Below are 57300 nucleotides of genomic sequence, written 5' to 3'. Positions count from 1 at the left end.
GAGCTGCCAGAGCGCGGGCGTCTCCCCGTACACCCGGTTCAGGTCGCCGACCAGGGCGCGCACCCCCCGGTGGTCGCTCTGTGCCGCGTACGAGGGGTCGAGCAGCCACCAGTCCGGGCCGTGCCCCTCCGACCACTCCGCGCCCTGGGCGAACTCCTGTCCCATGAAGAGGAGTTGCTTGCCCGGGTGGGCCCACATGAAACCGAGGTACGCGCGGTGGTTGGCGCGCTGCTGCCACCAGTCGCCGGGCATCTTGGAGACCAGCGCCCGCTTGCCGTGCACCACCTCGTCGTGCGAGATCGGCAGGACGTAGTTCTCGCTGTACGCGTACACCATCGAGAACGTCATCTCGTCGTGGTGGTACTTGCGGTGCACCGGCTCCTTCGTCATGTACTCCAGGGAGTCGTGCATCCAGCCCATGTTCCACTTCAGGCCGAAGCCGAGCCCGCCCAGGTCCGTGGCGCGGGTGACACCGTCCCAGGCGGTGGACTCCTCCGCGATGGTCACCACCCCCGGACTGCGCCGGTAGACGGTGGCGTTCATCTCCTGGAGGAAGGAGACCGCGTCCGGGTTCTCCCGGCCGCCGTGCTCGTTCGGCGTCCACTGGCCGTCCTCGCGCGAGTAGTCGAGGTACAGCATCGAGGCGACGGCGTCCACCCGCAGCCCGTCGACATGGAACTCCTCGCACCAGTAGGTCGCGTTGGAGACGAGGAAGTTGCGCACCTCGCGGCGGCCGTAGTCGAACTCCAGCGTGCCCCAGTCGGGATGCGCCGCCCGCGCCGGGTCGGGGTGCTCGTACAGCGGCCGGCCGTCGAACTCGGCCAGCGCCCACTCGTCGCGCGGGAAGTGCGCGGGCACCCAGTCGACGATCACGCCGATCCCGGCCCGGTGCAGCGAGTCGACCAGGAAGCGGAAGTCGTCGGGAGAGCCGAGGCGGGAGGTCGGGGCGTAGAAACCGGTGACCTGGTAGCCCCAGGAGCCGCCGAACGGGTGCTCCGCGACCGGCATCAGCTCCACATGGGTGAAGCCCAGGGCCCGCACGTACGCCGGGAGCTGCGCGGCCAGCTGGCGGTAGCCGAGCCCCGGCCGCCAGGACGGCAGATGCACCTCGTACACCGACATCGGCGCCTCGTGCGCCGGTACGTCGCCCCGGTGGGCCATCCACTCCTGGTCCCGCCAGACGTGGTGCGAGGCCGTCACGACCGAGGCGTTGGCGGGCGGCACCTCGGTCCGCCGGGCCATCGGGTCGGCGCGCAGCGTGTGCGAGCCGTCCGGGCGGCAGACGTCGAACTTGTAGAGCGCCCCCTCCCCGACCCCGGGCAGGAACAGCTCCCACACCCCGGTCGAGCCGAGCGAACGCATCGGGTACGCGCTGCCGTCCCAGTGGTTGAAGTCCCCGGCCACCCGCACCCCGCGCGCGTTCGGCGCCCACACGGTGAACCGGGTGCCCGCCACCCCCTGGTGCTCCATGGGCCGGGCCCCGAGCGCGGTCCACAGCTCCTCGTGCCGGCCCTCGCCGATCAGATGCAGATCCAGCTCGCCGAGCGCGGGCAGGAAGCGGTACGGGTCGTCCGTCTCCACCTCGGCGTCCGGGTAGGCGACCAGCAGCCGGTACTCCGGCGGGGCGGCCACCGGAAGCAGGACGGAGAAGAAGCCGTCGCCGTCGTCGCGCAGCGGCGTCCGCGCCCCGTCCGCGAGCACCGTCACCGACCGGGCGTACGGGCGCAGCACCCGCAGCTCCACCCCGCCCCGCACCGGATGGGCGCCGAGCAGGTCGTGCGGGGCGTGGTGCTCACCGGCGAGCAGCCGGGCGCGGTCGGCGCCGTCGAGGGGGCGTACAGCACGCGGGCCACCCCGGCGGGGGCGCGCCGGCTCGGCCCGGGACGACCGGGCGGCGGGCCGGGCGGCGGGCCGGGAGGGAGCGGTGCCGGACACCCCGGCGGCGGGCCGGGCGGACGCGGTGCGGGCGGGCTTGCGGGCGGCGGTCACGGGGGCGGGTCTCCTCGGCGGGTCGAGTCGGGTCGGGGCGAAACGGTCCTTCGGTCCTCGGCGGCCGGGGAGGGGGCGTGGTGCGGGGCTCAGTCCTCGGCGGCGGCCAGGCGGTGGATCGCGGCCATCGGGACCGGCAGCCAGTCGGGCCGGTGCCGGGCCTCGTACAGCACCTCGTACACCGCCTTGTCGGTCTCGTGGGCGCGCAGCAGCTCCGGTTCGCCGCGCGGGTCGGTGCCCGCGGTCTCGGCGTACCCCTCGCAGTAGGCGGTACGGCAGCGGGCCGCCCAGGCGTCGTTCCACGGGCGGTGCGAGCGGGCCGCGTAGTCGAAGGAGCGGAGCATCCCGGCGATGTCCCGGACCGGGAGCTGCGGGCGGCGGCGCTCGTGCAGCGGCCGGGCCGGTTCGCCCTCGAAGTCGATCAGCGACCAGAAGCCGTCGGCGGCGCGGAGGGTCTGGCCGAGATGGAGGTCGCCGTGGACCCGCTGGGCCGCCCAGCCCCGGCCCCGGTCGCCCAGCGCGGCCACCGCGTCGAAGGCGGTGCGCAGCCCGGGGACGTACGGGACGAGCGCCGGCACCGCCTGCGCGGCGGACTCCAGCCGGCGCACCATCGCGGCGGCCAGCCGCTCGGTCTGGTCCCGGTGCAGGGCGGGTGTCGGCAGGGCGGCGGCGAGCGCGGTGTGCACCTCGGCGGTGGCCCGGCCCAGGGCGCGGGCCTCGGCGGCGAAGTCCCGGCCCTCCGCGAGGGCGCGCAGCGCGAGCCCCCAGCCGTCCTCGGCGCCGCCGAGGAACGGCTGGAGCACGCCGAGGGTGAGCTGTCCGGGTGTGCGGGCCTCGAACCAGGCGACCGGGGCGGGCACCCGGCCGCACCCCTCCCGGGCCAGCGCCAGCGGCAGCTCCAGGTCGGGGTTGGTGCCCGGGAAGAGCCGCCGGAAGATCTTGAGGATGTAGGTGTCGCCGTAGACGAGCGAGGTGTTGGACTGTTCGGTCTCCAGCGGGCGGGGGGCGAGCCGGGCGGGGACGGCCGGGCCGCTCCCGTCGAAGCGCAGGTCGCCCAGGGTGCCGGGGGTACGGAATCGTTCCAGCAGCACTCCGGCCAGGTGCGGGTCGTGCAGCCCCTCGTAGACGGTGTGCCCGGCGAGCGGCCCCTCCCGCACCCGGCCGATGAGCGCGGGGGCGAGCCGGGTCGGCAGCACGGACCGCACCCCGAGGAGGAGTTGGTAGCAGTCGTCCGGCAAGTGCCCGGGGGCGGCCGGCTGGTGGACCCGGACCAGCAGATGGAGCAGCCCGGCGCCGGTCCCGGTGCCCACCGGCAGGATCTCGGTCGCCGACACCAGCGAGAAGCCGGTGACCGGCCGCCCCTTCCCGGCGAACCAGCGCTGCCGGGGCAGCCAGCCGTGCAGCAGCGGGGCGAGTGACGGGAGCAGACCGGTGCCGCGCGGCGTGGCGGCCCGTGTGGATACAGCCTCCGACATGGCGTCGAATCCTTTCCCCGGGCACACCACAGGATGCGGAGAGTGTCCTGGATTGCTGTGGTCGATGTCCTTCTGTGTGGAACGTGTCGGGGCGGGTTGGTCCGTACGGCCCGCCCGGTGCGGGCGGGCCGGTGTCCTCGGGATCAGCCCGCCGCCGCGTCCGCGTGCAGCCGGAACCAGTAGAAACCGTGCCCGGCCAGCGTCAGCAGGTACGGAAGCCGCCCGATCGCCGGGAACCGCACCCCGCCGATCAGCTCCACCGGACGGCGGCCGGTGAAGGAACCGAGGTCCAGCTCGGTCGGCTGCGGGAACCGGGAGAAGTTGTGCACGCAGAGCACCAGGTCGTCGCCGTGCTCCCGGGTGAAGGCGAGCACCGCCGGGTTGGACGAGGGCAGTTCGTCGTAGGAGCCGAGGCCGAAGGCGGGGTTCTGCTTGCGGATCTCGATCATCCGCCGCGTCCAGTGCAGCAGCGAGGACGGCGACGACATCGACGCCTCCACGTTGGTGACCTGGTAGCCGTAGACCGGGTCCATGATCGTCGGCAGGTAGAGCCGACCGGGGTCGCTGGAGGAGAACCCGGCGTTCCGGTCGGGGGTCCACTGCATCGGGGTGCGGACGCCGTCCCGGTCGCCCAGCCAGATGTTGTCGCCCATCCCGATCTCGTCCCCGTAGTAGAGGATCGGGGAGCCGGGCAGCGACAGCAGCAGCGCGGTGAACAGCTCGATCTGGTTGCGGTCGTTGTCCAGCAGCGGGGCGAGCCGGCGCCGGATGCCGATGTTGGCCCGCATCCGCGGGTCCTTGGCGTACTCCGCGTACATGTAGTCGCGCTCTTCGTCCGTGACCATTTCGAGGGTGAGCTCGTCGTGGTTGCGCAGGAAGATGCCCCACTGGCAGTTCCCCGGGATCGCCGGGGTCTTGGCCAGGACTTCGGAGACGGGGTAGCGGCTCTCCCGCCGTACGGCCATGAAGATCCGCGGCATCACCGGGAAGTGGAACGCCATGTGGCATTCGTCGCCGCCCGCCTCGTAGTCGCCGAAGTAGTCGACGACGTCCTCCGGCCACTGGTTGGCCTCGGCGAGCAGCACGGTGTCCGGGTAGTGCGCGTCGATCTCCGCGCGGACCCGCTTGAGGAAGGAGTGGGTCTCGGGCAGGTTCTCGCAGTTGGTGCCCTCGCGCTGGTACAGGTAGGGCACGGCGTCCAGCCGGAAGCCGTCGATGCCGAGGTCCAGCCAGAAGCGGAGCGCGGAGACGATCTCCTCCTGCACCGCCGGGTTCTCGTAGTTGAGGTCCGGCTGGTGGGAGAAGAACCGGTGCCAGTAGTACTGGCCGCGCACCGGGTCGTAGGTCCAGTTGGACGTCTCGGTGTCGACGAAGATGATCCGGGCGTCCGGGAACTGCTTGTCGTCGTCGGCCCAGACGTAGTAGTCGCCGTACGGCCCGTCCGGGTCCTTGCGGGACTGCTGGAACCACTCGTGCTGGTCGCTCGTGTGGTTCATCACGAAGTCGATGATCACGCGCATCCCGCGCTGGTGCGCGGCGTCGACGAACTCCACGAAGTCGGCCAGGTCGCCGAATTCCGGCAGCACCGCCGTGTAGTCGGAGACGTCGTAACCGCCGTCGCGCAGCGGGGACTTGAAGAATGGCGGCAGCCAGAGGCAGTCGACGCCGAGCCACTGGAGGTAGTCCAGCTTGGCGGTGATGCCCTTGAGGTCGCCGATGCCGTCGCCGTTGGAGTCCTGGAAGGACCTGACGAGCACCTCGTAGAAGACGGCGCGCTTGAACCAGTCGGGATCGCGGTCCTTGGCGGGGGTGTCCTCGAACATGTCGGGGACGGGCTCATTGACGATCATGGTGTGGGTGACCCTCCGGTCGACGGAAACGGTCGCAGGACGACGATGTGCGCGGGCGTGACGTCTGGCTCCAGACGCACATAGAAGGTCCTGCCCCAGTGATAGGTGTCGCCGGTGAGCTCGTCGCGCACCGGCACGGACTCGTGCCGGTCGAGGCCGAGTCGCGGCATGTCCAACGAGACCGTGGCCTCGTGGGTGTGGTGCGGGTCGAGGTTGACGACCACCAGAACGGTGTTCGAACCCGAGCGTTTGCTGTACGCGATCACCGCCTCGTCGTCGGTGGGGTGGAAGTGGACGTCGCGGAGCTGCTGGAGCGCGGGGTTGCGGCGGCGGATCCGGTTGAGGGCGGTGATCAGCGGGGCCAGCGAGCGGCCCTCGCGCTCCGCCGCCGCCCAGTCCCGGGGCCGGATCTCGTACTTCTCCGAGTCGAGGTACTCCTCGCAGTCGGGCCCGGCCGGGGTGTTCTCGCACAGTTCGAAGCCCGCGTACACGCCCCAGGACGGGGAGAGCGTCGCGGCCAGCACGGCCCGCGCCTCGAAGGCCGGCCGGCCGCCGGCCTGGAGGTGGCCGGGGAGGATGTCCGGTGTGTTCACGAAGAAGTTGGGCCGCATGTACGCGGCGGACTCGCCCGCCAGCTCCGTGACGTAGTCGGTGATCTCCTGCCGGGTCTCGCGCCAGGTGAAGTACGTGTACGACTGCTGGAAGCCGACCGCGGCGAGGGCCTTCATCATCGCCGGCCGGGTGAACGCCTCGGCGAGGAAGACCACGTCGGGATCGGTCCCGTTGATCTCCCCGATCACCCGCTCCCAGAAGACCACCGGTTTGGTGTGCGGGTTGTCGACCCGGAAGATCCGCACCCCGTGGCCCATCCAGAACCGCAGAATGCGCACCGACTCGGCGACCAGCCCGTCCATGTCCCGGTCGAAGGCGATCGGGTAGATGTCCTGGTACTTCTTCGGCGGGTTCTCGGCGTACGCGATCGACCCGTCCGCCCGGTGGTGGAACCACTCCGGATGCCGCTGGACCCAGGGGTGGTCGGGGGAGCACTGGAGCGCGAAGTCGAGCGCCACCTCCATCCGCAGCCCGTGGGCCACCGCCACGAAGTGGTCGAAGTCCTCCAGCGTGCCGAGGTCGGGGTGGACCGCGTCGTGGCCGCCCTCGGCGGAGCCGACCGCCCAGGGCACCCCCACGTCCTGCGGACCGGCCACCAGGCTGTTGTTGCGGCCCTTGCGGTGGGTGGTCCCGATCGGGTGCACGGGCGGCAGGTACACCACGTCGAAGCCCATCGCGGCGACGCCCGGAAGCCGCTCGGCGGCCGTGCGGAAGGTGCCGCTCACCACCCGGCCGGGCCGCCCGCCGCGCCCCGGCTCCACCCGGGCCCCCTCCGAGCGGGGGAACAGCTCGTACCAGGAGCCGAACAGCGCCCGGCGCCGCTCCACCACCAGCGGCAGCGGCCCGGACGAGGAGACCGGTTCGCGCAGCGGGTACCGCTCCAGCGCGGCCCGCGCCTCGGGGGCGAGCGCCGCCGCCAGCCGGGCGGCCGCCGGGCGGGAGGTGTCACGGAGCGCGTCGGCCGCCGCCAGCACCGCCTCCCGGCCGTCCCGCTTCGGCACCCCCTCGGCCGCCCGCTCGTACAGCTCGGCGCCCTCGGCCAGGACCAGCGCGGTGTCGAGGTCCGCCGGGACCTTGATCGCGGCGTGGCGCAGCCAGGTGGTGACCGGGTCGCCCCAGCCCTCCACCGCGTACGTCCAACGGCCCTCCGCCTCCGGGGTGACCTCGGCGCCCCACCGGTCGGTGCCGGGGGCCAGCTCCCGCATCGGGAGCCACGGGCCGGGCCGCCCGTCCGGTCCCACCAGCACCACATTCGCGGCCACCGCCTCATGGCCCTCGCGGAAGACCGTCGCGGTGATCAGGAAGGTCTCACCCACGACCGCCTTGGCGGGCCTTTGGCCGCAGTCGACGAGCGGGCGGACGTCGAGCACGGGGATGCGACCGATCAATGGACTCACCTGGGACAGGGCCTCGGGCCGGTGGTGGGGGCGTGGCGCGGTGGCGGAACGCGGGACGTGCGCACCGCTGCCGACGGGTTTCGCTCCTTTCTAACCGCTTCGCGGCCGGTCGGCAGGGCGTGGCCGGGGCCGCACCCGTCCGCTTCACCCGACTGGCAGCCGCGGGCCCCGGCGCGGGAACGGAAAACGGCGCCCGCCCGGACGGAGTACGCCGCGACGCACCCCGTGCCGCGTCCGCCGGGATCCGTACCTCCCCTGTCAAGGTGGAGGGCGTGAAGGCCATCCGTCGGTTCACCGTGCGCCCCGTCCTGCCCGAACCCCTCCGACCGCTCAGCGAGCTCGCCCGCAACCTGCGCTGGTCCTGGCACGCCGGGACCAGAGAACTGTTCCGGGCCGTGGCCCCGGAGGCCGAGGAGGACGACCCGGCGCGGGAGTGCGACCCGGTCCGGCTGCTCGGCGCCGTCACCGCCGGACGGCTCGGCGAGCTGGCCCGGGACGAACCGTTCCTGCACCGGCTGGCCGCGGCCGCCCAGGACCTCCAGGACTACCTGGAGCGGCCCCGCTGGTACCAGGAGCAGCTGGCGCGCGGCGCCGAACTCCCGGCCGCCGTCGCCTACTTCTCGCCCGAGTTCGGGGTGACCGCCGCACTGCCCCAGTACTCCGGCGGGCTCGGCATCCTCGCCGGGGACCACCTCAAGGCCGCCAGCGACCTCGGCGTCCCGCTCATCGGCGTCGGCCTGCTCTACCGGCACGGCTACTTCCGCCAGAGCCTGTCGCGCGACGGCTGGCAGCAGGAGCACTACCCGGTCCTCGACCCGAACGAGCTGCCGCTCGCCCTGCTGCGGGAGCGCGACGGCACCCCGAGCCGGGTGGTGCTGGACCTGCCCGGCGGCCGTTCGCTGCACGCCCGGATCTGGCAGGCCCAGGTCGGCCGGGTCCCGCTGCTGATGCTCGACTCCGGCGTGGAGGAGAACGCGCCGGGCGAACGCGAGGTCACCGACCGGCTGTACGGCGGCGGCAGCGAGCACCGGCTCCTCCAGGAGATGCTCCTCGGCATCGGCGGCGTCCGCGCGGTACGGGCGTACTGCCGCCTCACCGGCCATCCGGCGCCCGAGGTCTTCCACACCAACGAGGGCCACGCCGGCTTCCTCGGCCTCGAACGCGTCCGGGAACTCTCCGGCACCGGCCTCGGCCTCGACGCCGCGACGGAGACCGTACGGGCCGGCACCGTCTTCACCACCCACACCCCGGTGCCCGCCGGCATCGACCGCTTCGAACGCGACCTCGTCGCCCGGTACTTCGGCGACGACGGCGCACTCCCCGGCGTCCCCGCCGAACGCGTCCTGGAGCTGGGCACCGAGACCTGGCCCGGCGGCGACCCGGGCGTCTTTAACATGGCGGTGATGGGCCTGCGGCTCGCCCAGCGGGCCAACGGCGTCTCCACCCTCCACGGCGCGGTCGGCCGCCGCATGTTCGCCGGGCTGTGGCCGGGCTTCGACGCCGCCGAGGTGCCCCTCACCTCCGTCACCAACGGGGTGCACGCGCCCACCTGGGTGGCGCCCGAGATCCTCCGGCTCCGCGGCCGGCACGGCGCCGCCCCCGGCCGCTGGGACACCGCCGCCGAGATCCCCGACCGGGAGCTGTGGGAGCTGCGCCGCTCGCTGCGCGCCCGGCTCGTCACCGAGGTCCGCACCCGGCTGCGCGCCTCCTGGCTGGACCGGGGCGCCGCCCCCGCCGAACTCGGCTGGATCGACGGGGTGCTCGACCCGGACGTCCTGACGATCGGCTTCGCCCGCCGCGTCCCCTCGTACAAGCGGCTGACGCTGATGCTCCGCGACCGGGAGCGGCTGACCGGGCTGCTGCTCCACCCGGACCGCCCGGTCCAGATCGTCGTCGCGGGCAAGGCCCACCCGGCCGACGACGGCGGGAAGCGGCTGGTCCAGGAGCTGGTCCGGTTCTCCGACGACCCCCGGGTGCGCCACCGGGTGGTCTTCCTGCCGGACTACGGCATGGCCATGGCCCAGCGGCTCTACCCGGGCTGCGACGTGTGGCTGAACAACCCGCTGCGCCCGCTGGAGGCGTGCGGCACCAGCGGGATGAAGGCCGCACTCAACGGCTGCCTCAACCTGTCGGTGCGCGACGGCTGGTGGGACGAGTGGTACGAGCCGGACTTCGGCTGGGCGATCCCCACCGCCGACGGACCGGTCGTGGACGAGGAGCGCCGGGACGACCTGGAGGCGGCCGCGCTCTACGAACTGATCGAGGACCGCATCGCGCCGCGCTTCTACGACCGGGGCGGGGAGGGGCTGCCGGAGCGCTGGATCGAGATGGTCCGCCGCACCCTCGGCGTGCTCGGGCCGAAGGTGCTGGCCGGGCGGATGGTGGGGGAGTACGTGGAGCGGCTGTACGGGCCCGCCGCGCGCGCCGGACGCGCCCTGGACGCCGGGACGGCCCGCCGCCTGGCGGAGTGGAAGGGCAAGGTCCGCGCCGCCTGGCCGCAGGTGGCCGTCGACCATGTGGAGGCCGAGCCGTCCACCGCGGCGGACGGCTCCGCCGAGCTGGGCGCCACCCTGACCCTGCGGGTCCGGGCCGCTCTCGGGGAGCTGGACCCGGGCGACGTGGAGGTGCAGGCGGTGGCGGGCCGGGTGGACACGGCGGACGGCATCTCCGACGCCCAGGTCTTCCCGCTGAAACCGGCCGGCGGCCAGGACCTGGAGGGCCGCTGGCTGTACGAGGGGCCGCTCGCCCTGGACCGCACCGGCCCGTACGGCTACACGGTGCGGGTGCTCCCGGCCCATCCGCTGCTGGCGTCCGGGGCGGAGCTGGGCCTGGTGGCGCTGCCCCCGGAGAAGGCGGCCGGCGAGGGCGACGGGGCGGCGGGCGGGCCGATGCGCTGACGGGCCGGAACGCGGAACCGCCCGGCGGGAGCGTGGACTCCCGCCGGGCGGTGGTCACCGGTGCCTGACCGGTGCGGGCTCAGAAGGTGAGCTTGAATCCGTTGATCTTGCCGCTGTCGCCGGTGTACATGTCCTGGACCTTGAGCTTCCAGGTGCCGTTGGCGACCTGCGCCGAGGCGTCGACGGTGTACGTCTCCTTGACGTCGGCCGCGGAGTCGCTGATCGAGGCGCTCTTCAGCCGGTACGAGGTGCCGTTCGGGCCGACCAGGTCGATGTTCAGGTCACCGCGCCAGCTGTGGGTGATGTCCACCGTGACCTTGAGGGCGCTCGGCGCGTTGCCGGTGACACCGGTGACGTTGACCGAGCTGGTGACGGCCGCGCCGTGGTCCGGGATGGCGACCGAGGTGGTGCTCTCGAAGACCGTACCCGGGTTCGGGTTGCCGCCGCCGTCACGGGTGCCGACGTTGACGGCCGCCCAGGCGTCGCCCACCGCCTTGTACTCGGCGCTGGTGGCGCCGTACAGGTCGGCGGCCGCCGCCAGCGTGCCGGTGCGGGCCGCCGCGTAGTTGGTGGTGGAGGTGAACTTGGTGGTGAGCGCCTTGAACCAGATCTTCTCGGCCTTGGCCAGGGAGATGCCGGTCACCGGCAGGCCGTCGGAGGTCGGGGAGTTGTAGGAGACCCCGTTGACGACCTTCGCGCCGCTGCCCTCGGCGAGCAGGTAGAAGAAGTGGTTGGCGATGCCCGAGGAGTAGTGGACGTCGACGTTACCGACACCCGAGTACCAGGAGTCCTTGGACGCGCCGTCCTTGCTCGGCTTGTCCATGTAACGCAGCGGCGAGCCGTCACCGTTGATGTCGATCTTCTCGCCGATGAGGTAGTCACCCGGGTCGGCGCTGGTGTTCGAGTAGAACTCGACCGCGCTCGCGAAGATGTCGCTGGTGGCCTCGTTGAGGCCGCCGGACTCGCCGCTGTACACCAGGTTGGCGGTGGATGCGGTGACACCGTGCGACATCTCGTGCGCCGCGACGTCGAGGGCGGTCAGCGGGTGGGTGTTGCCCGAGCCGTCGCCGTACGTCATGCAGAAGCAGCTGTCCTGCCAGAACGCGTTGACGTAGTTGTTGCCGTAGTGGACGCGGGAGTACGCGCCGACGCCGTCGCCCCGGATGCCGGTGCGGCCCTGGACGTTCTTGTAGTAGTCCCAGGTCTCCGCGGCGCCGTAGTGGGCGTCCGCGCCCGCCGTCTCGGCGTTCGTCGGGGTGCCGTCGCCCCAGGTGTCCGTGGAGTTGGTGAACAGCGTCCCGGTGCCGGACGTACCGTGGTTCAGGTTGTACGTCTTGTGGTTGCCGCGGCCGGTGTCGGTCAGCGTGTACGACGGGGCGGTGCCCAGGGTCACCTTGCCGCTGTACTCGGTGTTGCCGACGCCCTTCTCGACACCCTGCCACTCGAACAGCTTCGCCCCGGTGGCCGCGTCGGTGACGACGTGGAGCTCGTTGGGGGTGCCGTCGTCCTGGAGGCCGCCGACGACGGTCTCGTAGGCGAGCTGCGGCTTGCCCTGCGCCATCCAGACGACCTTGCGGGGAGCCTGGCTGGCCTCGGTCTTCTTCGACCCGTCGGCCTTGGCGAGGCCCAGGGCCTGGCTCTCGGCCTTGGCGGGCGCGATGTCCGCCTTCAGGTCCACGGCCTTCAGCTCCGTGCTGGTCACCCGGGACGCCTTGGTGACGCCCAGCGTCTTGCCGGCCTTGCTCTCCTCGACGACCATGTCGCCGCCGAGCACCGGCAGGCCCGCGAAGGTGCGCTCGTAACGCGTGTGCGTGGTGCCGTCGTTGTCCTGGATGACGTCCTTGACGACGAGCTTCTCCTGGGCGCCGAGGCCGAGGCCCTTGGCCGTGGCCGCCTTGGTCGCGTCGGCCTCGCGGATCAGCTCGGCCCGCTGGGAGGGGGAGAGCTGCTTGGGCAGGGCCCCGGTCCGGGCCCCGACGGTCGCCTGTGCCGCGGCGGAGCCGGTGGGGGTGGCGGTGGCGGTGCCGGTCTGGACACCGACGGCGAGGAGGGCTGCTGCGGCGATCAGAGCGCCGGTCGCGGTGGCACGACGGCTGTGCGTGGATCTCACGCGGACTCCTTCTGCGAGGGGGGTACCGGCGGCTCAGACGAGCCGTCCGGGGTGAGCGAGAAGTGCGCAGAACGGGGTGAAGGTTGTCAGCCGCGGGCCGTTCCTGTCAGGAGCGCGTCAACAACTTGGCCGGAACTCGTTCGTTGCCGGAAAGGTCATGTTCGTTAAGCGGACGTTTCACGGATCATCACCGGGGCGGTGCGGGTCTCACATACGGGCCGGGTCCGGTGGCGGGAGCCGAGGTGGGCTCACGGGCGTCGCATTCGAACAGGGTTCACGGGAAGGGGAGTTCGGGGCTGGCCGAGATGGGGTACGGATGTGGCTGAATTCCCACCGTCCGCTCTGCGGTGTACGTCCCGACCCGCTTCCCCGGGCACACGGCGGCGGCCGGCGCCGCCCCTCGGTGGGGGCGACGCCGGCCGCGGGCGGGGGAGGCGTCAGATCGTGAGCACCATCCGGAAGCGGGCGGTGCCGGAGAGCATCTTGCGGTACGCCTCCTCGGCCCCGTCCAGCGGAACCGTCTCGGTCATCGGACGGATGCCGTGCAGGGCGCTGAACGCGAGCGTGTCCTGCACGTCCTGCGCGGTGCCGGAGGGATGGCCCCGGACGATCCGGCCGGACATCAGCAACTGGTTGGGGCTGATCCCCAGCGGCTCCGCGTCCGCCCCGATCACCACCAGCTCGCCGCGCGGGGCCAGCCCGTCCACGGTCGCCGTGATCGCCTCGGAGCTGGCGGCGGTGGCCAGGACGACCCGGGCCCCGCCCAGGGACTGGAGCGCGTCCGCCACGGCGATGTCCGCCGTGCTGTCGACGTAGTGGTGCGCGCCCAGCTCCCGCGCGAACCCGGCCTTGGCACCGCCGCGTGCGATCGCCACCGTCTCGAAGCCCATCGCCGCCGCGTACTGCACCCCCAGATGGCCCAGACCGCCGATCCCGAGCACCGCGACCAGGTCCCCGGGCCGGGCGGCACTGCGCCGCAGCCCGTTGTACGTGGTCACCCCGGCGCAGGCCATCGGCGCCGCGTCGGCCGCCGTCAGCGCGTCCGGGATCCGGGCCAGGGCATCCGCCGGAACGGTCACGCTCTGCGCGTACCCCCCGTCGTACGCCCACCCGGGCACCTTCAGGTTCACGCACACCACGAAGTCGCCCCGGCGGCACGGGACGCAGTGCCCGCAGCTCCCGCCGAACCAGCCCACCGCCACCCGGTCGCCCACCTGCCAGGCGTCCTCCGTGCCCGCGCCCAGCTCCGCGATCCGCCCGGCGATCTCGTGCCCCGGCACCACCGGGAACCGCACCCCCGGCACCAGGTCCTCCACGAACAGGGTGTCGCTGTGGCAGATCCCGCAGGCATCCACCGCCACCCGGACCTGCCCCGGGCCGGGCTCGGACACCACCCGCTCGACGACTTCGAGGGGGCCGCTGGCGGCGGCCGCCTGCGCGACTCGGTACACACGGGGAACGCTGCTCATCCGACCCTCCGGGGGCATCTGCGAACGGGCCCCCCTGGGACGGGTCGTCGAACCGCCCGGCCCCAGTAGACCAGCTCGGGCCCGTGCGGACGCGCGTGACGCACGGAGCGTCCGGCGGATCGGGGACGGGTACCGGTGGCCGGGATCGGGATCGGGTTCGGCGCCGGGGTCCGGGAAGGTGCGGGTGCGGGCCTGACGCCCCGGCTGCCGGGATGCCGTGGCGCGGCCCCCCGGGTCAGGCCGCCGGCGACGGACCGCCCCCGCCGTGCCAGGACCGCCAGAGCGCCGCGTACGTCCCACCGGCCGCCACGAGCTCGTCATGGGTGCCCAGTTCCGTGATCCGGCCGTCCTCCATCACGGCCACCCGGTCCGCGTCGTGTGCCGTCTGGAGCCGGTGCGCCACGGCGACGACGGTCCGGCCCGCCAGCACCGCCGCCAGCGCCCGCTCCGTGTGCCGGGCCGTCCCCGGGTCCAGCAGCGCCGTCGCCTCGTCGAGGACCAGCGCGTGCGGATCGGCCAGTACCACCCGCGCCAGGGCGAGCTGCTGGGCCCGCGCGCCGTCCGGCCGGTGCGCCCCGGGGCCCAGGTCGGTGTCGAGCCCGTCCGGCAGCCACTCGGCCCCGTCGTCGACGCCCACCGCGGCCAGCGCGGCGCGCAGTTCGGCGTCGTCGGCGTCCGGCGCGGCGATCCTCAGGTTGTCCCGGAGCGTGCCGAGGAAGACATGCTGCTCCTGGGTGACCAGGACGACCTGGCGGCGCGGCCGTTCGGCGGCCGGCCCGGCGACCGGCCCGGCGACCGGCGCCCGCCTCACCGTCACCGACCCGGTCCGGGGCGCGTCCAGCCCGGCCAGCAGCCGGCCCAGCGTCGTCTTGCCCGCCCCGGAGGGGCCCACGACCGCGAGCCGCTCCCCGGCACGGACCGTCAGATCGACCCCGCGCAGCACGTCGTCCCCGCCGTCGTACGCGTACGACACGCCCCGCACTTCGATCCGGCCGTCGGCCGGTACGGAGGCCGCTTCGGGGACCGGGACGGGGGAGGGCTGCGGGACGTGCGCCGTGGAGCCCACGCCCTCGACCCGGGCGAAGGAGGCCCCGCTGCTCTGGAGCTGCTCCAGCCGCTGGAGGACCGTGTCCAGCGGCTGGGAGAGCTGCCGCAGATACAGCGCCGCGGCCACCACCGCACCGATGCTCACCGCACCCCGCGCGTGCAGCACCCCGCCGAGCAGCAGCACCCCGGCCACCGGCACCACGTACGAGACGTCGATCGCAGGGAAGAGCACACTGCGCAGGAACAACGTCCGCGTCCTGGTCCGCAGGCACTCCTCGGCCGCCGCCCCGCAGGCCGCGATCCGCCGCTCCTGGAGCCCGAGCGCCTCGACGGTACGGGCACCCCGCGCCGTCTCCGCGAGCTGCTGGGCGAGCGCGGAGTTGGCACGCCCCTCGGCCAGGTACGCGGCCGGTGCCCGGCGCAGGTACCAGCGCGCGGCGAACCAGATCCCGGTCAGCCCCAGCACCCCGCAGACACCGAGCAGCGGATCGAGCGCGACGACCGCGCCGACGATGAACAGCGCCTGCACCGAGGAGATCAGCACCTCCGGACCGGCGTCCCGCAGCGTGGCGCCGACCAGCGCGACATCGGTCGTGCCCCGGGTCAGCAGATCGCCCGTACCGGCCCGCTCCGCCACCCGGGCGGGCAGCGCCAGCGTCCGTTCGGTGAACTCCTCGCGGATGCGCGCCAGGGCCCGTTCACCGAAGCGGTGCCCCACCGAACCGGCCCAGCGGACCAGCAGCAACTGCGCCACGGCGAAGCCGAGCAGGGCGAGCGCCAGCCGGTCCACCGCGGCCGCCCCGCCGCCGGCCACGACCTCGTCGACGATCCGCCCGAGCAGCCACGGGCCGACCAGACCGGCCCCGGCGGCCAGCGCGTTGAGCCCGATCATCGCGGCGAAGGCGCGGCCGTCCAGCCGGACCAGCCGCAGCGCCGCCCGGAACGTACGCGACGGCCCGGCAACGGGCAGCCCCCGGGGTTCCCGCCCGGTCACGGTGCTCATCGCACGCCCTCCTCGTACGGTGCGCCGGACGGCCCGCCGACCGGGTCGTCGTCCGTGCCCCGGGACACCAGGCGCCGGTAGCCGGGCTCCCGTTCCAGCAGCTCGTGGTGGCTCCCGGTGGCCGCGACCCGGCCCTCGACCAGGTAGTACACGGTGTCCGCCCGGTCCAGCACGAGCGGCGAGGTGCTGGTGACGAGCGTGGTGCGGCCCGCCCGCGCGGCCCGCAGCCGGTCCGCCACGGCCGCCTCGGTGTGCGCGTCCACCGCCGAGGTGGGCTCCACCGCCAACAGCACCTCGGGATCGGCCAGCAGCGCCCGCGCCAGCCGGATCCGCTGGCGCTGGCCCCCGGAGAGATTGCCGCCCCGCGCGTCCACCGGCGCGTCCAGCCCGTCCGGCAGCCCGCGCACGATGTCCTCGGCCACGGCCGCGTACAGGGCGCGCTCGATGGCCTCCGCGTCCCGGTCCCGGGCACCGCCGAGCACCTCGCGCAGTGGCCCGCCGAACAGTTCGGCGTCGTTGTCCGCGACCAGGATCCGGCTCCGCACCCGCGCCGGATCGACCTCGTCCAGCCGTACGTCCCCCCAGGTCACCGCCGAACCCGTGAACCGCCCCAGCCGCTCGACCACCGCCGCCGACCGGTCCGGCCGGGCACCGGCCAGCGCGGTCAGCCGCCCCGGCACCACCTCCACCCCGGACTCCGGGTCACGCAGCACGGCGGGCCCGGCGGGCGCGTCCGCCCCGATCCCGTCCCCGCTCCCCGCGCCGGGCTCCAGGGACAGGAAGCGGATGACCCGGCGGGCGGCGACCAGCCCCCGGCTCAGGTCGTAGCCGCCCTCGATGAAGAACTCGACCGGCACCACCAGCACCGCCGCGTACCCGTACACCGCGACCAACTCGCCGACGCTGATCGACCCTTCGGCCGCCATCCGGGCCGCCAGCCAGGTCACCGCCCCGAGGAACAGGGTCGGCAGACCCACCCCGAGCGCCCGTATCCAGCTCGTCACCGCACCGACCCGGTACCCCTCCTCGCGCAGCTCCCGCGAGGAGCGCCGGAAACGCTCGGCGTACACCTCCTTGCCGCCGATGCCGTTGAGCACCCGCAGCCCCCCGACCATGTCCTCGAACCGGCCCGCGAGCAGCCCCTGCCGCTCCCGGTACGCCGCCTCCACCCCCTGCAACCGCCCCAGCAAGGGACCCACCAGCACCATCAGCAACGGCACCCCGACCAGCACCACGACGGCGAGCAGCGGATCGACCGCCAGCAGCAGCCCGGCCACCACGACGAAGGCGAGCACGGCGCCCACCCCGGGACCGGTGATGGTCAGTGTGTTCGCGATCATGGCGACGTCACCGAACCCGATGGTGACGACCTCCCCTGCGGTGACCTTGCGCGGCAGTTCGCCACCCAGCCGGGTCGCCTGTGCGACGACGGCCCGCACCGACCGGAGGACGGCGTCCAGCCGCACCCGGGTCATCGTGCGGTGCCGCATGATCGCCAGCCAGGCGTTCAGCACCCCCACCCCCAGCAGCGCCGCGACCCACCCGCCCAGAGCGGGCCAACTCCCCGACCGCAGACCGTCGTCGATCGCCCGGGAGAGCAGATAGGGCGGCAGTGCCAGACAGACCATCCACGCACTGCCCAGCACCGAACCCGCCGCGACCCGGCGGCGCTGGCAGACGATCAGCCACCACAGATACCGAAAGGGTCCCCGGAGATCGGGCGGCCGTACGCCCCGGTCGCCCCGCTCTCCGTGCCGCCCTGGCCGCTCTCGCATCGGAGCCCCTCCCCCTGGAGTCGGTCGAGCACGCCCGCCGAAGCGCGCTCCGTGGAGCGTACCGACAGGGTGTACGTGCAGTCGGCGTCGGGGACCACGACGAGCAACGGGGACCCGTCCTTGAGGAGTTCGTGTGCGGCGCGCTGGCTGCGCCGGTCCTCGTACCAGGCGCGGAGGTCGGCGAGGTGCCCGCAGCCCGTGTCGAGGTCGAGCCGGTCCGCGATCCACAACGCCTGCCCGCCGAGCCACCGCAACGCGAGCACGGACGAGACGGTCCGGAAGGTGCCCAGCACATGCCGCACGGGCTCGTCGCTCCCGTACACCAGCCCCTCGGCCAGCGCCTCGCACCAATATCCGTCGGGCGCCATCTGCACACCCCCCTCGTACGGAGCACCCCCCACCCCCACCGGCCGCGCGGCCCCGGGCTCCACCTCCCACTCCGTCCCCCCGCAGGGCGGCCGCAACAGCCAGTACGGCCCGGCCGTTCCCCGGAACTCGCCCACCCGATCATGGCGGCTGGTGTCGACCAACGGCGCTCCGATCGGCGGGAGTTGAGGGGGATGCGGGGGCTGCTGCTCGTTCGAGGGGTCGTTCTGCACGGACATGGGACCACTCCTCTCCGTAACGGTTCCGCTACCAAGTGAGGTCAGGGTGGTCTAGGGTCGGGAGGGTCTTCAACTTACGCAGACTGACAGGCAGGTTGGATTCAGATGGTGAACCGGAAGGAACTCGACCCGGACCAATCGCCGAGCGCGGCCTTCGGAGCGCGTCTACGCAGCTTGCGTGACGAACGTGGTTGGACGCAGGACGAACTCGGCGAGCGAATGGGGTGTTCGGGGGCCCACATCTCGGCTATCGAAACTGGGCGACGAAAACCAACTCGTCAGTTCGCAACAAGTGCTGACAGGGTGTTCGGAACCGGAGATCGGTTCGAGCGCCAGAGCCTGGCCGTGAGGCACAGGGCCCTGCTTGAGGGGTTTCCCGAGTACGTCACCCATGAGCTGCGTGCGGCGGAGATCAGGCTTTACGAAGTCGGCGTGATACCTGGGCTGCTCCAGACCCCGGAGTACGCAACGGCGCTGGGGGACAGCGCCGTGAAGCGAGGGGTCGCCTCGCGGGAGCAAGCCGACGAGCGGATTGCGCTGATCGCGCAGCGCCAAGCTGCGTTGGTGCGAGTGCCGCCCCCAATGATCTTCGTTGTGCTCGACGAGAGTTGCCTTCTCCGCCCCATCGGGGACGACGCTCTCATGGGCGCACAGTTCGCGCGCTTGTTGGAGTTCGCGGAGCTACCCAATACCGTGCTCCAAGTGGCCCCGTTCAGCATTGGGGTTCGACGTCCCATGACGTTGCCGGTGACTGTGCTCACGATGCCGGACCGCTCGCTCATGTCGTACGCGGAGTCCGCGAACCGTGGCCACCTTGAGCGCGATAGTCCGTCGGTTCTACCAATCCTGACGGACTACCATCAACTGCAGGCCGAGTCGCTGCCGCGAGCGGCGTCCGTGGCCATGATCAACCGGTTACGAAAGGGCACCCCGTGACTACCAATTCCCCCCGCTGGTTCAAGTCCTCCTACAGCGAGAACGGTGGCCAGTGCATCGAGGTCGCCGCCAACCTCATCGCTTCGTACGGTGTGGTTCCTGTCCGTGACTCGAAGAGCCCGAGTGGTCCGGTGCTGAGTGTCCCTGCCGCGTCGTTCGCCTCGTTCGTGGCGGGCGTCAAGGCCGGCGAGTTCGGCGCCGTCTGACCCGACAAGTTCGGTGCATCTGAACCAGGGAGCCCTCATCGTGCGGTGGTCGCCGCATGGTGGGGGCTTCGGCCGTTGTGGGCCGGTGCGAGTTTGTCGCCTTCGCTTGAGGGCATCTCGCCCCCGATGCGACCGGTCACGTCCATGGAAGGGGCACCCCCGTGACGTCTGATTCCCTCCGCTGGTTCACGTCCTCGTACAGCAGCAACGGCGGCGCTTGCGTCGAGGTGGCGGCCGATCTCGTCACCCCGCACAGGGTGGTTCCCGTCAGGGATTCGAAGAACGCGAGCGGCCCTGTGCTGAGGGTTTCCGCTTCGTCGTTCGCCTCATTCATCGCGGGTGTCAGGTCAGGCGACCTCGATGCTGTCTGACGCGCACGTCAGTCGGCCTCTGCCGCACGCATCCCCTATGGCGACCCACCCAACTGCGAAAGGGCACCCTGTGACCACCGATTCCCTCCGCTGGTTCACGTCCTCCCACAGCAGCAACGGCGGCCAGTGCGTCGAGGTCGCCGCCAACCTCATCGCGTCACGAGGCACGGTCCCCGTCCGCGACTCGAAGAACCCGGGTGGTCCGGTGCTGAGTGTCCCTGCCGCGTCGTTCGCCTCGTTCGTGGCGGGCGTGAAGGCGGAGGAGTTCGGCACCGTCTGACCCGGCAGGTCACCCTGCGGGGGTGCTCGCTCTCCGCCGCTTCCAGTCCCACAGGGCGTTGGCGCGGTGATCGGGATCGAAGCGATTGAGAGGACCGAGCCGGTCGATGGCGTCGGCGGTGCGGGGGTCGTCGCGCAGGGCGAGGCCGTAGGCGGCTTCCAGGCGGGTGATCGGGTCGTCCTCGTCGAGCAGCGTCCACAGGGCGTCGGCGACGGCGGGGCTCCGGTCAGGGGAGGCGGCCAGTTCGGTCGCCGCCGTACCGCGCAGGGCGGTGTCCGGGTCCCCGGCCAGGATCAGGAGCGCTCCGGTGATCCGAGGGAGAAGGACCGGGTCGCCCGTGCCCGCCCGGCACGCGTTCATCCTCGCCATGGCGTCCGGGTCGCGGACGAGGGCGGCCAGTGCGGTCCTGGCCGCGTCGGTGAGGGGAACACCGTCGCCGACGAAGGCGGCGGGGACCTCGCGGCGTGCGCGGGGGTCGGGATGGTCGGCGTAGCGGAGCCCGATCGCCTCCAGGTCGGGGTGCTCGTACTGGGTGAAGGCTTCGAGCACGTGCGCCAGCACCTCCCTGTCCGTCTCCTCGGCCGCCCAGACGGCCAGCAGATCACTCGCCTCCGTCAAGAAGGACGGGGTGGAGTCGGTGATGCTCCGCATTCACAGATAGCGCGCGACGACGCTGCGGTGCTCGGGGTCGGGGTGGTGCCGGTGGGCGACCAGGGCCGACCAGGTCTCGGGGCTGCGGCGCCGGCAGAGGACCCAGCAGACCTGCCACCAGGTCGCCTGGTCCTCGTCCGGCTGCCCCGCGGCGCGGGCGATCAGCTCGTCCACCGGGGTGAGGACGCGGAAGGCCCACTCCAGCGCCGTCAGGATCGCGCCGTGCCCGGCCCGTGCGACGAGGCCCCCCAAGGAGACCTGGCCGACCGTTTCCCAGGAGTACACGCCGTCCTGCACCGGGACCGCCACGGCGGGGCCCGGGGCACCGGTCCGGCGCCGCAGCCCTTCCGGGGCACCCGTCTCGTACCAACGCCGGGCCAGGGCGAGCAGCGCCTCGCGCGTGTCCTGCGGCAGCCGTAGCCGGGGCTCGTCGCCCAGCACCGCCGAGAAGACCGCCGGGGAGCCGCCGTCGACGGCCCGCCACAGCGGGGTGGTCCCGTCGGGGAGCATCCGGTCGGGGTCCGCGCCGCCCTCCACCAACGCCTCGGCCACCGGGGCGTCGTAGGCGGCCACGGCCGAGCAGAGCAACGGCAGCCCGTCCGCGTCCACCGCGTCGGGACGCGCGCCCTCGTCCAGCAGAGCCCGAACGGTCCAGGCATCCCCTGCCCGTACCGCCGCTGCGAGGCGACCGTCGAGCGCGCCCCCACCCATGTGTTCCCCCGCCCACCCGGGGGCGCCGACGTCGGCAGCCCCACGCCCAGCCGTCCCGAACCCGGCGGAACGACAACCCGGCAGGTCCTCGGTACGGCCAGTCGGGTGACTGATTCACTCGTGCGTGTTCCGAGGGTGCGCCACCTGGCTGAGCTGGGCAGCTTCCGGCTGGAGCGGGTCGCGACCCGGCGGCCCGACCATCACCTCTCGGGAGACTCTATGCGTATTCGGACGGCACTCGCCGCTCTCACCCTCGCTACGGCCGGCCTGATCGGTGCGGCAGGCGCCGCCTGCGCCCAGGAAGGGCCCGACGCGAACTGGGGCCAGGGCCAGTTCATCGTCAACCAGGACGGTGCGGGCGTCGAGAGCGCCCAGTCGTCCGTGGCGGCGGACGGCGTGAGCCACGCCGGCTTCTGGATCTGGTCGGACGCGAACGGTGTCTCCGGTTCGTTCAACGGCTCCGGCGCCACCTGGAACAACGACTAGACCTCCATACCCCGCACGACACACGAAACACACCGCATGACACCGGCGCTTCCGTTCGGCTTCAGGGCCGGGCGGAAGCGCTGCGTCGTTCCGCCCCCGCGACGACTGCCCGTCCCCGGACCCCTCGCCCCGCCAATCGACTTGGGAGAGTCACGACCATGGCGACGACCGAGCCGCTGCTCACCACCATCGACGATGTCATCGCCCGCATGGAGCAGATCGACACCGAACTCGACCCCCTCGACGGGGTGGCCTGTTTCAACCACATGTATCTGAAGGTCACCAAGCTGGTGAAGGAGAACATCACCGCCGGCACCTTCGGTGACAGCGCGTTCCTGGAGAGGATGGACGTCATCTTCGCGGGTCTCTACCTGCGCAACATCGATGCCGACAACGCGGGGCGGCCGGTCGACACGGCCTGGGCCCCGCTGTTCGCCGCCCGCGACAACCGGATCATCTGGCCCCTCCAGTTCGCACTGGCCGGGATGAACGCCCACATCAACCACGACCTGCCCGTCGCCGTCGTCGACACCTGCGCCGAGCGTCGCACCACCCCCGACACCCCGCCGGTCCACCACGACTACGAGAAGGTCAATGATCTCCTCGCCTCCGTCGAGGCCGAGGTGCGTGCCGAGTACGAGCCCAGGATCGCCAAGCTGGCGACCCGGGACGCGGAGGCGCTGAAGCACGCCATCAGCGCCTTCTCCATCTCCGAGGCCCGCGAGGTCGCCTGGCGGACCGCCGAGGAGTTCTGGCTGGAGAAGCACAGCCTCGACCCCCTGGCCTACCGCCACCACGAAGCCGCCGTGGCGCGAACCGTCGCCGGTGTGAGCCAGGGCATCCTCCTGCCCGTCGTCCCCATGCCGCCGGACTGAGGGCGTTGGACATCGGGAGCGGCCGCCGGACCAGAAGAGCCTGGTCCGGGGCCGCTCCCGAGGGTCGGCCGGTCCCGGGCGCCGATGCCCGGCCGGGCCGGCCGGATGCCGTGCCGCGACGGGCCGTATCCCCCGTACGTCCCCCGCACGGCAGGCGGTGCTTCGAGGACAGGCCCTACGGCGACCACGGCGCCCAGGGCAGGGCCTCGCGCCAGCCGGGGCGCCCGGCCGCCCAGTCCTGGACCACCCTGGCCACCGGCTCCACCGAGAAGGGGCCCTGGTCGCGGGGGACGGTCGCCTGGAAGTGCCGGTCGGGCCCGCCCTCGCGGTACTCCACCTGGTAACTCAGGTCGTCGTTGAGATAGACCTGGATGTAGTGCTGGCCGACCGGCTCCGCGCCGAGCCGGTTCACGACGACGAACCGCCAGGTGAGGCTCATGTCGGCCAGGAGGTCGTGCAGGGCCTCCTCGGACGGGTCGTCCCAGGTCTTCCCGGTCGCCTCGACGGCCCGGATCATCGGAGAACTCATGGACGTGACGTTAGCGTCCGCCTCCGACAACGCCGTTGCCGCGATCAGCCGTACTCAGCCGTACTCAGCCGTCCATCGCCACGCGGTACAGGGCCGCGAGCGCGTCGTCGATGGGGTGGGGCTGGGGCCGGCCGGACGGGTCGAGCCGGTTCCACCGCTGGAGGTTCACCGCGACGGACATCCGCCGCCTGCCGTCGGCGCGGGTCATGGAGAGCGTTCCGCCGCCCCAGACCGTGCCGCCATGGCCCCAGAAGGCGTGCCGGCCGGAGTGCTCCGCCGGGTGCAGGCCGAGTCCGTAGTCGATGATCCTCCCCTCCTGGGAGACGACCGGGACGGTCCGCCGCATCTGCGCCAGGGACGACGGAGCGACGATCTCCCCGGCCAGCAGCGCGCCGAAGAAGCGGTTGAGGTCCGTGACGGTCGAGACCAGTGAGGCGGAGGGGCCCACCCAGGACATGTCGTAGACGCTGTAGTCGCGGGGCGGGTCGATCATCCCGAACCACGCCTCGTAGAGCCGCGCGTGCGGTCCCTCGATCTCCGGTCCGGAAGGGAAGCCGGTGTCGCGGAGCCCGGCGCGCTCGATGACGTCCCGGGTGATGCACCGCTCGGCCGTGGTGCCGGTCACCCGCTCCAGGAGCTGGGCGAGGAGCAGGTAGTTGGTGTTGGAGTACACCCCCGGAGTGCCGCCCGGGGTCCCGACGGCGGGCGCGGAGACGCCCATTTCAGTCAGGTCGACGGGATCGAACCGGGTCAGCCGGTGGTCGTCCAGACTCTCCGGACCGGTCTCCGCGACAACGGGCCACGCCTTCAGGGACGGATAGGCGTACGGGAGGTACTCGGCGAGGCCGCTGGTGTGGTTGAGCAGCATCCGGACCGTGATCGCGTCCCCCCGCTCCCCGGGCACCAGCTCCGGGAGGTGGCGGCCGACCGGCGCGTCCAGGTCGATCCGGCCGCGCTCGGCCTGCCGCAGCACCGCGGCGGCGGTGAAGGTCTTGGTGACGCTGCCGACACGGTGCCGCAGTCCGGCGGTGACGGGGCGGCCGGTCGCGACATCGGCGACCCCGGCGGCGCCGCGCCAGACCTCTTCGCCGTCCCGCACCTCGGCGAAGACCCCCGGCACTCCGGCACGGTGGACGTTCTCGACGGCCGCGTCCAGGGCCGCGCGATCCAGCGGGTTGTTCACGTCGTACGTCACGTCATGCGTCCTCTCGTGATTCCCGGGGCGCCCCCGCGATGCGGCCGCCCGCCCCGGACAGCAGGGAACGAGTGGCGTGCCGGCCCGTCCGGCACGCCCATGCCCTCATTATGCACGCGGTGCGTGCAACGGCGTGTGCATGGATTAGGCTGAGGTACGGCTGGGGGTTCGGAGAGAGGAGCGGGATGGCGGGCCGAAGGCGTTGGTCGACCGAGGAGATCCTGGACGCGGCGGCGGAACTGCTGCGGACGGGCGACGCGGAGTCGTTCAGTGTGCGCGGGCTGGCCGCGGCCCTCGGGACCGATTCCTCCAGCCTCTACCGGCACTTCCGCAGCAAGACCGAGCTGCTGCGCGCGGTCGCCGACCGGATCCTCCTGGCCGCGATGGACGGCTACCACCCCGAGGGCGACTGGAAGCGGCGCATCACGTCCCTGGCCCTGCACGTGCGGGAGGCGTTCGGGCGGCAGCCCCAGCTCGCCGCGGTCTGGGGGCGGTACGCGTCCAGCGGCACCGGGTCGAGGCTGGTCATGGAAGAGGTGTTGCAGGCGCTGCGGGCGTCGGGGCTGCCCGACGAGGAGATCCCGGCGCGCTATCACCGGATCACGGTCCTCATCGCCGCACTGATCGCCTCCGAGGCCGGGGCCAACGCCGTCTCCCCCGGGGAGCGGGAAGAGGGCCTGGAGCTGTTCCGGGTGGCGGTTCTCGGCGCCGACCCCGAACGCTTCCCGGCCCTGGCCCACTTCGCACGCGACATCCGCCCCCTCGGGGTGGAGCGCCGCGAGGCGTTCGAGGAGATCCTCGCCGCCCAGCTCGCCCACATCGAGGCGGCGGTCTGAAGGCAGGGTCTACGGGCGTGCGTCGAGCATGTCGAGGTAGTGCCGGTTGTACATCACGCCCAGGACGTTCCCGAAGGGATCGGTCACGGAGGCGGTGACGAAGCCGGGGCCGCGCTCCATGAGCGGTTCGTACTCCTTCGCCCCCAGGGACAGCAGCCGTTCCAGCGTCGCGGGCACGTCGTCGACATGCCAGTACACGATCGCGCCGCCCGGACCGGCCCCCGCGCCGGCGGGCGCGTAGCGGCTGTCGATCAGCCCCAGCTCGTGCTGGTGGTCGCCGATCCGGAACTCCGCGTACCCGGGGCGCTCGAAGTACGGCTCGACGCCCAGCAGTTCCGTGTACCACTCCTTCGCCGCCGTCAGGTCCGTGGTCCAGAAGCTGACGGTGGTCAGTCCTCGCAGCATGGCGCCCCCTTGGTCACCCGCCGGGGTCCCGTACCCCGGCCGGTGCCGCGACTGTAGGACGCCATCAGGTCGGATTCCGTCCTAATGGGCTCAGGGGGTCGGGGCGGGCAGGAACTCCGGCTGGTCGAGCAGGCGCAGCCAGCTTCCGTCGGGCTGGCGGCGGACGACCTGCGCACGGGCCCCGGTGCCGTCCTTCGGCGGGGTCGAGGTGAGCGCGATGTCGCCGCTGACCAGGGTGGGCAGCGGCTGCTCCGGCGCGAAACGCGGCCCGTGGGCCAGCACCTTTGCCCACAGCTCACGGATCGCCTCCCGGCCGACCGTCAGCCGGCCGGGCGGATAGGCGAGCACCGCGTCCTCCTCGTAGAGCGCGGCGACCCCGGCCGCGTCCCCGGCATTGGACCGCTCCACGAACAGACGGGTGATGTCCTCGGGGCGCATGGCCTTCTCGTACTCCGGCACGGGTTCCTCCTGCTGTCGGGCATCGGCACCCCTGCGGTGCCGCTCCGGTCCTTCCAGGGTGGTGGGCCGGTGATCAGAAGTCCAACAGATGGAAATGCTGAGAACTAGAATCTCTGGTCATGGATCTGAGGCAGTTGGAGTACTTCGTCGCGGTCGCCGAGGAACGGAACTTCACCCGCGCCGCGGAGCGGGTGCACATCAGCCAGTCCGGTGTCAGCGCGCAGATCGGACGGCTCGAACGGGAGCTGGGCGCCGAGCTGTTCGACCGGTCGGCCCGCACCGTCACGCTCACCGTCGCCGGGAAGGCCGCCCTCGAACACGCCCGTGCCGCGCTCGCCGCGGCCGGAGCGGTCGGGCAGGCGGTGGGGGAGGTGACCGGCCTGATCCGGGGCGCGCTGACCGTGGGGATGGTCGTCGGCTGCACCCTCACCCCGCTCTTCGACGCCCTCGCCGCCTTCCACGAGGAGCACCCGGGCGTGGAGCTCTCGCTGCTGGAGGACCGGTCCGACCGGCTCCTCGACGACGTACGCACCGGCGCCGTCGACCTGGCGCTCGTCGGCACCGCGACCGCCGCCCACGAGGGGCTGGAGACGCTGACCGTCCTCGGAGAACGGCTCGTCGCGGCGGTCCCGGCCGGGCACCCCCTGGCCCGGCGACGGCGGGTCGTCCTGGGTGACCTGATGGCCCATCCGATCGTCTGCATGCCGCCCGGCACCGGCCTGCGCGCGGTGTTCGACCTGGCCTGCGCCGCACAGGGCCTCCGGCCCGTGATCGCGTTGCAGGCCAGCGCGGCGGAGGCCCTGGCCGACCTCGCCGCCCGGGGCCTCGGCGTCGCCGTCCTCAGCGGTTCCATGGCCGAGGCCCACCGGGACCGGCTCACCGCCCGCACCCTCGTCGACGTCGAGACGCCGGGGCTGCTGGCTCTGGTCTGGAGGAGCACCCACAACCCGGCGGTGCGTGCGATGGTCGGGCACGCCCGGTCCGCGTTCCGGGACTTTCCCGGCGTGCGCCCGTAGCCCGTGGGTAGACAGTCCCTCGTTCAGGTGACGCCGGGACAACCGGCCCCGGGCACCGGCGGCCGACGCCAGGATGGCCCATCGACATGCGACCGTGGACTGTCTGTAGGGAGCGGAAAATGCGGGACCGGAAGCGGGCGACCCCGCTGGACCATGCCATCCAGGCGTATCCGGTGCAGGACGGAACCGACGCGCACTCGCACTTCGGGTGCGTGCTCCATCTGCGCGGGACCCCGCCGGACGCCGACGGCCTCCGCCGCCACCTGGAGGAACGGCTCGCCCGGCTCCCCGGCCTGCGCACCGTGCTGGACGCCCGGACCGGCCGCTGGCACACCAAGGACCCCGACCTCGCCCTGCACGTACAGGAGTTGTTGGTGCCGCCCGGGGACGACGCCCTGCGCGACGCCGCGCGGGAGGTCCTGCGGACGCCGCTCCCCGGGGACGTTCCCCCCTGGCTGATGGCGCTCCTCCGCGAGGAGGAGTCCGGCCGCTGCGCCCTGGTGTACCGGGTCCACCACGCCGTCCAGGACGGTGCGGGCATGCTGCACACGCTGGAGGAGCTGTTCTCGGCGGAGCAGCCCGTCGCGCCGCAGGAGTCGTCGGCCGTGTACCGGAAGGCCCAGGGGGTCCGGCTGTCCCGGCCGGGGGACTGGCTGCGGGCCGGGGCCCTGACGCTGCGGCTCCTCGGACGGTGCCGGGCGTGGCAGGCCCCGGAGTACCGCTTCTCCACCACCCGGGACCTCGACTGCGTCGCCGTCCCGGCCGACTGGCTCAACCCGCCCGACGGGGAGGGCGGTTCCCGCAACGACGTGTTCCTCGCCGCGACGGCACGGGCGGTACGGGACTGGGCCGCCGCGTCCGGCGCGGGACCGGTGCGCCGGTGCGAGGTCCCCATGCTGGTCCCCGCCAACCTACGCACGGACCGGGATCTCGACCGGCCCGGCAACCCGCTGGTGCTCGCCCCGGTGCGGGTGCCCGCGCCCCCGGCCGGGCGCCCGGCGCCGGTGCGTTCCGCCACCCGGGCGTTGCGCGACCCCGCCGTACGGTTCCTGCTCGACCGGTTCGGCGGGATCATGCCCCACCGGCTCGCCGCCCTGCAGCTCAGGTCGCTCGGCACACCGTCCCGGACCATGCCGATCGTGTCGAACCTGACCCTCCGTCACCCGCTGGCGGTGCTCGGCGCCGAGGTGGTGGGGATCGACCCCCTGATGTGCCTGCCGCAGGGATTTCCCTTCACGGTGCTGATGATCACCCACGGCGGGACCTCGGTGGCGTGCTTCGTGACGGAATCGGGCCTGCCCGGCCTGGCCACGCTCCCCGGGCGCTGGCACGACGCGCTCGACGACCTCCGGACGGCCGGCCACGGCACGGTCCCGGACCCGCGAACGGGGACGGGGGCCGGGGAGAGCCCGGACCCGGCGTCGGCGCGTCCCTGACACGCCGCGCCGGGCCGGCCGGTGCCCCGGCCGCTACGTCAGACTGTCCCGCCACGCCCGGTGCAGGCCCGCGAAGCGGCCGGTGGCGGCGATGAGTTCGGCGGGGGTGCCGTCCTCCACGACGCGGCCGTGCTCCATCACCAGGACCCGGTCCGCGATCTCCACCGTGGAGAGCCGGTGGGCGATCACCACCGCGGTCCGGCCGTGCAGCACCGTGTCCATCGCCTGCTGCACCGCGCGCTCGCCGGGGATGTCCAGCGAGCTGGTCGCCTCGTCGAGGATCAGCACCGCCGGGTCGGCGAGCAGGGCGCGGGCGAAGCCGACGAGCTGGCGCTGGCCGGCCGAGATCCGGCCGCCCCGCTTGCGCACGTCGGTGTCGTAGCCGTCGGGCAGGGCGCTGATGAACTCGTGCGCCCCGATCGCCTTCGCGGCCCGCTCGATGTCCGCGCGGCTCGCGTCCGGGCTGCCGATCGCGATGTTTTCCGCGACCGTCCCGGAGAACAGGAACGCCTCCTGCGTCACCATCACCACCCCGCGCCGCAGTTCCGGCACGGCCAGGTCCCGCAGGTCCGTGCCGTCGAGCAGCACCCGGCCCTCCGTCGGGTCGTAGAACCGGGCCAGCAGCTTCGCCAGCGTCGACTTGCCCGCGCCGGTCGAGCCGACCACGGCGACGGTCTGCCCGGCCGGGATCGTCAGGTCGAACCGGGGCAGCACCTCGCCGCCCGTCCGGTACGCGAACCGCACCCCGTCGAAGACGACCTCCCGGCCCGGGGCCTCGCCGGTGCGGGCGGGCAGCTCCCGGGGGGCCGGGGGCTCCGGCACGGACGGGGTCTGGGCCAGCAGCCCCGCGATCTTCTTCAGCGAGGCGGCCGCCGACTGGTACGAGTTGAGGAACATGCCGAGCCGGTCGATCGGGTCGTACAGCCGGCGCAGGTACAGCACCGCCGCCGCCAGCACACCGAGCGCCAGGGTCCCCGAGGCCACCCGGTACGCGCCCCAGAGCACGATCCCGGCGACGGCGGTGTTGGCGACCAGCCGGGATCCGACGACATACCGGGCCATCTCCAGCATGGCGCTGCCGTTGTACCAGCGGTGGGTGTGGTTCAGCTCCTCGAAGCGCGCCTCGTTGGCCCGCTCGCGGCGGAACGCCTGGACGGGACGGATCCCGTTCATCGTCTCGGCGAACTTCACGATGACCCCGGCGGTCGCCGTGGACTTCGCGCCGTACATCTCCCCGGCCCGCCGCTGGAACTGCCGCACCAGCAGGTACAGCGGGACGAACGACAGCACGGCGACCGCCCCCAGCCCGAGATCCAGCCAGAGCAGCATCAGCGAGATGGTGACGAAGGAGAGCACCACGCCGATCAGCTCCTGGAGCCCCTCCTCCAGCAACTCCCGCAGCGACTCCACGTCCGTGGTGGAACGGGAGATCAGCCGGCCCGAGGTGTAGCGGTCGTGGAAGTCCACGCTGAGCTCCTGGGCGTGGCGGAAGATCCGGCCCCGCAGGTCGAGCAGCGCGTTCTGGCTGATCAGGCCGGAGAGCCGGACGAATGCGTACTGCGTGGCCCCGGACACCACCGAGCAGAGCGCGTACCCGACCGCCACCGCGATCAGCGGCCCGTACTCCGCGTCCCGGAACGCGGGCACCCCCCTGTCGATGGCGTACGCGACGAGCAGCGGGCCCGCCTGCATCGCCGCCTGCTGGACCACGAGGAGCAGCGCGACCAGCGCCACCCGGCTCCGCATCGGCCGCAGCAGCGACCTGAGCAGCGTGCCGGTCGCCCCGGGCGGGGTGGGCAGATCGTCCTGGTCGAAGCCGTCCTCCGCGCCGGGCTCCGCCGCGCTCGCCGGGGCCGCCGGACTCCCGGCGGGCGTCGTCGTACTGGTCATCGGGTGAGGCCCTTCTCGGCGGGGAGGTCCGGGGCGAACGGGGCACCGGCGGGGGACGGCTCGGGGAAGGCGTCCGGGCCGACTCCGTCCGGTATCCGCGAGGCGCCCGACATCAGCCAGGCGTACTCGGCGCTGTCGCGCAGCAGTTCCTGGTGGGTGCCCACGGCGGTGATCCGGCCCCCGGAGAGCAGCGCCACCCGGTCCGCGAGCATCACGGTGGACGGCCGGTGCGCGACCACGATCGCCGTGGTCTCGGCCAGGACCTTGCGCAGGGCGGCCTCCACCAGCGCCTCCGTGTGCACGTCGAGCGCGGAGAGCGGGTCGTCGAGGACCAGGAAGCGCGGCCGGCCGACCACCGCGCGGGCCAGCGCGAGCCGTTGCCGCTGCCCGCCGGAGAGGCTGAGCCCCTGCTCGCCGACCTGGGTGCCGACGCCCTCGGGCAGCTCGTGCACGAAGTCGGCCTGGGCGATGGAGAGCGCCCTGCGCAGCTCCTCCTCCCCGGCCCCCTCGGCGCCCATCAGCACGTTCTCGCCGACGCTCGCCGAGAAGAGCGTCGGCTCCTCGAAGGCCACCGAGACCAGCTCGCGCAGCCGCTCCCGGGGCATGGCGGCGATGTCCGTGCCGTCCAGGGTGATCCGCCCGGCGGTGACGTCGTACAGCCGGGGGACCAGCGCGGTGAGCGTCGTCTTCCCGGAGCCCGTCCCCCCGACCAGGGCCATCGTCTCGCCGGGGCGGACGCGCAGGTCGATCCGGGACAGTACGGGCTCGGAGCCCGGCTCCGCGTCGGGATAGCGGAACTCCACGCCCTCGAAGACCATCTCGCCGCGGGCCGGGCCGTCCTCGCCGCCGGTCGCGGGGGCGAGGACGGCGGCTCCGTCCGCGTCCGCCTCCTCGGGCTCGTCCATCACCTCGAAGAAGCGGTCTGCCGCCGTCGCCGCCTCCTGGCACATCGCCAGCAGGAAGCCGATCGACTCGACCGGCCACCGCAGGGCCAGCGCCGTGGAGAGGAACGCGACCAGGGTGCCCGCCGACAGACCGCCGTCCGCGACCTGGACCGTGCCGAGCACCAGCGCCGCACCGATCGCCAGCTCCGGTATCAGGGTGATGGCCGACCAGATGCCCGCCAGGAGCCGGGCCTTCTCCAGCTCCGTGGTGCGCAGCCGCTCCGTGAGCGCGCGGAAGGCGAGGGCCTGGCTGCGGTGGCGGCCGAAACCCTTGACGATCCGGATGCCGAGCACGCTCTCCTCGACGACCGTGGTCAGATCGCCGACCTGGTCCTGGGCCCGGCGGGCCACGGTGGCGAACTTGCTCTCGAAGGCCGAGCAGATGATCATCAGCGGCACGACCGGGATGAGCAGGATCAGTCCCAGCGTCCACTGCTGTGCCAGCAGAATGACGAAACCGACCACGATCGTGGCGCCGTTGACCAGCAGGAACGTCAGCGGGAACGCGAGGAACATCCGCAGCAGCATCAGATCCGTGGTCGCGCGGGAGAGCAGCTGCCCCGAGGGCCAGCGGTCGTGGAAGGACACCGGGAGCCGCTGGAGACGGCGGTACAGATCCGACCGCATCTCCGCCTCGACCCCGGCCAGCGGCCGCGCCACCATCCACCGCCGCACCCCGAAGAGCCCCGCCTCGGCTACGCCGAGCAGCAGCAGATACAGGGCGCCGAGCCAGACGCCGCCGGGGTCGCGGTCCGCCACCGGACCGTCGACCATCCACTTCAGGACGAGCGGGATCACCAGGCCGACGCAGGACGCGGCGATCGCGACCAGCGCGGCACCGGAAAGCCGCTTCCGTACCGGTTTCACGTAGGGCCACAAGCGCATCAGGGCCTGCGCGGTGGACCGTTCCTTGGTCACTGCATGTTCTTCGGGCATCACAGTCGAGACTACGGTTCGCCCCTGACATCGCTCATGTGGTTTTCCACCGGTCCCGAGCGCGCGCGATTGTGGAGGAGCGCTGGTCGTAGCCGGTATCAACCGATCGGCCGATGCCGGTTCGAGCGCGATGGACGATGGTGCGCCGGCGCGCGCTTCACGATGCTCGGAGCCATGGCAATCATCGAAGCGAACGGGGTGCGCAAGGCGTACGCCGGGCGCACCGTGGTCGACGGCGTGAGCTTCGCCGTCGACGAGGGGGAGATCTTCGGGATCCTCGGCCCCAACGGTGCGGGCAAGACCACCACGGTGGAGTGCGTCGGGGGACTGCGCGCCCCCGACGCCGGGACGATCCGGGTCGCCGGGCTCGACCCCGCCGCCGACCGCGCCCGGGTCACCCGGCTGCTCGGCGCCCAGCTCCAGGAGAGCGAGCTCCAGCCCAAGATCACCGTGGCCGAGGCGCTGGAGCTGTACAGCGCCTTCTACCCGGACCCCGCCGACTGGCGGCAGCTCGCCGAACGGCTCGGCCTGCACACCAAGTACGGCACCCGGTTCGCCAAGCTGTCCGGCGGACAGAAGCAGCGGCTGTCCATCGCGCTCGCCCTGGTCGGCAACCCCCGGGTGGTGATCCTCGACGAGCTGACCACCGGGCTGGACCCGCGGGCCCGCCGGGACACCTGGCAGCTGATCGAGGACGTGCGCGCGGGCGGCGTCACCGTCCTGCTGGTCACCCACTTCATGGAGGAGGCCCAGCAGCTCTGCGACCGGATCGCCGTGATCGACAAGGGCCGGATCGTCGCCCTCGACACCCCGTCCGGGCTGATCGGCCGGGCCGACGGCTCCACGGTCATCTCCTTCACCCCCTCGCGGCCGCTCGACGACACCGACCTGGCCGCCCTGCCCGGCGCGGTCTCCGTCCGGCGCGAGGACGGCGGCGAGCGGATCGTCATCGGCGGCGACGACACGACCGTCAACGCGGTCATCTCGCTGCTGGCCCGGCACGGCATCACCGCCCAGCGGCTCCGCGTCTCGGAGGCCACGCTCGACGACGCCTTCCTCGACCTCACCGACCAGACGGAACAGGCGGCCTGAGATGACCACCGCGAACCCGGCACCCGCCACCGCCCCTTCGGCCCCGGCCCCGGCCTCCGCGCACCGGGCGGTGCTCCGCGCCGAGACCCGGCTCTTCCTCCGCGAACCCGGCAGCCTCTTCTGGATCATGGTCTTCCCGAGCGTGCTCCTGGTGATCCTCGGCCTCGTCCCCTCCTTCCGGGAGCACTCCGACGACCTCGGCGGCAGGCGCGTCATCGACCTCTACGTACCGGTGGCGGTGCTGCTCGGCATGATCATGGCCGGGCTCCAGGCCATGCCGCCCGTCCTCACCGGCTACCGCGAACGCGGCATCCTGCGCCGGATGTCCACCACCCCGGTACGCCCCTCCGCGCTGCTCACCGCGCAGATCGCGCTGCACGCCGTCGCCGCGCTCGGCTCCGCCGTACTGGCCATGGCGGTCGGCCGGATCGGCTTCGGCGTCGCGCTGCCCGGACAGCCGGCCGGGTACGCCGTGGCGCTGCTGCTGGCCGTGGCGAGCGTGCTGGCGCTCGGCTCGCTGCTCTGCGCCCTCGCCCGTACGGCCAAGGCGTCCGCCGCGCTCGGCTCGGTCGTCTACCTGGTCACGATGTTCACCGCCGGGGTCTGGATCCCGGTCCAGAGCATGCCCGACACCCTGCGCACCATCGTCCGGTTCACCCCGTTCGGCGCCGCCTCCGAGGCGCTGAACCGGGCGGCCTCCGGCAGTTGGCCCGAGCTGACCCAGCTCGGGGTGACCGCGCTCTGGGCGGCCCTGGTGGCTTTCCTCGCGACCCGGCTCTTCCGCTGGGAGTGACCGGACCCGGGGAGGCGGGGCAGACTGCCGTCATGGACGAGGGGAACGCACCCGTGGTGGGACGGGCCGGACGGGCGTGCGGGAAGAGCCCCGACGTGGGCTGGGACCGGTTCTTCCGGTACGGGCCCTACGGGATGCTCGGCCTGGGCACCGCCCTGGCCGCCCTGAGCGCCCCGCTCCTGATGAACCGCGCCGACCTGCGCAATGCCGCGGTGCTGGTCCCGGTGACGCTCGCGCTCCTGCTCTGGTGGGGCCGGAGCGGGCCGGGGGCACCCGACAAGGGATGGGCGGCGCGCGCCTACTTCACCGTTCGTACCGTGCTCGCCTTCGCCCTGACCTGGTGCAATCCGTTCTTCTCGGTGTTCGCGAGCCTCGGGTACTTCGACGCCGCCCGGCTGCTCCCCGGCCGGGCCGTGCGCCCCGGGCTGCTGGCCACCGCCGTCATCCTGGCCGCGGCGCAGTCCGGCAGCGGTCTGCCGCCCGCCTCCACGATGAACTGGATCGCCTTCGGTGCCCTGTTCGTCCTGCACGCCACCATCACCATGACCTTCGCCAACATCGGCGACCGGGAGGCCGACCACGCCCGGGTCCAGGCGACCACCATCACCGATCTGGAGTCGGCCAACGCCCGCCTCGAACAGGCCCTCGCGGAGAACGCGGGACTCCACGCCCAACTCCTCGTCCAGGCCCGCGAGGCGGGCGTGGCCGACGAGCGCCGCAGACTCGCCGCCGAGATCCACGACACCCTGGCCCAGGGGCTGACCGGGATCATCGCCCAGCTCCAGGTGGTCTCCTCGATCGGCGACACCGACCCGGAGCTGGCCCGTACGCATCTGGACCGGGCCGCCGCCCTCGCCCGGCACAGCCTCGGCGAGGCCCGCCGCTCGGTCCACGACCTGGTCCCCGCCGCGCTGGCCCACGACGACCTGCCGGGCGCGCTGAAGCGCACGGTCGCCGGATGGGGGGAACGCCACGGTGTCCGGGCCGGGTTCACCGTCACCGGCACCGTCGAACCGGTCCACGACGAGATCGCCGCCACCCTCCTGCGGATCGGCGAGGAGGCCCTCGCCAACGCCGCCCGCCACGCCGACGCCTCCCGGGTCGGCGTCACCCTGTCGTTCATGGACGACGAACTCACCCTGGACGTACGGGACGACGGGTGCGGCTTCGACCCGGACGCGCTGCCTCCGTACAGCGGGGCGGGCGGTTTCGGGCTCGGCGGGATGCGGGCCCGCGCCGAACGCGTGGCGGGCACCGTGGAGGTGGAGACGGAGCCGGGCCGGGGCACGGCGGTCAGCGCACGGGTCCCCCTGGTCCGCACCGCTGCCTGACCCGTACGGTTGTCCTGCCATGGTTCAGGATTCCGCACGCGTCATCACGCTCGTCGTCGTCGACGACCACCCGGTCGTACGGGACGGTCTGCGCGGCATGTTCGACTCGTCCCCCGGCTTCGAGGTACTCGGCGAGGCGGCGAACGGGGTGGAGGGCGTCGAGCTGGCGGCCCGCCTCGACCCGGACGTCGTCCTGATGGACCTCCGGATGCCGGGCGGCGGCGGGGTCGCCGCCATCGCCGAGCTGACCCGGCGCGGAGCCCGCTCCAGGGTCCTCGTGCTCACCACGTACGACACCGACTCCGACACCCTGCCCGCGATCGAGGCGGGCGCCACCGGCTATCTGCTCAAGGACGCCCCGCGCGACGAACTGTTCACCGCCGTCCGGGCCGCCGCCGACGGGCGCACCGTCCTCTCGCCCGCCGTCGCCTCCCGGCTGATCTCCCGGGTGCGCACCCCGGCGGCGGGCGGCGAAACCCTCTCGGCGCGCGAGCGCGAGGTGCTCGAACTCGTGGCGAAGGGGACCTCCAACCGGGAGATCGCCGCCGAACTCTTCATCAGCGAGGCCACGGTGAAGACCCACCTCACCCATGTCTTCGCCAAGCTCGGCGCCAAGGACCGGGCCGCCGCCGTGGCCATCGGCTACGACCGGGGCATCCTCGGCTGACCGGGCCTCCGCACGGCGCCCGGAGCGGGCCCGCGCCCCGGCCCGGACCGGTACCTGAGCCGGTGTCCACCTTGGTACGGAACGGTGACATGCGCGGGGTCATTTCCAGATAGCCGGTGTGATTATCTTTCACCGAGCGTGCACATGCAGCGCGCGGGGGAGGGAACCGAGGTTCCCGGGGCCATGGCGGGGCCAGGCCGTGTGAGGGGAGACGACCACATTGAACGGGCAGCCGATATCGGGGACATCGGCCGGGGCGAACGGCATGCGGGGCAGGCGGCGGACCGCCGGACTGGCCCTGATGACGGGTGCGTTGCTGCTGATGGTGACGGCCTGCGGCGGGGGTGACGAGGCGGGCGGCGCCGGAAAGGGCGGCGGCAAGGCGGGGGACACCTCCGCCTCGACGGCCGTGGTGACCGTGGCGCCCAAGGACGGCGCCGAGTCCGTCGCGACCAGCGGCGCACTGAAGATCTCGGCCGCGGAGGGGAAGCTGACCACGGTCAAGGTCTCCGACCCCAAGGGCGCCGAGGTCGAGGGGAAGATCGCGGCCGACGGCGCGAGCTGGGCCCCGGACCAGCACCTGGCCGCGGCGACCAAGTACAAGGTCCACGCGATCGCCAAGGACTCCAAGGGCCGTGAGTCGGCGAAGGACACCACCTTCACCACGCTCGTCCCGCAGAACACCTTCATCGGGCAGTACACCCCGGAGGACGGTTCCACGGTCGGTGTCGGCATGCCGGTCTCGATCCACTTCACCCGCGGCATCACCGACCCCGAAGCGGTCGAGAAGGCCATCAAGGTGACGGCCGAGCCGTCCGTCCCGGTCGAGGGCCACTGGTTCGGCAACGACCGCCTCGACTTCCGCCCCGAGGACTACTGGGCCGCCGGCACCAAGGTGACCGTCAAGCTCAACCTCGACGGCGTCGAGGGGCGGCCCGGGGTCTACGGCAAGCAGGCCAAGACGATCTCCTTCACCATCGGCCGCAAGCAGGTCAGCACGGTCGACGCGAGCAGCCACCGGATGAAGGTCGTCCGCGACGACCGGCAGATCAAGGACATCCCGATCTCCGCGGGTGCCCCGGCGACCACCACGTACAACGGTCAGATGGTCATCAGCGAGAAGCTCAAGGTGACCCGGATGAACGGTGACACCGTCGGCTTCGGCGGCGAGTACGACATCAAGGACGTGCCGCACGCCATGCGGCTCTCCACCTCGGGCACCTTCATCCACGGCAACTACTGGGGCGGCTCCGGCATCTTCGGGACGACCAACACCAGCCACGGCTGCGTCGGTCTCCAGGACGTGCGCGGCGCCTGGAGCAAGGACACCCCGGCCGCCTGGTTCTTCAACAACTCGCTCATCGGCGACGTCGTGGTCGTGAAGAACTCGAAGGACAAGACGATCCAGCCGGACAACGGCCTCAACGGCTGGAACATGTCCTGGGCCGAGTGGACCAAGTGACTCGCTAGCCGCATACCGGCGGTACGACGACGGGCCCGGCGCCGCGACCAGCGGCACCGGGCCCGTCGCCGTGTGACCGACCGCACGGGCCCCGGCCCCGTTAGCGGCGGTTAACCTGCCTTCCATGACAGCGAATCTCGAAGTACGCGACGGAGTCGGCACGATCCGGCTGGACCGCCCGCCCATGAACGCCCTGGACGTCGCCACCCAGGACCGGCTGCGCGAGCTCGCCGAGGAGGCGACCCGGCGCGAGGACGTGCGCGCCGTGGTCCTCTACGGCGGCGAGAAGGTGTTCGCGGCCGGCGCGGACATCAAGGAGATGCAGGTGATGGACCACGCGGCGATGGTCGTACGGTCCAAGGCGCTCCAGGACTCCTTCACCGCCGTGGCCCGGATCCCCAAGCCCGTCGTCGCCGCCGTCACCGGCTACGCCCTGGGCGGCGGCTGCGAGCTGGCGCTCTGTGCCGACTTCCGGATCGCCGCCGACAACGCCAAGCTGGGCCAGCCCGAGATCCTGCTCGGGCTGATCCCGGGCGCCGGCGGCACCCAGCGCCTCTCCCGGCTGGTCGGCCCCTCCCGGGCCAAGGACCTGATCTTCACCGGCCGTCACGTCCGCGCCGAGGAAGCGCTGACGATCGGTCTGGTGGACCGGGTGGTGCCCGCCGCCGAGGTGTACGAGCAGGCGTACGCCTGGGCCGCCGCGCTGGCGAAGGGCCCGGCCATGGCGCTGCGGGCCGCCAAGGAGTCCATCGACGCCGGCCTGGAGACCGACCTCGACACCGGGCTCACCATCGAGCGGAACTGGTTCGCGGGGCTGTTCGCCACCGAGGACCGGGAGCGCGGGATGCGCAGTTTCGTCGAGGAGGGGCCGGGCAAGGCCAAATTCCTCTGACCGAACGCAAGTTGGGTACAGATTGCCGCCGGTTCATCCGTGCGGGCGGATTGGCCGGGTCCCGGGGGTATCTCGGGGCCCGGTTCCGCATGTGGCCCCCCGGTCCGCACGGGGCGTGATGTCGGTGCAGGTCAGGGGGGCTTTTTCTGGCCGTTTCATGCCACAGGAATATGTCGGGCGACTGGACCGGGGGGTTGCGCACGGGGGGCGTATTCCTTCGGAACGGCCCCGGGGGGCCGGTCTTGCGGCCATGATGGTGCTCATGGCGGGCCTGGAGGGTGTGGATCGGCCGCGACCGCACAGTGGTGCGACAGCGGCGCGCTGTAAGCCGGTATTCGAGGACGAACAGGCTTTCAAGGCGCTGGAGTTGTTCGGGAACCCGGCGGAGGGCGAGGTCCGGCTGCCGTCCCGGCCGGAGTCCGCGGCGACCGCCCGGCGGCTCACCTCCTGCGTCGTGCTGCGGCAGTGGGCACTCTCCCCGCAGATCGCCGAGTACGCCGTGCTGCTCGTCTCCGAGCTGGTCGGCAACGCGGTACGGCACACCGGCGCCCGGGTCTTCGGGCTGCGGATGATGCGCCGCCGGGGCTGGGTCCGGATCGAGGTGCGCGACCCCTCGCGCGGGCTGCCCTGTCTGATGCCGGTCCAGGAGATGGATGTGAGCGGGCGGGGGCTCTTCCTCGTCGACAAGCTCTCCGACCGCTGGGGCGTGGATCTGCTGCCGCGCGGCAAGACCACCTGGTTCGAGATGCGGATCTCCGACCGCTGACCCGGCCGGGGCGTCCTCCCGGTTCCGGCGACCCGCCCCCGGACGCACCGCAGCCCCCGGGATCCGCCGTGGTGCGGCGCTGCGGGGGCTGCTGTGTGGGGACCGTGAAATGGGGGGTGTGTTCACGGCCGCTGGTGACGACCGGGCTCGGGTCATGCGGTCGTGGTACCGACTATGGCAGACGGGCGACCTCTCCACCAAAAGTGCAAATAGCCCATTGGTGGACATAGAAGGACATTCGCCGGAAGAATCGTAGGTGGCATGGGTCACTTACCTGCAAAATCATGAATATCTATGGGGTTGAGTGAATGATTCCTCTGCTTCACCCATATGCCCATAATGTTATCTTCTTCCCGTTCCGCGCCTAGCGTGGCTGAACATGAACGCCTCCGACACTCCGGTGCCCCGCCGCAGCGCGCTGCGCGCGGGAGCGGGGGCCGCCCTCGCCGGTGCCCTCGCCGCCGGATGCGCGGACCATGACACCGCCGCCCGCCCGGCCGTCCCCCGGCCGGACCCGGCGAGCCCGGAGAACCCCGCCGGGGCCGCCCGCTCCCCGTCCCCGCACCCCGCGCCCGGACCGCGCCGCTTCCCCGGCCTGCCGGTCCAGATCGACCACGGCCCGCGCGACCGCCCCCGGGTCGCCCTCACCTTCCACGGCCAGGGCGACCCGGCCATCGCCCGCGCCCTGCTCACCGAGGCCGAACGCGCCCACGCCCGGATCACCGTCCTCGCCGTCGGTACCTGGCTCGACGAACACCCCGGGCTGGCCCGGCGGATCCTCGACGGCGGCCACGAACTCGGCAACCACACCCAGCACCACATCGACATCTCCACGAGGGACGAGGCCGGGGCGTACGCCGAGATCGACGACTGCGCCCGGCGGCTGCGCCGGCTCACCGGCTCCATCGGCACCTGGTTCCGGCCCTCGCGGGCCCGGGACGCCACCCCGCTCGTCCAGCGGCTCGCCGCCCGGGCGGGCTACCCGCACGTCCTCTCGTACGACGTGGACTCCCTCGACTTCACCTCCCCCGGCGCCGCGTCCGTCACCCGCAAGGTGACCGGGGAGATCCGCAACGGATCGGTGGTGAGCCTGCATTTCGGCTACGCGGACACGGTCGCCGCGCTGCCCCTCCTCCTCACCGAAATCGACCGCCGCGGACTGCGTGCGGTGACGACCACGGAGTTGCTGACCTGATGCCTCCCACCACCAAGCGCACCGCGGCCCTGCTCGGGGGCGTGCTGCTGGCCGTACTCACCGGCTGCACCGCCTCCGGCGGCCCGAGCAACGTCCAGGCCGTCGGCAGCGAGGCCGCCGATCCGCCCACCGGGTCCGCCCACGACCGGTCGGCCGTTCCGCCCGGGCTCCCCGGGATGCCCCCGGTGCTCGACACCAAGGACGTCTACTCGGCCGACCGGGGCGAACTCTCCCCGGTGGTCAAGGACTTCCCGGCCCGGATCTACGTCCCCAACACCAACTCCGACACCGTGACCGTGATCGACCCCGCCACGTACAAGGTCATTCGGACGATCAAGGTCGGCCGGCAGCCGCAGCACGTCGTGCCGTCCTGGGACCTGAAGACCCTCTGGGTCAACAACGACCTCGGGGACAGCCTCACGGCCATCGACCCGGCCACCGGGAAGACCGGCCGAACCGTACCGGTCTCCGACCCGTACAACCTCTACTTCACCCCGGACGGCAAGTACGCCGTGGTGATGGCCTCGATGGACAGGCAACTGGTCTTCCGCGACGCCCACACCATGAAGACGGTCAAGGCCGTCCCGGTCGACTGCGAGGGCGTCAACCACGCCGACTTCACCACCGACGGCCGCTACTTCATCGTCTCCTGCGAGTTCTCCGGCGAACTCCTCAAGGTCGACACCGCCGCCCAGAAGGTCGTCGCCCAGCAGAAACTCCCGCTCAAGGGGGCGATGCCGCAGGACGTCAAACTGTCGCCGGACGGCAGCACCTTCTACATCGCGGACATGATGGCCGACGGGGTCTGGGTACTGGACGGGAAGAAGTTCACCACCCCGAAGCTGCTGCCCACCGGCAAGGGCGCCCACGGCCTCTACGTCAGCCGCGACTCCAAGGAGATGTACATCTCCAACCGGGGCGAGGGCTCCGTCTCCGTCTTCGACTTCGCCGGTCGCAAGCTGGTGAAGAAGTGGCACCTGCCCGGCGGCGGCAGCCCCGACATGGGCGGGGTGTCGGCCGACGGCAAGGTCCTCTGGCTGAGCGGCCGTTACAACGCCGAGGTGTACGCGATCGACACCGCCACCGGCAAACAGCTCGCCCGCATCCCGGTCGGCAGCGGCCCGCACGGACTGGCCGTCTACCCGCAGCCCGGCCGGTACTCGCTCGGCCACACCGGGGTCTTCCGCTGACGGAGCGGCCCGGGGCCCGGCCGGCCGCTCACCGTGCGACCAGCAGGGCCTCCGAGCCCACCGGCCGGTACCCCGCCGCCTGGAACGTCCGCACACTGCGGGCGTTCCCGGGCGACTGCTGGGCCCACACCACCGCGTCCGGCACCAGATGCCGGGCCGCCCGTGCCAGCCGTACGCCCAGCCCCCGGCCGCGCGCCTCCTCGTCCACCTCGACGGCGGTCTCCCAGCGGCCCGCGACGCCCCGGCCGAGGACCACCACCCCGCCGTCGGCCGCCCAGACCCGTACGCCGTCGCGGTACTCCAGCGCCCGAGCCACCCTCGGGTGCTCCGGGTCCTCGATCTCCCGCAGCGCGATCTCCGGCTCCCCGGGCAGCGCACCGGCGACCGTCAGCAGGTCGATGGTGTTCATGTGACGGCCGGTACGGGCCAGCAGGGCGCCCAGGAAGTGCGGGTTCATCGTCGCGGCGAGCGGGTCGCCGGGGGTGCCGGCCAGCACGGAGCGCACCCAGCCGGGGTCCTCGTCGAGGAAGACCACCGAATGCGCGGTGAACGCCAGCACGCCCGCGTCCCGGGTGCCGGGCTGCCGCACCACCGTCGTCCCGCCGTCCGCCGGCGGGAACCGCCCCTGTGCCGCGTCCGCCAGAATCCGCGCCAGCGCGCCGTCCACCCGTACCCCCCCGCTCTCGATCGTCCCTCGACCCTAACCCGTGCGGGAGCGGCGGTACGGGGGCCAGCCGCGCAGCTCGTCGTCGCGCGGGGCCCGGACCAGGCGCGGTTCGCCGGGGCCGAAGGCCATCACCGGTCGCGAGGCGTCCCAGGCGGGCCAGCCGGGGTCGCCGGTGCGGGCGAACGCCACCCACGCGGCGTGCATCGCGGCGGCCAGCTCCCGGGGCGCGTCGGCCCCGGCCAGAGCCACCGCGTCCGGCCGGTCCAGGGTGTCGAAGACGAAGGCGATCTCCAGCGCGTGACAGGCCCCGAGCCCCAGCACCGGCGACGGCCAGCCGAACTCGTAGAGCCGGGTGGTCCCCGCCGCCCCGGCCCGGGCGTCGGCCAGCCGGTTCAGCGGGACCCGCAGCAGCAGGTCGGTGGCGAGCGCGCCGAGCAGCTCGCCCGGGGTGGCCCCCGGCCGGTTCGCCCGGTACGTGCGCACGGTGGCGCCCGGCACCCGGAACCTCCGGCGGGCCAGCCCGAGCCCGAGCGCGGAGATCCGCTCGGTCAGCCCGCTGGGGACGAACCAGAGCCGGTACTCCTCGGTGGTCGACCCCATCAGCAGGTCGACCCCGGCCGAGGCGCCGTCCAGCAGCGCCGCCAGCGGATCGCGGGGCAGCAGTTCGCCGTCCACCACCAGATGGAAGGAATGGCCGCCGGTCAGCGGGGAGCCGCCCGCGGTGACCGCGGTCTGCGCGTCCAACAGCGCGCGCGGAGGGACCCCGGCCAGCGCCCCGGCCGTCGCCGCCACCCCGAGCCGCCGGGCGATGAGCTCCGTGGTGCGGCGGGCCGCCCGGCCCGGCGGCAGCGCACCCGGCGCACCGCTCTGCAGGACCGCCCGCCGGAACAGCCCCCCGGCCCCCGGCGCCGCCAGCAGCGCGCCGATGCTGACCGCCCCCGCCGACTCCCCGCACACCGTCACCAGGCCGGGATCGCCGCCGAACCCCGCGATGTTCTCCCGCACCCAGCTCAGCGCGGCGATCTGGTCGAGCAGCCCCCGGTTGGCGGGCGCGTCCGGGAACACCCCGAAACCCTCGACACCGAGCCGGTAGTTGACCGAGACCAGCACCACCCCGTCCCGGGCGAACGCCGTCCCGTCGTACAGCTCCACGGCGGAGGAGCCGTGCAGCAGCGCCCCGCCGTGGATCCAGACGATCACCGGCAGCCGGTCGGGGCCCGGGGACGGCGTCCACACATTGAGGTTGAGGCAGCCGTCGCCCGGCACCCCGGGGTCCGGCAGCAGCCGGTCCAGCGGCGGGGCGTAGGGCCGTTTGGGTGCGGTCGGCCCGAACGCCACGGCCTCCCGCACCCCCTCCCACGGCTCGGGCGGCGCGGGCGCCCCGAACCGCAGGGGGCCGACCGGCGGGGCGGCGTACGGGATGCCGCGGAAGACGGCGACCCCCTGTTCCCAGACGCCGCGCACCCTCCCGTGGGCGGTGGCGGCCAGGGGCGGTGCCCCGGACGGCGGGGCGGATATCGCGGCGGGTACGGCGTCCATGCGGCCAGCCCTTCCTCGGCTCCGAGGCGCCGGGGGCCTGCGCCTTCGCGCCTCTTCGGTTCTGCGGCGCCTCATCGGGGCCGATGACCGATATGTACCCGCTTTCGGGCCGAGGGACCGGGGAAGGGGCGGCGGATCAGGCCGCGAAGTGCTCCGACAGGGAGTCGCGGTCGTCGATCTCGACGAGATCGGGGCGGGTGTAGCGCTCCGCCCGCGCGTGGTAGTCGAAGTCCCCGCGGACCAGCCCCCGGTAGTCCCGCGCGCACCGCTCCAGCGCGGTCCGGGTCTGTCCCTCGATGCCGGCCGCCCCGATCTCCTCTAACAGCTCCCGCTCCGCGCTGCGCACCCGTCGGGCGATCCGGGCGAGTTCGGCGCCCGCCTCGTCGACGGCCTCCTGGAGCGAGCAGCCGCGCTCGCGCTGAATGAGGGCCACCGCGTTGTGCCCGTAGCCGAGCAGCGCCTCCTTCTCGAAGGAGCAGATGTCGTTGCAGAGCCCGGAGTGGTCGGTGACGGCGTGGCGCAGCGCGATGTACGAGGGGAGGCTCCGGGCCGACTCGGGCAGGTCGATCCCGGCGGTGATCTCGTGGAGGTCGAGGAAGGGCTGCATGGCCACCGACTCCCGGCGGTGCGTGATGTATTCGGCGCGGCCGGGGACATGCCCGGTGGCCCGGTCCACGGCCTCCGCGTAATAGGTCCACAGCCAGGAGACGGTGTCCCGGCGGAACTGCCGGATCCAGTGCGCCGGCCGGTCCCGGAACGTCCGGCTCCGCAGCTCGGCCAGGGACCGCTCCATGGCGCCGCGCGGCTCCTCGCCGTCGAGGACGGCCACCAGCCGGTCGATCGCCGGCTCGCACAGGCGCGGATCCCGCCCGGCGGGCCCGTCGTCGAACTCGTCGTCGACGAGGAACGCCCAGAAGAGCCACTGGCAGAAGAGGTCGAGATGGTGCTGCGAGGCGGTGGGGAAGATCAGGGAGATCCAGAGCTCGGGCCTGGTCCGGATCATCTTCTTCCGGGCCGCGGGGGAGAGGGAGAGATCATGGGAGTCCGCCCATTCCCACACGGCCTCCCTGGTCCGTGCGATCCCTGGATTGCAGCCGGCGCTCGGGAACGGCATATGAAAATCCGGCAGCGCGATCTGGCTCATTGATACCCCTCGTCAAAACGGTTCGGATGCGCGGGCGCATGGGTATCCGGCCGGATTCGATTGCGCCGATCGGGTGAGTCCCCCGGGTCGGGCGGTTCGCGTCCACCGGGCGCGGGCGCAGGCGCGGGGCCAGATGCGTCGTGCGGGACGGGACGGACACTTCCTGCTCACTCTCCTTCGCCGGAAGCCGGGGGCGTCGGGGCCGGGCCCAGGGGCCCGTGGTGGTGTCCGCCCTCGGTGCGGGGCGGCGACATCACCATGCGTCACACCCAGTCAACCCCCTGTACCGGTCATAGGGAAGGCATTTGTGACCGAAAGTGCTTGATCGTCGGGAACAAGTGCCCATCTTTTGATCAGCTATTGAGCCCTTGTCGCGTTCCCGGTCTGCGACGGTACGTCCGCGTCCGCGGGCGTGGGTCGCGCGTACGGACACGGCGACGGCCCCGTCCGATGGGTCCGGGACGGGGCCGTTCGGAGGCGGGGCCCCCGGGGCGCTGCGCGCACTCAGGCCGCGCCGCCCCGCTTCACGCGCCCTTCAGATGCCGCATCAGCCGCTCGAACTCCTGCCAGCCCGACAGGTCGGAGGGGTCGCCCGGGAACGGATAGTAGAGCGCCGGACGGGACTTCGGGCCGAGCTGCACCGGCGGCTGCGCCAGCGGGGTGCGCCGGGCGCGGTCGCCCGGCATCTCGCGGACCTCCTCCGCGCCGAGCACGAAGGCCAGCGGCACCCCCGGCCCCTCGAAGTGCGGCGGCACCGCCAGGTCCCGGCGGGCCCGGCGGAGCTGGACCAGCATCGACTGGAGGTGATGGCGGGTCACCAGCGCCTCCGCCACCTTCTCCAACGCCTCCACCGGGGGCTCCTCGTCCCGCCCGTAGCCGAACGCGAGAGTGACGTCCTCCTCCACGCCCGCCTTCGTCCGGCTGATCCGCACCGTGGCCAGCCCCGGCCGGTCCGGGGAGCCGACCACCACGAACCAGGTCGGCTCGGGCGCCCGGTCGAAGGCGACATCGGTCAACCTGCGCAGCGACCACGGCAGGTTGGCAGGTTCGGAGGTGCCCCACCCGGCCGGCGGCTGCCCCGTCAGCTCCTGCCACACCGTCTCCAGGGCCCCGCCCAGCACCAGCCGGTCGTCGGCCGGGTGGACCGTGCGGTACGAGATCGCCAGCTGCCGCTCGCCGCCGTCCACGATCCGCCGGTAGGCGTCGGCCACCGGCGTGCGCGGGTCGTCGGGGGTGGCGTCGGGCGACTCCACCGTGGCGAACAGCCCGTTCTGCCAACGCAGTACGGCGCCGGACAGGCCGTCGTAGTAGCCGTCCTTCTCATCCTGCACCACCCAGCGGGAGGGCCAGCCGCTCAGGCTGTTGCGGACCGCGGGGGAGAGGGTGGTGCCGGGCGAGGTGACGATCTGGAGGCCCAGCTCCGCGTTGGCGGCGGCCCGGAACGCGTCCGACAGCCAGGCCGTCATGGCGATCACCGGGCGGTCCTGGATGATGACGGCCACCTTGTCGGTGAGCACGTCGACGGCGGGCTGCGCGGCGGCAGGCGTGGGCGCCACGCTCACCTGGTCGGTCTTCACCACCGCGACGGAACGGGCGGCCTCCGGCGGCCAGGCGGACCCCTCGGCCAGCAGCGCCACCCGGGCCGCGAAGGTGCCCGCGAGCGCCTCGGCCTCCGCGACGCCCGTCGTCGCCCGCGCCTCCGTCCACCAGAACGGGACCGGCGGCGCGGTCGCCCCGAGCAGCCGCTCCGCCTCGCCCGCCACCTGCACCAGCAGCGGCGCCTCGATCGAGACCAGCGGCCGGCCCTGGTCGTCGCAGAGCTGTACGACGGCCTCCTCGCCGGCCGTCCCCACCAGCTTGTCCGGGCCGCCCGCCAGCAGTGCGGCGAGCACCGTCAGCGGATCGGGCATGCGCGAGGTGAGGGCGATGACGTCCTTGGTCATGTGGTCGGCCGTTCCTTCTTCGTCCGGGGTGCGGAAGCGCGGTGGGGCGGCCCGGGATGCGGGCCGCCCCCGGTGCGTTACTCCGCGGTGTACACGGTCTGGATCAGGCGGTGGGGCTGGCCCCTGCGGATGAACACCCCGCGCCCCGGCGGCTGCTGGGACGCGTACACGCCGGGGAAGAGCTGGCCCTCGCTGCGGTCGCCCGCCATCAGGAGCGCCGACGCCCCCGACTCGCGCAGCCCCAGCACCAGCGGGTCGTACATGCCGCGCGAGGCACCCGCGACCCGCCGGGTCAGCACGAAGTGCAGCCCGATGTCGACGGCGGAGGGGATGTACGGCAGGAACGGCTCCAGCGGCGACTGTCCGGCCGTGGTCAGCACGTCGTAGTCGTCGACCAGGATCACGATCCGCGGACCGCTGCCCCAGCTGCCGGGCTCCAGGTCCTCGGTGTCCGTCCGCTCGTCCGGCAGCCGCTTCTCCAGCTCGGTCGCGATCCCGGCGGACAGCCCGGCGCACATCTTCGGGTTGTACGCGTACCCGCCGCGGAACTCCTCCGGGATCGCGCCGCGCAGCCCGCGCCGCGGGTCCATGACGGCGAAGACCAGCTCCTCCTCGCCGTACCGCTCGATCAGCCCCTGCGCCACGGTCTTCAGCAGGTTCGTCTTGCCGCACTCGCTGTCGCCGAGGATCAGCAGGTGCTGGTCGTGGTGGAACAGGTCGAGCAGCGCGGGCGCCAGCGCCGTCTGGTCCAGGCCGATCGGCACCCGCTTGGGCTCGGCGACCGGGCCGGGCAGCAGCCGCGGCTCCAGCAGGTGCGGCAGGACCCGCACCGGCTGGGCGACCTCGCCGCTCCAGGTGGCCCGGACGGTACGGGCGGTGTGCTCCAGCACCGAGCCCAGGTCCGACGCGTCCCCCAGCCCGTCCGTACGCGGCAGCGCGACCTGGGCGAAGAGCTTGCCGTCGGTGAGGATGCGGCCCGGCTCGTCCGGCGACAGGGTCTGCGCCAGCTTCCGGTCGATGCTCGACTCGCTCGGGTCGTTCAGCCGCAGCTCCACCCGGGTGCCGAAGTTCGACTGGGTGGCGATGCGCACGTCGTTCCAGCGGAGCATGCCCGCCACCACGTGGATGCCGTAGCCGCCCCCGCGCTTGAGGATGTCCACGACGGCGTCGTCCAGCTCGTCGAAGTCGTCGCGCAGCGCCCCGAAACCGTCGATGACCAGCACGATCTCGGCGGACGCCAGCTGCGGCAGCCGGCCCGCCGCGTGCAGCGAACGCAGCTGCTCCACCGAGTCGATGCCGTGCTCGCGGAAGAGGTCCTCGCGGACCGCGAGCATCCCGCGCACCTCCTCGACGGTGCGCCCGGCCCGTTCCCGGTCCGCGCGGCCCGCGACCCCGCCGACGTGCGGCAGCCCGGAGACCGCCTGGAGCCCGCCGCCGACCAGGTCGAGCCCGTAGACACCGACCTCCTGCGGGGTGTGGGTCAGCGCCAGGGAGAGCGCCAGGGTGCGCAGCAGCGTCGTCTTGCCGGACTGCGGACCGCCGATGACCGCGGCGTGGCCGCCCGCCACCGTGAGGTCCAGGTACCACTCGCCCTGCCACTGCCGGGTCGGGTCGTCGAGCAGCCCGAGCGGCACCTGGAGCGGGCCGCGCCGCTTCGCCAGCTGCATCCCGCGCGGCCCCACGTCCAGTGGCCCCGCCACCCGGTCCAGGGCGACGGCCTGCGGCAGCGGCGGAAGCCAGATCCGGCGCACCGGACCGGCCGCCTCGCGCAGCTGGTCGACGACGACACCCATCTCGGTCGGCCCGGTCTCCCGGCGCCGCACCTTCGGCTCCTCCTCCGCGCGCTCCGGCTCGGCGAGGGTGTTGAACGCCTCGTACTCCAGGGCGAGCGGACCGGTGTCCTCCTCCTGGTCGCGCTGGACCGGGCCCCGGTACGCGCCGGAGACGTAGCTCGCCTTGAACCGCTCGTAGTGGCTGGTGTCGACCTTCAGATAGCCGAAACCGGGCAGCGGCGGCAGATGGAAGGCGTCCGTGGTGTCCAGGACCGTCCGCGACTCGTCGGCGGAGAACGTCCGCAGCCCGAGCCGGTACGACAGATAGGTGTCCAGGCCCTTGAGCTTGCCGCCCTCGATGCGCTGGCTGGACAGCAGCAGATGCACCCCGATGGAGCGGCCGATCCGGCCGATGGAGAGGAACAGGTCGATGAAGTCCGGCTTGGCGGTGAGGAGTTCACCGAACTCGTCGATCACCACGAAGAGGTGCGGCAGCGGGTCCAGATCGGGCCGCCGCTCCGCGCGCAGCGCCGCGTAGTGGCCGATGTCCGCGACGTTCCCCGCGTCCTTCAGCACCTGCTGGCGGCGCTTGACCTCACCGGCGAGCGAGGCGTGCACCCGCTCGACCAGCCCCGCCTGGTTCTCCAGGTTGGTGATCACCCCGGCCACGTGCGGCAGTTCGGCGAACGGGGCGAAGGTCGCACCGCCCTTGTAGTCGACCAGGACCAGCGCCAGGTCCTCCGGCGGATGGGTGGCCACCAGCGCCAGGACCAGGGTGCGCAGCAGCTCCGACTTGCCGGAACCGGTGGCCCCGACGCAGAGCCCGTGCGGGCCCATGCCCAGCTCGGAGGACTCCTTCAGGTCCAGCAGCACCGGCTGGTGGGAGTCGCTGATACCGATCGGCACCCGCAGGAAGGCCCGTTCGCCGCGCGGCGCCCACAGGTACGACAGGTCGAGCTGCGCCACGTCGTCGATGCCGAGCAGATCCGCGAAGTCGACCGGACCGGACAGCGGCGCGTCCACCATCGACTCGGCGGACAGCCGCATCGGCGCCAGCATCCGGGCGAACCCCTCGGCGAACGGGATGGACACCTCGTCCACCGTGCCGTGCGCGCTGATCGGCTCCTGCTCGCGCAGGTCCTCGATGACGACCGCGTCGCCGTCCACGGTGATCCGGACGCTGACGTGCCCCGGCTCCTGGACCCGGTGCTCCAGCAGGTGCAGCACGGTGACGCCCATCTCGCGCAGCCCGACCGCGTCGTCCGGCCGCGGCAGCTCCACCGCGTCCTCGCCGTGCCCGTCGGTCACGACGAGCAGCCGGGAGGTCATGGCCAGCGCGTCCTTGCCGGACAGCCCGCGCCGCACCTCCGCCGCGTACGAGGCCCGGCGGCGCAGCTCCGCACCGATCTGACGGGCCAGCTGCGGCGCCGACGGGGCGATCCGCCGGGCGGCGACCGGTCCGTCGAACTGGTCCGGGTCCAGCAGATGCGGCATCCACTTGGCCCACTCCCACTCCGCCAACCGGTCGCCCGGCACCGCGAGCGCCATCGCCACGTCGTCCGGGGCGTGCGTGGCGGCGGTCTGCACGAGCAGGGCGCGCGCGACGCGCAGCCCGTCCTCGCGTGGCCCGATGACGCTGATGTTGCCGACCCGGTCCAGCGGGACGGTCAGCGGGAGCTCGGTCCCGGTACGGAACCGGTCCATCAGCGCGGACGCCTCGTTGAGCATGAAGGTGTCGGGCGGCGACAGGACCGACGAACCCTGCTGGGCGACGGTCAGGTCACGGACCGGCATCTCGCCCGTGCCGACCCGCACCCGCAGGAAGTCGCCGTCCGTCCGGCGCCGCTCCCAGAGCCGGGCCGGGTCGCGGACTATGTCGTACAGGGCGTGCGGCGGCGGGTTGAGGACGGCGGCCCGCTCGGCCCGCTCGCGCTCCTCGACGGACAGCTTCTCGCGCAGGTCCTCCAGGTACGCCAGATACGCCTCGCGCTGGGTGCGGCGGGTGCGCTGCGCCTTGCCGCGCTGCGAGAAGACCAGCGTGAGGGAGCCGATCACGGTGACGACGAGGATGATCGCCCCGAGCCCGGCGAACTGGCTGTTGCGCACCACCGTCATCATCACGACGGAGGACATCACCCCGGCGACGGGCAACAGCGACATGGCGATGTTGCCCGACTTGCCCTCGGGCAGGTTCGGCGGCGCCTCGATGGTGCGCGCCTCGGAGGCGGCCGGCGGCCGGGTGGTCCGGGCCGGGCGGTGGATCAGTCGGGTACTCATCGTCGTCCGTCACTCGGGGTCGGGCGGGGCATCGGTGGGATCGGGCCGGCCGGCGGCCAGGCGGTCAGTGGTACTGCTGCGACAGCCGGAACACGTCGGCGGCGAGCCGGGTGGCCGCCTCCCGCGTCGCGTGCGCCAGCAGCTCGGTGCGGATCTCCCCGCCGGCCGCCAGATGCCGGTCGTACGGCAGGATCTGGACGCTCGCACCGGTGGCCGTCAGCTTCTGGGCGGCCTGGTCGAGGTCGAGCCCGGAGTGCGGCACCAGCTCGCTGAGCACCACGACCGTCCCGGCGATCACCTGCCGGGGCAGCGACTGCATCCACGTCAGGACCGCGTACGTGCTGGTGATGCCCTCCAGCGTGGCGGGGGCGGTCAGCACCCGGGCCTGCGCGGCGGAGAGCGCGACCCGGGCGACCTCGGCGGGCAGCGTCTCGCAGTCGACGACCGTGACGCCGAAGTAGCGGCGCAGCGACACCATCACCCGCTCGTACGCCCGGCTGTCCAGCATCGCGCCGATCTGGCCCTGACTGCCGGGCAGCAGCCAGGCGTTGCCCGGGAGCTGCACCAGATAGCCGGTGATGTCCAGCAGCGACATCTGCGGCTCGATGATCCCCGCCAGGTCGCCGGTGGTCCACCGGAGCGACTCGGCGCCCAGCCGCAGCGGCAGTGAGCCGAGCGCCGGATCGGCCTCGACGAGGAGCACCGGGTCCTGCCGGTAGTGCGCGTACGTGGCGCCCAGCAGCGCGGCCACCGTCGTCTTGCCCGCGCCGCCCCGGATGGACGTCACGGCGATCTGCCGGCCGGTGGTCACCGGCTGCTGGAGCGTCTCGGCGGTGGCGGTGGTCCGGGCCACCTCGCGCGCCGCCGAGGAGGACACGCTCACCCGCAGCGCCCGCGCGGCCCGCGCGGCGAACGGCTCCCCGCGCCGCGCCTTCCGCCCGACCCCGGCCAGCCCCCGGTCCACCACGGGCCGGGAGTCGGGGGCGCGGTGCGGCGCACGGGTGGAGGGGGTGTACTCGGCGGGCGGCTGCTGGTGCGGCTGCGGCTGCGGCTGCGGCTGGTGGGGCTGGGGCTGTGCCTGGGGCTGCTGGTGCGGGGGCTGAGCGACGACCGGGGCGGCCACCACGTGCTGCTCCTGGTACCCGGGGTGCTGCTGGTACTGCTCCTGCTGCGCCGCGTACTGGGCGTACTGCTCCTGCTGCGCGGCGTACTGCGCGTACTGCTCCTGCTGGGCCGCGTACTCGGCCTGCTGCTGCGGCACGCCGTACGCCTGCTGCTGCGCGGGCGCGGCATGGGGCTGCTGCTGTCCCTGCGCGGGGGCGGCGTACCCCTGGTCCTGCTCGGGAGCCGCGTACCCCTGGGCCTCGGGGCCCCGCGCGTTCTCCTGGGCGGCGCCGTTCCTCATGGCGCGCAGCACATCGCCCTGCCAGTTTTCTTCGTTCGGCATGTCGGCCCTTCTCTTGCGCCCCGCTGCCCCGCCCGGAGCACCTGCGCGTCGACTCAGAACTTGTTGAGCAGCTGTCCGTACACGCCGAACACACCGACGGCCAGCGGGAAGAGCCCCACCACCCCGATGGATTCGACCAGGTCGGCCATCCGTCGCAGCCGGACCTGCACATGCTCGGGCGGCTGCACCGCCAGGACGAGCAACGGCAGCACCGAGGCCACCACCAGCAGGGCGAGCGGCCCGGCACCCCCGGCGTGCTCCGTCCACAGCACCACCAGACGCACGGTCAGGACGGCCGCGGCGGCGAAGAGCGCCACGACCTCGGCGACCAGCGGGAAGGCCCGAGCCCGGGAGAGCAGCACCAGCGCCACCAGCGAGGGCAGCGCCACGGTCCACACGGACGGCTTGTCCGCCAGGGTGAGCAGCCAGCCACCGGCCGCCGCGGAGACCGCGGTGACCACCGTCGCCAGGGCGAGACCCCGGTGGGTGGCGGCCAGCGCGTTGCCCACCTGGTGGCGGCTGACGGAAGTACCGGCGGAGCGGCGGTCGTCGAGCGCGGTGAGCCCGGACGCCGCCAGCGCCAGCCGGGGCAGCAGCCCCAGCAGGACGACGGAGAAGACGGCCATCACGGCACCGAGCCGGGCCAGGTCGTCCTGGACGGCGGCGACCGCCTCCCACACCAGCGTGATCGCGGTGATGGCGGCGGCCCCGATGAGCCCGCCCCGGCCCAACGGGGAGAAGTAGCCGAGCAGCACCAGCGTCAGGACCAGCGCGGCGGCCACGGCGGCCAGCCGCGCGGTCCCCGGCCAGTCGTACGCGTCCGCGGCGGTCCAGGCGGCGAGCACCCCGACGCTGCCGGAGCCCAGCAGCAGCGCGGTCGCCAGCCCCCGGTTGCCCTGCCCGATCTTCGCGATGAGCGCACCGGCCGCCATCAGGAGGAGCGTGACGACGGCGAGCACGCCGGTCAGCGCGTCCAGGGCGAACTCGCGCCGGGCGAGCAGCGCGGCGACCACCGCGAAGGCCACCGACCCCACACCCGCGCTCGTCCGCCGCGCGGAGGGACGCCAGCGCCAGGTCTGCAGATCGAGGTCGTCGGCGACCAGATCGGTGACGTCGTGCACGACCGGCGCCGGGGGAGCGGAGTGGGCTCGCACCAGCCGGAGCACCGCACCGTCCGCGATGCCCACCGAGGACAGCGTGGAGTCGTGCGGGAGCGCGGAGCCGTCCGAGGTGATCAACTGCCGGGTCATCGGACGCGCGGCGGCCCGGTCGTCCAGCAATTGGAGGATGTCCGGCAGCAGTTGCCCGATCGGGGTGTCGGACGGCAGGACGATATCGGCCCGGCGCCGCTCACCGACCAGAGTCACCCGGCTGAGCTGCGCTCGGGAAGTCGTTGCTGTGCTCACCACTTTACGGGAACCTATCATCGCGACGTTGTGAGGAGTCGGGCGCCGTGTGCCGATGCCACCGGCGCCTTTCGATCCCCGATCACGGGGAAATCCTCATGGAATTCTGGAGAGTTGCCGACCTATTGGGGATTCTTCGTCGATTCCCCGGTCTTATCCGGTTGCGCCGTTTTCGCCGGCTGCTGGTACTGCTGTTCCTGACGCTGCTGCTTCTGCTGTTCGGCCTTCTGCTTCTCCAGCATGTTCTGGACGAAGGACCATCCCACACACCCCGCGCACAGCACGGCGGCGATGGCGATCCCTGCGAACACCTTTCCCAGCCGCTCGTCGGCGGTACGCCGGGCCCGCTGCGCGCCGAACAGCAGCGCGTCACGCATCCTGCGCCGGCGTACCGCCACCGACTCCAGGAGTTGGCTGTCGTAATCCCGTGCCATTCGTCTCGTCGTCCGTTGCCTCGGTCGTGCGTCGCCTCGGTCGTGCGTCGCTTCGGTCGTACGCGGTGCCGGCCCCGGTCCTCCGGTCGGCGGCACACTACGGGAATCCCCCTGATTGACTCCTGAAACATAGAGCATGCGCGAGGGGCGGTACAGCCGGGGCCGAGCCGTGGGCACCCCTCGCGAACGGCCTTCCGCGCACGTCAGGAAGGAGCCTGCGGGCTGCCCGTCACCGCTTCGTACCAGGCGCACAACGACTCGGCCACGGCATCGAGCAGACCGCTCGCCGCCGCCTGCGCGATCGTCCCGTCGGCGAACCGCTCCCCGCGCACCACGGCCGTGGCCGCCCGTACCGCGTCGGCCGGAGCGAGCCGTCCCCCGGCGGGTACGGCCGGCGGCGGATTGCGCATCCACAGATAGGCGGGGGTCACGGCGCCGACCCCGGACAGCGCGCGGACCAGCCGCAGCAGAGCTGTGCCGTGGACCGGGTGGCCGATCCGCAGGGTGCCGTCCGGCTGCCGGCCGCTCCCGGACCACCGCACCTCGCGGTCCCCGTCCGTGAGCCCGGCGTGCGCCGCCGCCAGCTCCCGCCACGCGTCGGCGTTCTCCCGGTCGAGCCCGGCCAGCAGCCGCCGGTCGTCGCCCGCGGTGACGGCACGGGTCAGCCCCTTGAGCGCCTCCAGGGACGGGGCCGCGCCCGGGAGACCGGGCACGATCCGGCCGATCTCCCCCGGCGCGGGCCCGCCCGCCGCCCCGGCGAGCGCCGCCGAGGGCGCCAGCCCGCGCGCCTTGGCATCCGCGAACCACGAGGCCCAGGCGAGCCCCGCCCGGTCCCCGGCCGCGTCCCCGGCGGGCCGCAGCAGCCAGCCGGCGGCATCGTCCGCGTCGGCACCCCAGGGGTAGCCCATGACCTCGCCCTCGTCGTCGACGACGGTGAGGTACCGGACGGGACCGTCGGTCGTACTGCGGTAGCGCGGCCTTCCGGGTGCGTAGGACATGGTCAGCTCGCTTCGGCGAGGCTCCGCACCGCGTCGGCGTTGGGCGCCTCGGCCAAGGAACCGGGCACGACATGGCTGCTCTTCGTCGGGTCCGACTGCTCGATCATCTCTGCCAGGGCAGCGGTCGGAGCCAGCCCCCGGGCCTTCGCGTCGTGGAGCTTCCGGGCCCACCGGCCGCCCTTGTTGAAGGCCTCGTCGCCGCCCGCCGCGCGAACCAGCCAGCCGGCGGCGTCGTCCGCGTCGTTCGCCCACACGTAGCCGATGATCCCGCCCGACCGGTCCGCCACCGTCAGGTACTGGACGGGCTTGTCGGACCGTGAGCCGTAGCGCGGCGGACCCCCGGGGGCCTGGTTGAACAACAGATCCTCGTTCAGCCGCGGATTGGGCCGCTGTTCGCCACTCATCAGTGCGCCACTCCCTTGTTAGGCGGCATGACCTCGCCGTAGACCTGGACCTGACCATTTTCCATAAAGACGCGGGTCACCTTGAACTCGGAACCGCGGGCCAGGAGCAGTTCCCGCTCCGACGCGTCGAACTTGGACACCTTCTCCAGCCACAGCGCGGGCGTCCCCTTCGGTACCCGCAGGTGGAGGATCGCCTCCTTGCCCGCGAAGCTGTCCACCGGATGATTGCCGAGGGACGTAGAGGTGTAGCCCTTGTCCGGGTACGTCTGGCCCAGCATGTCGTACGGGGAGTCGAGTTTGAGGTGGCCCAGACCGGTACCCCGGACGATCATGATGTCGTCGGGCACCGGGCGGGTCGACATGACCCGGTCCATTTCGGCGATGTTGTGGAGTACCTCGGGGCGCGGGCCGTACCCGGCGGTGCCCCGCAGGTATCCGTTCATGTCGTGGTACGAGGGGAACGTCTCACCGGTGTAGTCCCAGAGCGCCTGCTTCGCGGACGGGTCCAGATTGTCCACGTAGTCGTTCCAGTAGTCCTGGCCGTACCTCATCGCCGCGACATCGTCCGCGAACGGGAGTGTGCCGTCCGCGAGTTCCGCTGCGGCCACGCGGTGCTTCTCGGCCGTACTGAGGTCGTCGAAGTCGTCGGCCGACATATGCGGCCGGTACGTGAAGTCGTCGCCCGCGCCGCCGTGCGCCGCGCCGTCCGGGCCGTTGTGGGCGCCGGGCGGGCTGGTGGCGTCGTCGGCGCCGTGGACGAGGTCGTCGGGGGTGCCGTGCGGGTCGGGGTGGCCGGTGTGCGCCGCGTCGTCGGTGTGGCCGGCCGCGTCGTCCGCGTGCCCGCCGGGCCCGTTGTCGTGCCCGCCGTTGTGCGGTCCGTCGTTGTGCGGGCCTCCGCCGGAGGGGCCGTCGTGTCCGTGCGCGCCGGGGCCGTCGTGGGACGGGGCGTGCGGGGTGTCCGGCGTGTGCGGGGTGCCGGGCAGATCGTGGCCGGGGGTGTGGAACCCGTTCGGCGGGAGGTTGTGCCCGGGGGCGGTGGGGAAGTGGTCGGTGGGGACGTGGCTGGTGACGCCGCCCGGGACGTGGTTCCCCGGGCCGTACGAGGCGTTGTCGAATCCGCCGCCGGGAACGTGATTGCCGCCCGGGACGTGGCTCCCGGGGCCGTACGACACGTTGTCGAAGCCGCCGCCGGGCGGGTACGACGGCATGTCGGGGATGCCGTGCCCCGCGTGCACGCCCGCCGGGACAGGCTGCTGGAGCTGCCAGGACTTCGGCAGGCCCGAGGTGCCCGGGACCGTTTCGTGCGGGATCGGAGTCGTCTCGACCACGCCGTTCGGGGCGACCAGGTTGCCGTTCGGTTCCAGGAGTCGCCCGTCGGGCAACTGCACCGATCCATCCGGGAGTTTGGGGATCTCGATGTTGGAGATGCCCTTGAGGCCCTTGGTGATGTCACCGATCTTGGAGAGTCCGGAGCCGGCGCCCTTGGCGAT

The 57300-nt window shown here is 72.9% G+C and carries 47 protein-coding genes (1 of these 47 only partly in view); 19 read left to right on the top strand and 28 right to left on the bottom strand.

Annotation, left to right across the window (positions count from 1 at the left end):
• The 4 genes from glgB to ACF08W_RS26720 all read right to left on the bottom strand — a co-directional run.
• Positions 1 to 1989, bottom strand: partial view of a 1,4-alpha-glucan branching enzyme gene (glgB, locus tag ACF08W_RS26735; RefSeq protein ID WP_392280768.1) — the 5' portion only. The gene continues 336 nt to the left of window position 1, outside the view; the window shows 1989 of its 2325 coding nt (coding positions 1-1989); the start codon lies at positions 1987 to 1989; its stop codon lies beyond the left edge, outside the window.
• Between the two features lie 89 nt (positions 1990 to 2078).
• Positions 2079 to 3464: a maltokinase gene (locus tag ACF08W_RS26730; protein ID WP_392280767.1), complete on the bottom strand. Its 1386-nt coding sequence runs from the start codon at positions 3462 to 3464 to the stop codon at positions 2079 to 2081.
• A gap of 143 nt (positions 3465 to 3607) precedes the next feature.
• Complete coding sequence (gene treS, locus ACF08W_RS26725; protein ID WP_392280766.1) at positions 3608 to 5314, bottom strand: maltose alpha-D-glucosyltransferase; 1707 nt, start codon at positions 5312 to 5314, stop codon at positions 3608 to 3610.
• Entirely contained in the window at positions 5311 to 7314 is a 2004-nt protein-coding gene (locus tag ACF08W_RS26720) for an alpha-1,4-glucan--maltose-1-phosphate maltosyltransferase (RefSeq protein ID WP_392280765.1), read from the bottom strand. Before ACF08W_RS26720 ends, treS begins: the two co-directional genes overlap by 4 nt.
• A gap of 281 nt (positions 7315 to 7595) precedes the next feature.
• Here ACF08W_RS26720 and glgP point away from each other — a divergent pair, with 281 nt between their 5' ends.
• The gene (glgP, locus tag ACF08W_RS26715; RefSeq protein WP_392280764.1) at positions 7596 to 10220 is read left to right on the top strand and encodes an alpha-glucan family phosphorylase; all 2625 of its coding nucleotides are present in this window, start codon (positions 7596 to 7598) and stop codon (positions 10218 to 10220) included.
• A 79-nt stretch (positions 10221 to 10299) separates the two neighbouring features.
• Here the strand turns inward: glgP and ACF08W_RS26710 are convergent, their stop codons facing one another.
• From ACF08W_RS26710 to ACF08W_RS26690, 5 genes are all read right to left on the bottom strand, one after another.
• The gene (locus ACF08W_RS26710) at positions 10300 to 12330 is read right to left on the bottom strand and encodes a M4 family metallopeptidase (protein WP_352277286.1); all 2031 of its coding nucleotides are present in this window, start codon (positions 12328 to 12330) and stop codon (positions 10300 to 10302) included.
• A gap of 437 nt (positions 12331 to 12767) precedes the next feature.
• Entirely contained in the window at positions 12768 to 13799 is a 1032-nt protein-coding gene (locus ACF08W_RS26705; protein WP_392280763.1) for an alcohol dehydrogenase catalytic domain-containing protein, read from the bottom strand.
• Between the two features lie 235 nt (positions 13800 to 14034).
• Complete coding sequence (locus tag ACF08W_RS26700; RefSeq protein ID WP_392280762.1) at positions 14035 to 15849, bottom strand: ABC transporter ATP-binding protein; 1815 nt, start codon at positions 15847 to 15849, stop codon at positions 14035 to 14037.
• On the bottom strand, positions 15846 to 17624 hold the full coding sequence (locus ACF08W_RS26695) for an ABC transporter ATP-binding protein (protein WP_392280761.1): 1779 nt from the start codon (positions 17622 to 17624) through the stop codon (positions 15846 to 15848). Before ACF08W_RS26695 ends, ACF08W_RS26700 begins: the two co-directional genes overlap by 4 nt.
• Positions 17531 to 18229, bottom strand: a complete 699-nt coding sequence (locus ACF08W_RS26690) for a hypothetical protein (protein ID WP_392280760.1) — start codon at positions 18227 to 18229, stop codon at positions 17531 to 17533. The genes ACF08W_RS26695 and ACF08W_RS26690 overlap by 94 nt, the downstream gene beginning before the upstream one ends.
• Positions 18230 to 18334: 105 nt before the next feature.
• Here ACF08W_RS26690 and ACF08W_RS26685 point away from each other — a divergent pair, with 105 nt between their 5' ends.
• The 4 genes from ACF08W_RS26685 (at position 18335) to ACF08W_RS26670 (ending at position 20022) form a co-directional block, all read left to right on the top strand.
• Positions 18335 to 19165: a helix-turn-helix transcriptional regulator gene (locus ACF08W_RS26685; protein WP_385215258.1), complete on the top strand. Its 831-nt coding sequence runs from the start codon at positions 18335 to 18337 to the stop codon at positions 19163 to 19165.
• Positions 19162 to 19371: a DUF397 domain-containing protein gene (locus tag ACF08W_RS26680; RefSeq protein ID WP_392280759.1), complete on the top strand. Its 210-nt coding sequence runs from the start codon at positions 19162 to 19164 to the stop codon at positions 19369 to 19371. The genes ACF08W_RS26685 and ACF08W_RS26680 overlap by 4 nt, the downstream gene beginning before the upstream one ends.
• A 161-nt stretch (positions 19372 to 19532) precedes the next feature.
• Positions 19533 to 19742 (top strand): DUF397 domain-containing protein, encoded by a 210-nt coding sequence (locus tag ACF08W_RS26675; RefSeq protein ID WP_392280758.1) that lies wholly within the window; start codon positions 19533 to 19535, stop codon positions 19740 to 19742.
• Positions 19743 to 19812: 70 nt separating this feature from the next.
• Positions 19813 to 20022 (top strand): DUF397 domain-containing protein, encoded by a 210-nt coding sequence (locus tag ACF08W_RS26670; protein WP_392280757.1) that lies wholly within the window; start codon positions 19813 to 19815, stop codon positions 20020 to 20022.
• 9 nt (positions 20023 to 20031) lie between these two features.
• On the opposite strand, the gene ACF08W_RS26665 is transcribed toward ACF08W_RS26670, so the two are convergent.
• Positions 20032 to 20673: a hypothetical protein gene (locus ACF08W_RS26665; protein WP_392280756.1), complete on the bottom strand. Its 642-nt coding sequence runs from the start codon at positions 20671 to 20673 to the stop codon at positions 20032 to 20034.
• A complete protein-coding gene (locus ACF08W_RS26660; RefSeq protein ID WP_392280755.1) occupies positions 20674 to 21384 on the bottom strand; it encodes an ankyrin repeat domain-containing protein in 711 nt (236 codons plus the stop codon).
• Between the two features lie 219 nt (positions 21385 to 21603).
• Between ACF08W_RS26660 and ACF08W_RS26655 the strand changes: the two genes are divergently transcribed.
• The gene (locus ACF08W_RS26655) at positions 21604 to 21870 is read left to right on the top strand and encodes a hypothetical protein (RefSeq protein WP_352277296.1); all 267 of its coding nucleotides are present in this window, start codon (positions 21604 to 21606) and stop codon (positions 21868 to 21870) included.
• A 158-nt stretch (positions 21871 to 22028) separates the two neighbouring features.
• Positions 22029 to 22745, top strand: coding sequence for a DUF5995 family protein (locus ACF08W_RS26650; RefSeq protein ID WP_385215275.1), 717 nt, complete (start codon positions 22029 to 22031; stop codon positions 22743 to 22745).
• A 175-nt stretch (positions 22746 to 22920) separates the two neighbouring features.
• On the opposite strand, the gene ACF08W_RS26645 is transcribed toward ACF08W_RS26650, so the two are convergent.
• A complete protein-coding gene (locus ACF08W_RS26645) occupies positions 22921 to 23274 on the bottom strand; it encodes a hypothetical protein (protein ID WP_392280754.1) in 354 nt (117 codons plus the stop codon).
• Positions 23275 to 23338: 64 nt separating this feature from the next.
• On the bottom strand, positions 23339 to 24457 hold the full coding sequence (locus ACF08W_RS26640; protein ID WP_392280814.1) for a serine hydrolase domain-containing protein: 1119 nt from the start codon (positions 24455 to 24457) through the stop codon (positions 23339 to 23341).
• Positions 24458 to 24654: 197 nt separating this feature from the next.
• Between ACF08W_RS26640 and ACF08W_RS26635 the strand changes: the two genes are divergently transcribed.
• Positions 24655 to 25305, top strand: a complete 651-nt coding sequence (locus ACF08W_RS26635) for a TetR/AcrR family transcriptional regulator (protein ID WP_385215278.1) — start codon at positions 24655 to 24657, stop codon at positions 25303 to 25305.
• A 9-nt stretch (positions 25306 to 25314) separates the two neighbouring features.
• Here ACF08W_RS26635 and ACF08W_RS26630 read toward each other — a convergent pair whose 3' ends face one another.
• Both ACF08W_RS26630 and ACF08W_RS26625 read right to left on the bottom strand, forming a co-directional pair.
• On the bottom strand, positions 25315 to 25710 hold the full coding sequence (locus ACF08W_RS26630) for a VOC family protein (protein ID WP_392280753.1): 396 nt from the start codon (positions 25708 to 25710) through the stop codon (positions 25315 to 25317).
• A 90-nt stretch (positions 25711 to 25800) separates the two neighbouring features.
• Positions 25801 to 26169: a YybH family protein gene (locus ACF08W_RS26625; RefSeq protein ID WP_392280752.1), complete on the bottom strand. Its 369-nt coding sequence runs from the start codon at positions 26167 to 26169 to the stop codon at positions 25801 to 25803.
• Between the two features lie 119 nt (positions 26170 to 26288).
• On the opposite strand from ACF08W_RS26625, the gene ACF08W_RS26620 reads away from it, so the two are divergent.
• Both ACF08W_RS26620 and ACF08W_RS26615 read left to right on the top strand, forming a co-directional pair.
• Complete coding sequence (locus ACF08W_RS26620; RefSeq protein ID WP_385215287.1) at positions 26289 to 27185, top strand: LysR family transcriptional regulator; 897 nt, start codon at positions 26289 to 26291, stop codon at positions 27183 to 27185.
• Positions 27186 to 27304: 119 nt separating this feature from the next.
• The gene (locus ACF08W_RS26615; RefSeq protein ID WP_392280751.1) at positions 27305 to 28621 is read left to right on the top strand and encodes a wax ester/triacylglycerol synthase domain-containing protein; all 1317 of its coding nucleotides are present in this window, start codon (positions 27305 to 27307) and stop codon (positions 28619 to 28621) included.
• Positions 28622 to 28654: 33 nt separating this feature from the next.
• Here ACF08W_RS26615 and ACF08W_RS26610 read toward each other — a convergent pair whose 3' ends face one another.
• Together ACF08W_RS26610 and ACF08W_RS26605 are read right to left on the bottom strand one after the other, a co-directional pair.
• Positions 28655 to 30511, bottom strand: a complete 1857-nt coding sequence (locus ACF08W_RS26610; RefSeq protein ID WP_385215294.1) for an ABC transporter ATP-binding protein — start codon at positions 30509 to 30511, stop codon at positions 28655 to 28657.
• The gene (locus tag ACF08W_RS26605) at positions 30508 to 32391 is read right to left on the bottom strand and encodes an ABC transporter ATP-binding protein (protein WP_392280750.1); all 1884 of its coding nucleotides are present in this window, start codon (positions 32389 to 32391) and stop codon (positions 30508 to 30510) included. Before ACF08W_RS26605 ends, ACF08W_RS26610 begins: the two co-directional genes overlap by 4 nt.
• Positions 32392 to 32565: 174 nt before the next feature.
• On the opposite strand from ACF08W_RS26605, the gene ACF08W_RS26600 reads away from it, so the two are divergent.
• From ACF08W_RS26600 to ACF08W_RS26560, 9 genes are all read left to right on the top strand, one after another.
• Complete coding sequence (locus tag ACF08W_RS26600; RefSeq protein WP_392280749.1) at positions 32566 to 33483, top strand: ATP-binding cassette domain-containing protein; 918 nt, start codon at positions 32566 to 32568, stop codon at positions 33481 to 33483.
• Position 33484: 1 nt separating this feature from the next.
• Positions 33485 to 34276 carry an ABC transporter permease gene (locus ACF08W_RS26595; protein ID WP_392280748.1) on the top strand — a complete coding sequence of 264 codons (792 nt, stop codon included), beginning with the start codon at positions 33485 to 33487 and terminating at the stop codon, positions 34274 to 34276.
• Positions 34277 to 34308: 32 nt separating this feature from the next.
• Entirely contained in the window at positions 34309 to 35607 is a 1299-nt protein-coding gene (locus ACF08W_RS26590) for a sensor histidine kinase (protein WP_385215307.1), read from the top strand.
• Between the two features lie 19 nt (positions 35608 to 35626).
• Positions 35627 to 36274: a response regulator gene (locus tag ACF08W_RS26585; RefSeq protein ID WP_392280747.1), complete on the top strand. Its 648-nt coding sequence runs from the start codon at positions 35627 to 35629 to the stop codon at positions 36272 to 36274.
• Between the two features lie 220 nt (positions 36275 to 36494).
• Entirely contained in the window at positions 36495 to 37736 is a 1242-nt protein-coding gene (locus ACF08W_RS26580) for an Ig-like domain-containing protein (protein ID WP_392280746.1), read from the top strand.
• A gap of 124 nt (positions 37737 to 37860) precedes the next feature.
• The gene (locus ACF08W_RS26575; protein ID WP_352277321.1) at positions 37861 to 38628 is read left to right on the top strand and encodes an enoyl-CoA hydratase-related protein; all 768 of its coding nucleotides are present in this window, start codon (positions 37861 to 37863) and stop codon (positions 38626 to 38628) included.
• A gap of 250 nt (positions 38629 to 38878) precedes the next feature.
• Positions 38879 to 39394: an ATP-binding protein gene (locus ACF08W_RS26570; protein WP_352277322.1), complete on the top strand. Its 516-nt coding sequence runs from the start codon at positions 38879 to 38881 to the stop codon at positions 39392 to 39394.
• 379 nt (positions 39395 to 39773) lie between these two features.
• On the top strand, positions 39774 to 40589 hold the full coding sequence (locus ACF08W_RS26565; RefSeq protein ID WP_392280745.1) for a polysaccharide deacetylase family protein: 816 nt from the start codon (positions 39774 to 39776) through the stop codon (positions 40587 to 40589).
• The gene (locus tag ACF08W_RS26560; protein ID WP_385215318.1) at positions 40589 to 41779 is read left to right on the top strand and encodes a hypothetical protein; all 1191 of its coding nucleotides are present in this window, start codon (positions 40589 to 40591) and stop codon (positions 41777 to 41779) included. Before ACF08W_RS26565 ends, ACF08W_RS26560 begins: the two co-directional genes overlap by 1 nt.
• Positions 41780 to 41807: 28 nt before the next feature.
• Here the strand turns inward: ACF08W_RS26560 and ACF08W_RS26555 are convergent, their stop codons facing one another.
• The 11 genes from ACF08W_RS26555 to ACF08W_RS26505 all read right to left on the bottom strand — a co-directional run.
• Positions 41808 to 42446 (bottom strand): GNAT family N-acetyltransferase, encoded by a 639-nt coding sequence (locus tag ACF08W_RS26555; protein ID WP_392280744.1) that lies wholly within the window; start codon positions 42444 to 42446, stop codon positions 41808 to 41810.
• Positions 42447 to 42479: 33 nt separating this feature from the next.
• A complete protein-coding gene (locus ACF08W_RS26550) occupies positions 42480 to 43985 on the bottom strand; it encodes a carboxylesterase/lipase family protein (protein WP_392280743.1) in 1506 nt (501 codons plus the stop codon).
• A 136-nt stretch (positions 43986 to 44121) separates the two neighbouring features.
• Positions 44122 to 45129 (bottom strand): terpene synthase family protein, encoded by a 1008-nt coding sequence (locus ACF08W_RS26545; RefSeq protein WP_392280742.1) that lies wholly within the window; start codon positions 45127 to 45129, stop codon positions 44122 to 44124.
• A 524-nt stretch (positions 45130 to 45653) separates the two neighbouring features.
• Positions 45654 to 47072 (bottom strand): DUF6177 family protein, encoded by a 1419-nt coding sequence (locus ACF08W_RS26540; RefSeq protein ID WP_352277330.1) that lies wholly within the window; start codon positions 47070 to 47072, stop codon positions 45654 to 45656.
• Positions 47073 to 47149: 77 nt separating this feature from the next.
• The gene (gene eccCa, locus ACF08W_RS26535) at positions 47150 to 51121 is read right to left on the bottom strand and encodes a type VII secretion protein EccCa (protein ID WP_352277331.1); all 3972 of its coding nucleotides are present in this window, start codon (positions 51119 to 51121) and stop codon (positions 47150 to 47152) included.
• A gap of 64 nt (positions 51122 to 51185) precedes the next feature.
• Positions 51186 to 52568: a MinD/ParA family protein gene (locus ACF08W_RS26530; RefSeq protein ID WP_392280741.1), complete on the bottom strand. Its 1383-nt coding sequence runs from the start codon at positions 52566 to 52568 to the stop codon at positions 51186 to 51188.
• A 53-nt stretch (positions 52569 to 52621) separates the two neighbouring features.
• A complete protein-coding gene (gene eccD / locus ACF08W_RS26525) occupies positions 52622 to 53995 on the bottom strand; it encodes a type VII secretion integral membrane protein EccD (protein WP_392280740.1) in 1374 nt (457 codons plus the stop codon).
• A 101-nt stretch (positions 53996 to 54096) separates the two neighbouring features.
• Positions 54097 to 54408 (bottom strand): hypothetical protein, encoded by a 312-nt coding sequence (locus ACF08W_RS26520; protein ID WP_124716277.1) that lies wholly within the window; start codon positions 54406 to 54408, stop codon positions 54097 to 54099.
• Between the two features lie 203 nt (positions 54409 to 54611).
• Positions 54612 to 55406: a DUF6508 domain-containing protein gene (locus tag ACF08W_RS26515; RefSeq protein ID WP_385215334.1), complete on the bottom strand. Its 795-nt coding sequence runs from the start codon at positions 55404 to 55406 to the stop codon at positions 54612 to 54614.
• A 2-nt stretch (positions 55407 to 55408) separates the two neighbouring features.
• Positions 55409 to 55810: a hypothetical protein gene (locus tag ACF08W_RS26510; protein ID WP_352277338.1), complete on the bottom strand. Its 402-nt coding sequence runs from the start codon at positions 55808 to 55810 to the stop codon at positions 55409 to 55411.
• The coding region (locus ACF08W_RS26505; protein WP_392280739.1) for an ADP-ribosyltransferase at positions 55810 to 57300 on the bottom strand (1491 nt) is incomplete at its 5' end. The genes ACF08W_RS26505 and ACF08W_RS26510, both read right to left, overlap by 1 nt.

This window comes from Streptomyces sp. NPDC015144, assembly GCF_043079735.1.
GTDB lineage: Bacteria > Actinomycetota > Actinomycetes > Streptomycetales > Streptomycetaceae > Streptomyces.
The sequence above is the reverse complement of the archived record's forward strand: the minus strand, read 5'-3'. Positions and strand labels throughout refer to the sequence as shown.

Bases quoted from the DNA above. Each gene is read 5' to 3' on its own strand.
- ACF08W_RS26730 (WP_392280767.1), bottom strand. From the start codon at position 3,464: ATGTCGGAGGCTGTATCCACACGGGCCGCCACGCCGCGCGGCACCGGT.
- treS (WP_392280766.1), bottom strand. From the start codon at position 5,314: ATGATCGTCAATGAGCCCGTCCCCGACATGTTCGAGGACACCCCCGCC.
- ACF08W_RS26705 (WP_392280763.1), bottom strand. From the start codon at position 13,799: ATGAGCAGCGTTCCCCGTGTGTACCGAGTCGCGCAGGCGGCCGCCGCC.
- ACF08W_RS26700 (WP_392280762.1), bottom strand. From the start codon at position 15,849: ATGAGCACCGTGACCGGGCGGGAACCCCGGGGGCTGCCCGTTGCCGGG.
- ACF08W_RS26695 (WP_392280761.1), bottom strand. From the start codon at position 17,624: ATGCGAGAGCGGCCAGGGCGGCACGGAGAGCGGGGCGACCGGGGCGTA.
- ACF08W_RS26690 (WP_392280760.1), bottom strand. From the start codon at position 18,229: ATGTCCGTGCAGAACGACCCCTCGAACGAGCAGCAGCCCCCGCATCCC.
- ACF08W_RS26685 (WP_385215258.1), top strand. From the start codon at position 18,335: ATGGTGAACCGGAAGGAACTCGACCCGGACCAATCGCCGAGCGCGGCC.
- ACF08W_RS26665 (WP_392280756.1), bottom strand. From the start codon at position 20,673: ATGCGGAGCATCACCGACTCCACCCCGTCCTTCTTGACGGAGGCGAGT.
- ACF08W_RS26660 (WP_392280755.1), bottom strand. From the start codon at position 21,384: ATGGGTGGGGGCGCGCTCGACGGTCGCCTCGCAGCGGCGGTACGGGCA.
- ACF08W_RS26655 (WP_352277296.1), top strand. From the start codon at position 21,604: ATGCGTATTCGGACGGCACTCGCCGCTCTCACCCTCGCTACGGCCGGC.
- ACF08W_RS26650 (WP_385215275.1), top strand. From the start codon at position 22,029: ATGGCGACGACCGAGCCGCTGCTCACCACCATCGACGATGTCATCGCC.
- ACF08W_RS26645 (WP_392280754.1), bottom strand. From the start codon at position 23,274: ATGAGTTCTCCGATGATCCGGGCCGTCGAGGCGACCGGGAAGACCTGG.
- ACF08W_RS26635 (WP_385215278.1), top strand. From the start codon at position 24,655: ATGGCGGGCCGAAGGCGTTGGTCGACCGAGGAGATCCTGGACGCGGCG.
- ACF08W_RS26630 (WP_392280753.1), bottom strand. From the start codon at position 25,710: ATGCTGCGAGGACTGACCACCGTCAGCTTCTGGACCACGGACCTGACG.
- ACF08W_RS26620 (WP_385215287.1), top strand. From the start codon at position 26,289: ATGGATCTGAGGCAGTTGGAGTACTTCGTCGCGGTCGCCGAGGAACGG.
- ACF08W_RS26615 (WP_392280751.1), top strand. From the start codon at position 27,305: ATGCGGGACCGGAAGCGGGCGACCCCGCTGGACCATGCCATCCAGGCG.
- ACF08W_RS26610 (WP_385215294.1), bottom strand. From the start codon at position 30,511: ATGACCAGTACGACGACGCCCGCCGGGAGTCCGGCGGCCCCGGCGAGC.
- ACF08W_RS26605 (WP_392280750.1), bottom strand. From the start codon at position 32,391: ATGCCCGAAGAACATGCAGTGACCAAGGAACGGTCCACCGCGCAGGCC.
- ACF08W_RS26600 (WP_392280749.1), top strand. From the start codon at position 32,566: ATGGCAATCATCGAAGCGAACGGGGTGCGCAAGGCGTACGCCGGGCGC.
- ACF08W_RS26595 (WP_392280748.1), top strand. From the start codon at position 33,485: ATGACCACCGCGAACCCGGCACCCGCCACCGCCCCTTCGGCCCCGGCC.
- ACF08W_RS26590 (WP_385215307.1), top strand. From the start codon at position 34,309: ATGGACGAGGGGAACGCACCCGTGGTGGGACGGGCCGGACGGGCGTGC.
- ACF08W_RS26585 (WP_392280747.1), top strand. From the start codon at position 35,627: ATGGTTCAGGATTCCGCACGCGTCATCACGCTCGTCGTCGTCGACGAC.
- ACF08W_RS26575 (WP_352277321.1), top strand. From the start codon at position 37,861: ATGACAGCGAATCTCGAAGTACGCGACGGAGTCGGCACGATCCGGCTG.
- ACF08W_RS26570 (WP_352277322.1), top strand. From the start codon at position 38,879: ATGATGGTGCTCATGGCGGGCCTGGAGGGTGTGGATCGGCCGCGACCG.
- ACF08W_RS26565 (WP_392280745.1), top strand. From the start codon at position 39,774: ATGAACGCCTCCGACACTCCGGTGCCCCGCCGCAGCGCGCTGCGCGCG.
- ACF08W_RS26560 (WP_385215318.1), top strand. From the start codon at position 40,589: ATGCCTCCCACCACCAAGCGCACCGCGGCCCTGCTCGGGGGCGTGCTG.
- ACF08W_RS26550 (WP_392280743.1), bottom strand. From the start codon at position 43,985: ATGGACGCCGTACCCGCCGCGATATCCGCCCCGCCGTCCGGGGCACCG.
- ACF08W_RS26545 (WP_392280742.1), bottom strand. From the start codon at position 45,129: ATGAGCCAGATCGCGCTGCCGGATTTTCATATGCCGTTCCCGAGCGCC.
- ACF08W_RS26540 (WP_352277330.1), bottom strand. From the start codon at position 47,072: ATGACCAAGGACGTCATCGCCCTCACCTCGCGCATGCCCGATCCGCTG.
- eccCa (WP_352277331.1), bottom strand. From the start codon at position 51,121: ATGAGTACCCGACTGATCCACCGCCCGGCCCGGACCACCCGGCCGCCG.
- ACF08W_RS26530 (WP_392280741.1), bottom strand. From the start codon at position 52,568: ATGCCGAACGAAGAAAACTGGCAGGGCGATGTGCTGCGCGCCATGAGG.
- eccD (WP_392280740.1), bottom strand. From the start codon at position 53,995: ATGATAGGTTCCCGTAAAGTGGTGAGCACAGCAACGACTTCCCGAGCG.
- ACF08W_RS26520 (WP_124716277.1), bottom strand. From the start codon at position 54,408: ATGGCACGGGATTACGACAGCCAACTCCTGGAGTCGGTGGCGGTACGC.
- ACF08W_RS26515 (WP_385215334.1), bottom strand. From the start codon at position 55,406: ATGTCCTACGCACCCGGAAGGCCGCGCTACCGCAGTACGACCGACGGT.
- ACF08W_RS26510 (WP_352277338.1), bottom strand. From the start codon at position 55,810: ATGAGTGGCGAACAGCGGCCCAATCCGCGGCTGAACGAGGATCTGTTG.